Origin of the sequence: Microbulbifer sp. HZ11 (genome assembly GCF_000708675.1) — a bacterium.
In the GTDB taxonomy this organism is placed as follows: Bacteria; Pseudomonadota; Gammaproteobacteria; order Pseudomonadales; family Cellvibrionaceae; genus Microbulbifer.
Window position 1 is genome coordinate 230,686 of the sequence record NZ_JELR01000005.1, and the last position, 57,671, is coordinate 288,356.

General features: G+C 58.0%; 42 protein-coding genes and 5 tRNA genes (2 of these 47 only partly in view). 36 read left to right on the forward strand and 11 right to left on the reverse strand.

From position 1 onward, the window contains the following. From AU11_RS16675 to AU11_RS18385, 3 genes are all read left to right on the forward strand, one after another. Positions 1 to 2,971 carry the 3' portion of a cellulose binding domain-containing protein gene (locus AU11_RS16675; RefSeq protein ID WP_051687399.1) on the forward strand. It extends 1,004 nt beyond the left edge of the window, so only the last 2,971 of its 3,975 coding nucleotides appear in the window; its start codon lies beyond the left edge, outside the window; its stop codon occupies positions 2,969 to 2,971. A gap of 99 nt (positions 2,972 to 3,070) precedes the next feature. Continuing rightward, on the forward strand, positions 3,071 to 4,318 hold the full coding sequence (locus AU11_RS16680) for a DUF1552 domain-containing protein (protein ID WP_197023890.1): 1,248 nt from the start codon (positions 3,071 to 3,073) through the stop codon (positions 4,316 to 4,318). Beyond that, complete coding sequence (locus tag AU11_RS18385; RefSeq protein ID WP_156035425.1) at positions 4,318 to 5,679, forward strand: DUF1566 domain-containing protein; 1,362 nt, start codon at positions 4,318 to 4,320, stop codon at positions 5,677 to 5,679. Before AU11_RS16680 ends, AU11_RS18385 begins: the two co-directional genes overlap by 1 nt. Positions 5,680 to 5,715: 36 nt before the next feature. Here AU11_RS18385 and AU11_RS16695 read toward each other — a convergent pair whose 3' ends face one another. The 3 genes from AU11_RS16695 to AU11_RS16705 all read right to left on the reverse strand — a co-directional run bounded on the left by AU11_RS16695 (position 5,716) and on the right by AU11_RS16705 (position 9,270). Further along, positions 5,716 to 6,129, reverse strand: coding sequence for a DUF2147 domain-containing protein (locus AU11_RS16695; RefSeq protein WP_043320757.1), 414 nt, complete (start codon positions 6,127 to 6,129; stop codon positions 5,716 to 5,718). Positions 6,130 to 6,292: 163 nt separating this feature from the next. Then, a complete protein-coding gene (locus AU11_RS16700; RefSeq protein ID WP_231492096.1) occupies positions 6,293 to 7,771 on the reverse strand; it encodes a YdiU family protein in 1,479 nt (492 codons plus the stop codon). Next, positions 7,768 to 9,270 (reverse strand): Ppx/GppA phosphatase family protein, encoded by a 1,503-nt coding sequence (locus AU11_RS16705; RefSeq protein ID WP_051687400.1) that lies wholly within the window; start codon positions 9,268 to 9,270, stop codon positions 7,768 to 7,770. The genes AU11_RS16700 and AU11_RS16705 overlap by 4 nt, the downstream gene beginning before the upstream one ends. Positions 9,271 to 9,445: 175 nt before the next feature. Here AU11_RS16705 and ppk1 point away from each other — a divergent pair, with 175 nt between their 5' ends. Further along, complete coding sequence (gene ppk1, locus AU11_RS16710) at positions 9,446 to 11,494, forward strand: polyphosphate kinase 1 (protein WP_043320963.1); 2,049 nt, start codon at positions 9,446 to 9,448, stop codon at positions 11,492 to 11,494. 20 nt (positions 11,495 to 11,514) lie between these two features. Here ppk1 and AU11_RS16715 read toward each other — a convergent pair whose 3' ends face one another. Continuing rightward, positions 11,515 to 12,024 carry a hypothetical protein gene (locus AU11_RS16715; protein ID WP_043320758.1) on the reverse strand — a complete coding sequence of 170 codons (510 nt, stop codon included), beginning with the start codon at positions 12,022 to 12,024 and terminating at the stop codon, positions 11,515 to 11,517. Positions 12,025 to 12,115: 91 nt separating this feature from the next. Then, positions 12,116 to 13,873, reverse strand: a complete 1,758-nt coding sequence (gene aceK, locus AU11_RS16720) for a bifunctional isocitrate dehydrogenase kinase/phosphatase (protein WP_043320759.1) — start codon at positions 13,871 to 13,873, stop codon at positions 12,116 to 12,118. A 67-nt stretch (positions 13,874 to 13,940) separates the two neighbouring features. Between aceK and AU11_RS16725 the strand changes: the two genes are divergently transcribed. The 4 genes from AU11_RS16725 (at position 13,941) to msrQ (ending at position 18,088) form a co-directional block, all read left to right on the forward strand. Then, entirely contained in the window at positions 13,941 to 14,549 is a 609-nt protein-coding gene (locus AU11_RS16725) for a MarC family protein (protein ID WP_043320760.1), read from the forward strand. Positions 14,550 to 14,647: 98 nt separating this feature from the next. Beyond that, on the forward strand, positions 14,648 to 16,375 hold the full coding sequence (gene ybaL / locus AU11_RS16730; RefSeq protein WP_043320761.1) for a YbaL family putative K(+) efflux transporter: 1,728 nt from the start codon (positions 14,648 to 14,650) through the stop codon (positions 16,373 to 16,375). 100 nt (positions 16,376 to 16,475) lie between these two features. After that, positions 16,476 to 17,477 carry a protein-methionine-sulfoxide reductase catalytic subunit MsrP gene (gene msrP / locus AU11_RS16735; RefSeq protein ID WP_043320762.1) on the forward strand — a complete coding sequence of 334 codons (1,002 nt, stop codon included), beginning with the start codon at positions 16,476 to 16,478 and terminating at the stop codon, positions 17,475 to 17,477. Continuing rightward, positions 17,477 to 18,088 carry a protein-methionine-sulfoxide reductase heme-binding subunit MsrQ gene (gene msrQ / locus AU11_RS16740; RefSeq protein WP_043320763.1) on the forward strand — a complete coding sequence of 204 codons (612 nt, stop codon included), beginning with the start codon at positions 17,477 to 17,479 and terminating at the stop codon, positions 18,086 to 18,088. Before msrP ends, msrQ begins: the two co-directional genes overlap by 1 nt. Before the next feature lie 7 nt (positions 18,089 to 18,095). Here the strand turns inward: msrQ and pstB are convergent, their stop codons facing one another. The 4 genes from pstB to pstS (AU11_RS16760) all read right to left on the reverse strand — a co-directional run bounded on the left by pstB (position 18,096) and on the right by pstS (AU11_RS16760) (position 22,049). Further along, positions 18,096 to 18,908, reverse strand: coding sequence for a phosphate ABC transporter ATP-binding protein PstB (pstB, locus tag AU11_RS16745; protein ID WP_043320764.1), 813 nt, complete (start codon positions 18,906 to 18,908; stop codon positions 18,096 to 18,098). Positions 18,909 to 18,916: 8 nt separating this feature from the next. Then, complete coding sequence (pstA, locus tag AU11_RS16750; protein WP_197023892.1) at positions 18,917 to 19,822, reverse strand: phosphate ABC transporter permease PstA; 906 nt, start codon at positions 19,820 to 19,822, stop codon at positions 18,917 to 18,919. Then, the gene (pstC, locus tag AU11_RS16755) at positions 19,819 to 20,793 is read right to left on the reverse strand and encodes a phosphate ABC transporter permease subunit PstC (protein WP_043320765.1); all 975 of its coding nucleotides are present in this window, start codon (positions 20,791 to 20,793) and stop codon (positions 19,819 to 19,821) included. Before pstC ends, pstA begins: the two co-directional genes overlap by 4 nt. A gap of 116 nt (positions 20,794 to 20,909) precedes the next feature. Next, the gene (gene pstS / locus AU11_RS16760) at positions 20,910 to 22,049 is read right to left on the reverse strand and encodes a phosphate ABC transporter substrate-binding protein PstS (protein ID WP_081848215.1); all 1,140 of its coding nucleotides are present in this window, start codon (positions 22,047 to 22,049) and stop codon (positions 20,910 to 20,912) included. 309 nt (positions 22,050 to 22,358) lie between these two features. Here pstS (AU11_RS16760) and pstS (AU11_RS16765) point away from each other — a divergent pair, with 309 nt between their 5' ends. Continuing rightward, on the forward strand, positions 22,359 to 23,486 hold the full coding sequence (pstS, locus tag AU11_RS16765) for a phosphate ABC transporter substrate-binding protein PstS (RefSeq protein WP_051687401.1): 1,128 nt from the start codon (positions 22,359 to 22,361) through the stop codon (positions 23,484 to 23,486). Positions 23,487 to 23,532: 46 nt separating this feature from the next. On the opposite strand, the gene AU11_RS16770 is transcribed toward pstS (AU11_RS16765), so the two are convergent. Then, positions 23,533 to 25,488: a PhoX family phosphatase gene (locus AU11_RS16770; protein ID WP_043320767.1), complete on the reverse strand. Its 1,956-nt coding sequence runs from the start codon at positions 25,486 to 25,488 to the stop codon at positions 23,533 to 23,535. Between the two features lie 275 nt (positions 25,489 to 25,763). Here AU11_RS16770 and AU11_RS16775 point away from each other — a divergent pair, with 275 nt between their 5' ends. The 3 genes from AU11_RS16775 to AU11_RS16785 all read left to right on the forward strand — a co-directional run bounded on the left by AU11_RS16775 (position 25,764) and on the right by AU11_RS16785 (position 31,020). Next, complete coding sequence (locus AU11_RS16775; protein ID WP_081848216.1) at positions 25,764 to 27,920, forward strand: TonB-dependent siderophore receptor; 2,157 nt, start codon at positions 25,764 to 25,766, stop codon at positions 27,918 to 27,920. A 314-nt stretch (positions 27,921 to 28,234) separates the two neighbouring features. Continuing rightward, positions 28,235 to 30,028 (forward strand): phytase, encoded by a 1,794-nt coding sequence (locus AU11_RS17910; protein WP_051687402.1) that lies wholly within the window; start codon positions 28,235 to 28,237, stop codon positions 30,026 to 30,028. Between the two features lie 77 nt (positions 30,029 to 30,105). Further along, positions 30,106 to 31,020: an aldo/keto reductase family oxidoreductase gene (locus AU11_RS16785; protein WP_051687403.1), complete on the forward strand. Its 915-nt coding sequence runs from the start codon at positions 30,106 to 30,108 to the stop codon at positions 31,018 to 31,020. Positions 31,021 to 31,412: 392 nt separating this feature from the next. Here the strand turns inward: AU11_RS16785 and AU11_RS16790 are convergent, their stop codons facing one another. After that, positions 31,413 to 32,576, reverse strand: coding sequence for a hypothetical protein (locus tag AU11_RS16790; protein WP_231492098.1), 1,164 nt, complete (start codon positions 32,574 to 32,576; stop codon positions 31,413 to 31,415). Here AU11_RS16790 and AU11_RS16795 point away from each other — a divergent pair. The 24 genes from AU11_RS16795 to fusA form a co-directional block, all read left to right on the forward strand. Continuing rightward, positions 32,563 to 34,044, forward strand: a complete 1,482-nt coding sequence (locus AU11_RS16795; protein WP_231492104.1) for an alpha/beta fold hydrolase — start codon at positions 32,563 to 32,565, stop codon at positions 34,042 to 34,044. The genes AU11_RS16790 and AU11_RS16795 overlap by 14 nt on opposite strands. Beyond that, on the forward strand, positions 34,041 to 34,790 hold the full coding sequence (locus AU11_RS16800) for an ATP-binding cassette domain-containing protein (RefSeq protein WP_043320770.1): 750 nt from the start codon (positions 34,041 to 34,043) through the stop codon (positions 34,788 to 34,790). Before AU11_RS16795 ends, AU11_RS16800 begins: the two co-directional genes overlap by 4 nt. After that, entirely contained in the window at positions 34,787 to 35,989 is a 1,203-nt protein-coding gene (locus AU11_RS16805; protein ID WP_043320772.1) for an ABC transporter permease, read from the forward strand. The genes AU11_RS16800 and AU11_RS16805 overlap by 4 nt, the downstream gene beginning before the upstream one ends. Before the next feature lie 10 nt (positions 35,990 to 35,999). After that, positions 36,000 to 37,142, forward strand: coding sequence for an alanine racemase (gene alr / locus AU11_RS16810; RefSeq protein ID WP_051687404.1), 1,143 nt, complete (start codon positions 36,000 to 36,002; stop codon positions 37,140 to 37,142). Positions 37,143 to 37,228: 86 nt separating this feature from the next. Then, the gene (birA, locus tag AU11_RS16815) at positions 37,229 to 38,245 is read left to right on the forward strand and encodes a bifunctional biotin--[acetyl-CoA-carboxylase] ligase/biotin operon repressor BirA (RefSeq protein ID WP_051687405.1); all 1,017 of its coding nucleotides are present in this window, start codon (positions 37,229 to 37,231) and stop codon (positions 38,243 to 38,245) included. A gap of 5 nt (positions 38,246 to 38,250) precedes the next feature. Continuing rightward, a complete protein-coding gene (locus AU11_RS16820) occupies positions 38,251 to 39,069 on the forward strand; it encodes a type III pantothenate kinase (protein WP_051687406.1) in 819 nt (272 codons plus the stop codon). Positions 39,070 to 39,149: 80 nt separating this feature from the next. Further along, positions 39,150 to 39,869, forward strand: coding sequence for an SPOR domain-containing protein (locus AU11_RS16825; protein WP_231492106.1), 720 nt, complete (start codon positions 39,150 to 39,152; stop codon positions 39,867 to 39,869). A gap of 152 nt (positions 39,870 to 40,021) precedes the next feature. Next, a tRNA-Thr gene (locus tag AU11_RS16830) sits at positions 40,022 to 40,097 on the forward strand. 111 nt (positions 40,098 to 40,208) lie between these two features. Beyond that, positions 40,209 to 40,292 (forward strand) — tRNA-Tyr (locus tag AU11_RS16835). A gap of 81 nt (positions 40,293 to 40,373) precedes the next feature. Next, a tRNA-Gly gene (locus AU11_RS16840) sits at positions 40,374 to 40,447 on the forward strand. A 124-nt stretch (positions 40,448 to 40,571) separates the two neighbouring features. Continuing rightward, positions 40,572 to 40,646: transfer RNA gene (locus tag AU11_RS16845), tRNA-Thr, on the forward strand. Between the two features lie 187 nt (positions 40,647 to 40,833). Then, positions 40,834 to 42,057 (forward strand): elongation factor Tu, encoded by a 1,224-nt coding sequence (gene tuf, locus AU11_RS16850; protein WP_043320775.1) that lies wholly within the window; start codon positions 40,834 to 40,836, stop codon positions 42,055 to 42,057. 120 nt (positions 42,058 to 42,177) lie between these two features. Further along, positions 42,178 to 42,253: transfer RNA gene (locus tag AU11_RS16855), tRNA-Trp, on the forward strand. Positions 42,254 to 42,370: 117 nt separating this feature from the next. Beyond that, entirely contained in the window at positions 42,371 to 42,739 is a 369-nt protein-coding gene (gene secE, locus AU11_RS16860; protein WP_043320776.1) for a preprotein translocase subunit SecE, read from the forward strand. A gap of 10 nt (positions 42,740 to 42,749) precedes the next feature. After that, the gene (gene nusG, locus AU11_RS16865; protein WP_043320777.1) at positions 42,750 to 43,283 is read left to right on the forward strand and encodes a transcription termination/antitermination protein NusG; all 534 of its coding nucleotides are present in this window, start codon (positions 42,750 to 42,752) and stop codon (positions 43,281 to 43,283) included. 178 nt (positions 43,284 to 43,461) lie between these two features. Then, positions 43,462 to 43,893 carry a 50S ribosomal protein L11 gene (gene rplK, locus AU11_RS16870; protein WP_043320779.1) on the forward strand — a complete coding sequence of 144 codons (432 nt, stop codon included), beginning with the start codon at positions 43,462 to 43,464 and terminating at the stop codon, positions 43,891 to 43,893. Further along, positions 43,894 to 44,592 (forward strand): 50S ribosomal protein L1, encoded by a 699-nt coding sequence (rplA, locus tag AU11_RS16875; protein WP_043320781.1) that lies wholly within the window; start codon positions 43,894 to 43,896, stop codon positions 44,590 to 44,592. Between the two features lie 287 nt (positions 44,593 to 44,879). Beyond that, positions 44,880 to 45,374 carry a 50S ribosomal protein L10 gene (gene rplJ / locus AU11_RS16880; protein WP_043320782.1) on the forward strand — a complete coding sequence of 165 codons (495 nt, stop codon included), beginning with the start codon at positions 44,880 to 44,882 and terminating at the stop codon, positions 45,372 to 45,374. Between the two features lie 86 nt (positions 45,375 to 45,460). Beyond that, positions 45,461 to 45,832 (forward strand): 50S ribosomal protein L7/L12, encoded by a 372-nt coding sequence (gene rplL / locus AU11_RS16885; protein WP_043320783.1) that lies wholly within the window; start codon positions 45,461 to 45,463, stop codon positions 45,830 to 45,832. Between the two features lie 300 nt (positions 45,833 to 46,132). After that, a complete protein-coding gene (gene rpoB / locus AU11_RS16890; RefSeq protein ID WP_043320785.1) occupies positions 46,133 to 50,206 on the forward strand; it encodes a DNA-directed RNA polymerase subunit beta in 4,074 nt (1,357 codons plus the stop codon). A 123-nt stretch (positions 50,207 to 50,329) separates the two neighbouring features. Then, complete coding sequence (gene rpoC / locus AU11_RS16895) at positions 50,330 to 54,559, forward strand: DNA-directed RNA polymerase subunit beta' (RefSeq protein ID WP_043320786.1); 4,230 nt, start codon at positions 50,330 to 50,332, stop codon at positions 54,557 to 54,559. 286 nt (positions 54,560 to 54,845) lie between these two features. Continuing rightward, positions 54,846 to 55,220, forward strand: a complete 375-nt coding sequence (gene rpsL, locus AU11_RS16900) for a 30S ribosomal protein S12 (RefSeq protein WP_043320788.1) — start codon at positions 54,846 to 54,848, stop codon at positions 55,218 to 55,220. A 127-nt stretch (positions 55,221 to 55,347) separates the two neighbouring features. Beyond that, positions 55,348 to 55,818: a 30S ribosomal protein S7 gene (rpsG, locus tag AU11_RS16905; RefSeq protein ID WP_010130334.1), complete on the forward strand. Its 471-nt coding sequence runs from the start codon at positions 55,348 to 55,350 to the stop codon at positions 55,816 to 55,818. 112 nt (positions 55,819 to 55,930) lie between these two features. Beyond that, positions 55,931 to 57,671 carry the 5' portion of an elongation factor G gene (gene fusA / locus AU11_RS16910; RefSeq protein ID WP_043320790.1) on the forward strand. 368 nt of this gene lie beyond the right edge of the window, so 1,741 of the gene's 2,109 nt are visible here — the first part of the coding sequence; it begins with the start codon at positions 55,931 to 55,933; its stop codon lies beyond the right edge, outside the window.

Sequence of the window (57,671 nt, forward strand, 5' to 3'; positions counted from 1 at the left end):
CGCCAATGACCCCGAGGCCAACAGTCAGGACACCAGTAACTGGCACGGCGCGATGCTCAGGATCGATGTGGACAATGGTTCTCCTTACACCGTTCCTGCGGACAACCCGTTCGTGAGCGGCGGTGGCCTGCCGGAGATCTACGCCTACGGCCTCAGGAACCCCTGGCGCTGGAGCTTTGACCGGGTCAGCGGCGACCTGTGGCTGGCGGATGTGGGCCAGTCCGGGTACGAGGAAATCAATGTGATCGAACGCGGCGGCAACTACGGCTGGCGCTGTCGGGAGGGTTTCCACACCACCTCCAACAGCTGCAACACCAGCGGCCCCTATGACGATCCCATATTCGAATACGATCACGGCCAGGGGCAGTCGGTCACCGGCGGTTACGTCTATCGCGGCTCGCAGATCGCTGGCATGAACGGCGCCTATATTTTCGGTGACTACGTCAGTGGCCGGGTCTGGGCCTATACCGATGCCATGTACCAACTGGCGGACACGGATCTTGGGATCACCTCATTCGGAGAATCCAACAGCGGCGAAATCTACCTGGTGGATATCATTGGCGGCGCACTGTACCGGATTGTCGGCGACGGTGGCTCCAGCTCCAGCAGCTCAGGCGGTTCCTCCAGTTCAGGTAGTTCCTCCAGTTCAGGTGGTTCTTCCAGCTCGGGCGGTTCGTCCAGTTCAAGCAGTTCAAGCGGTTCCTCGTCCAGCGGCGGTGGCAGCGGGAATGGCGTTGCCTGCGCAATCACCTACGAGAATGTCTGGGGCGACGGCTACCAATTTGATGTCACCGTGAGTAATGCTGGCACCAGTGCGGTGAGCAGCTGGGAGATTGCGCTTCAGTTCAGTGAAGCACCGCAGGTCACGAACTACTGGAACGTGGACCTGGCCGTTTCCGGCAACACCGTCAGTGCCAGCGACGTGGGCTGGAATGGTGCGCTCGCTCCCGGGGACAGCGTCGAGTTTGGCTTCCAGGGGGATCATGACGGCAGCTTCGACCCGCCCGATTGCCACGGTTCCGGTGGCTCGTCCAGTAGCAGCTCGAGCTCGTCCGGGGGCTCCAGTTCTTCGTCAAGCGGTTCCGGTTCGTCATCCGGCAGCTCCAGCAGCGGTGGCACCGGCAACATGAACGGCGGCGAGATCTATGCGGCCAGTTGCGCCGGTTGTCACGGCTTCGCTGGCGATGGCGGTCGCGTCGGCGTCCCGCTGACGACGCCTCAGGACCTGGATTTCATGATCGGGTTTATCGAGAACAACATGCCCATGGGCCGAGCGGAAGAATGTGGGGCTGAATGCGCGGAAAGGGTCGGCAACTATATCGCCGATACCTTCTGGGAAGACCAGGAACCACTGAATTGCGAGATGGTCCGCTACGGTGCGCGCCAGTTAAAACTCCTGACCCGTGCCGAGTACCAGAATACGGTCGCGGATCTGCTGGGTGTGGATTTCGCCGTTGCCGAGAGCCTGGCTGACGACAATCAGGTGGGCTACTTCATCAACAACACACACGCTTCGATGGTGACCAGCACCTACGATCGCTTCTTGACGGCGGCCGAGGAAATAGCGGCCTGGTCGGCGGCGCGGGACTTCTCGCCGGCGCTGAACTGCAGTTCGTTCAATCAGGATTGTGTGGACCAGTTTATCGGCGACTTTGCGCCGAAACTCTTCCGGCGCCCACTGGATACCCAGGAAGTGACCACCTACTCAGAACTGGCCAACGGCACCGTTACCGAAGGCGATGTACAGGCGGGCATGCAACTCGCGCTGATGACCATGCTGTCGTCACCACAGTTCCTGTATCGCCACGAGTTGGGTGAAGCGAATCCGGCGAACAGTGCAATCGACATGAACGCTTTCGAGTTGACCTCGTACGAAATGGCCACCTGGCTGAGTTACTCATTCACCGGCTCCACCCCGGATGACATCGCCCTGCAGAAGGCGGCCAACGACCAGTTGCGCGACCCGGTGGAGATCACCCAGGAGGCACAGCGGCTGCTGGACCTGGCCGAGGCCCGGGACACCATGGGTGATTTTGTCGGAAGCTGGCTGGGCACCGACAGCCTGGAAAACGCGCCCAAGGATCCGGCGGCCTGGCCCGGTTTCGAGGATGTGGCGCCGCATATGGAGCGGGAAATCCGCGAAGTCTTCGCCGAGGTGATGCTGAACGGCAACGAGTCTTTCGCCTCTCTTTATGACGCCAACTGGACCTTCGTCAACGGACCCCTGGCGCAGCACTACGGTATCAGTGGCGTTTCCGGCGACGACTTCCAGCAGGTCACCACCAGTGACCGCGGTGGCATCCTCACCAGTGGTGCGTTCATGGCGCGCTGGGCGGAGCTGACCGAAACCTCGCCGATCCGGCGTTCGGTGCGCGTGCGCCGCCGTATGCTGTGCCAGGACCAACCGGATCCGCCCGCCGGTATCACGGAAAGCCGCGCCGAGCGTCTGGAGGAACTGGCGGATCTGATCGCCGATCCGGCCACCACCAATCGCATGAAGTACGAAGCGCTCACTTCCGTGGCGCCCTGTCTGAACTGTCACCAGGAGTGGATCAACCCCCTCGGCGGCGGCATGGAAGACTTTGATGCGGTGGGCAACCCGCGCAGTGTCGACCACAACGGCAACCCGATAGACGCCAGCGGCGCCCTGTACGCACCGGATGTATTGAGCAACCGCGGTGAGTCGATCCCGTTCGAGGGGTCGCGCGGCCTGGGGCAGTTACTGGCGACCCTGCCCGCTGCGCAGTCCTGCGTATCCCAGAATATGTTCCGCTTTATGCTCGGAGTGGGGCACGACAGCATCGACAACTCCAACCCGGAAGGACGGGCACTGGATCCGGTCGAGGAGGAGGGTTACGCCTGCACGGTAAACGATATGACCGACACCCTGGTGCAGCAGAGCCCCCGGGCGATGCTCGAAAACATGAGTACTCTGGATGCGGTGCGTTACCGCAAAGAGTGGCAGCGCTGAGGCAGCAGGTGTGACGGGCCGGTGTCATCCATCACACCGGCCCATTGCGCCACCCGAACCCAGTGGATCAGCCATATAAACAGAACAAGGGCGCAAGTTATGAAAAAGCCATACAAGAATGTGTTTGATAAAAGACGCAGGGATTTACTGAAAATTTTTGCCGCCGCAGGTATCGGCAAGGGACTGCTGCGGGCCTCGCCGCTGGTCGGGGGCATGATGGCCTCACGATTGGCCGAAGCGCAGACGGGGCCCAACAAATCGGTGGTGATCTACGTGCCCGACGGCGCCCTGCCGGAACACTGGTACCCCAATGAGGACCTGACCAGTTTCGGGGCCATGTCCCAGCCCTACAGTACCGTCGCCAGCGAGTGCAACTTTCTGAAAAGCATGGGCCACCACCGCGGCGGCCACGGCGTCATGCCCACCATTATCAACAACAGTTGGGGCGGCGACAGTTTCGACGTGAACATGGGCAGAATCCTCGGTGAGAATCTGCCGTTCACCTATGTCAACCTGGGCGTGCACAGCAATGGCAAGGGCGTTCTGACCAAGGACAACGGTTCGAAAGTGCCGTTTGAGGACAACCCCTTCAACGCCTTCAACCGGCTGTTCGGCAATCTGCAGTCCGGCGGCGGTGGCGGCAATCCCAAACTTAACGCGGTGGACGCACATCTGGATGCGGTCAGGGCCCTGAAAACAAAACTGGGCTCCTACGAACAACAGCGCCTCGATTCGCATTTGACGGCGATCGAGGAAACCCAGCGACGCCTGCTGGATCTGGGCGGTGGCGGAATGTCCTGCGCGGCCGCCAGCCCACCGGCGGAGTTTCCGATCGAATTTTCCACCTTTCAGCAACAGGCGGAATTGCAGGCGGATATCATCGCCCTGGCGCTAGAGTGCAACTTCACCGCTTCCTGTTCTCTGGCACTGGGCAACGACGGTGCCGAGTTCACTCTGCCCTACCTGAATTTTCAGAACACCTACCACTCTTCCATTCATGGTGGCAACGGCGGCGATCCCACGTATCCGCACTACCGGGAGACCCGGGCCCACCTGAGCAGCCTGTCGGCTTCACTGATCGGCCGCCTGCGGGACCGTGGCATCCTCGACAGCACCATTGTCTGTGAGGTTACCGATATGGGTAACGGTGACGCCCACAGCAACACCGACGTTCCATTGATCATGGCTGGCGGCGGTGGTGCCATACAGCGTGGTGTATCCAATGCCGGTGGCGCTTCCTATACGCCCCTGCATCAGATACACACGGCGGCGGTGGCCCTGCAGGCCCATCAGCACCCGTTGTACCAGGGTTATGAGAGTGAAGTGATTCCGGGTGTTTTGACTTGATGATTTGCCGGAATAAAACTGCGCAGATCCTTGCGCTGGCTTTGGCGATCACCGGCCTGAATAGTTGTACGGAATCCGGTCAGGAATCTCCGCCACAGGTGCGGCTCAACGATACCGGCATCACCTGGGGTGCCAATTATCCCAGGGGCGTCAACGATGACTGCAGCGCAAGCGTCGACCTCGCGCGATTACCCGATGGGGAGTCCCTGGTGGGCGATATCCTCAGTCAGCAGGATTGCAGTCAGGGCCGGGATACCGCCGGTGAGGGGAGAGCCGACGGCGCGGCCGGTTTTGTCTATCGCAAGATTGGCGCCGGGGGCGAACCGTTGCCCGCGGACGCGCAGAACTGGCACTGTGTCGTGGACGAAATCACCGGGCTGGCGTGGGAAGTCAAGCAGCCGGGCGACGGCGTTTACGGTAACCGCGGACGCCACGACGCCGACGATGTGTTTACCTGGTACAACCCGGACAAAAGCGCCAACGGCGGCGCCATCGGCGACTGGAACAGCCGCTACGCCCAGTGCACCGGCTATGTGGCAGGCCAGCCAGCCACCTATTGCAATATTGAGGAATACGTCAGCCGCACCAACCGGCGCGGCCTGTGTGGCTTCAATGACTGGCGCGTGCCGACCATGGATGAACTCTCCGGCCTGGTGCACTTCGGGCGCAGTGCTCCCGCCATCGACACCACCTATTTCCCCAACACCAAAGTCGGTTTCTACTGGAGCCATTCGCCCGACGCCGAATTGCAACAGAGGGCCTGGGCGGTGAATTTTCAGTTCGGCTACTCCGCGCCCATGCCGCGGAACAACGGCCACCATCTCAGACTGGTCAGGGATTGGGCGGAGAAGCCTGGGGAAAACGCAATCAATCCAGCTCCGGTACCGGCGCTGTCGGCGGCTCAGGGCTGTAACAGCGAACAGATTCCCTCCTCGGCCCCCACTTCCCGTTATCGGCTAGAGGAAGACGGTTCCGTGGCCGACACTGAAACCGGCCTGATCTGGCGCGCCTGTATGGAAGGTGTTGCGGGAGAAGCCTGCGACCAGGGCGAACCCCTGGCGCTCAATTGGGCCGAAGCCCTGACTTATGCAACGGCACTCGACAAGAAGGGCGCGGCCTCCGGGGACGACGATTGGCGTCTGCCGAATATCCGCGAGCTGGGCAGCCTGCTCGAACTGCAATGCGCCGGCCCCGCGATCAACCGCGGGCTTTTCCCGAACGCCTCGCAGGACGTCTGGTCGTCATCGCCGTCGAACTTCCATACCCATTATTCCTGGTATGTGGATTTCGCCACGGGTGCGCTTACTTACGGCGAGCGGGAAAAACCCAAGGCAATCCGTCTGGTGCGCGACGCCCGGTAAAAATCACAAAGGTGCCTGGTTCGGAAAATCCGGGGCTTACTTTGCCGGATACCAGGTCTGGGTACGGTAGAAGAAGCCCAGGTAACCGCGAACCTTCAGGTTGCCGTTTTCTTCCCACATCTTGCAGTCATAGACTTTGCCCTTGACCGGATCGAGAATCTGGCCGCCTTCGTACATGTTGCCTTTTTTCACCATATCGGTGATCACATTCATGCCGACAATTTTCTTGCCCTTGTTGGGGCCAGGGCAGGCTTCGCAGACAGTGTCGTCCGGCTTCATCAGCAGGTCCACCACCTTGCCGTAGTATTTGCCACCCTGTTCGTAGATTTCCACCACCGACTTTTTCTGGCCGGTTTCGTCGTCAATGGTGGTCCAGCGACCGACCACATCGGCAAAGGCCAGCTGGGTGGAGAGAAGCAGGGCGCTAACAGCAGTAATCAGTGTCTTCATTGGGAGATCCATCGCTATTGGTCGGAGTGTGACCATACCATTTTTTATGGTCACAACAGCATTGGGACTTCAACTTTAGTGTAGATGTTCCGGCTTGCCATGGGTGATGAGTACTTCTTCCCGACAGCGCACCACACAGCGGAAAAGTACACGGCCTTTGGCGTCATGATGAGCAGCTGATCGGCAGGTGTTTACCGGCTTCTGGTGGCGCCGCGGCCCACTGTTCATGGTGCCGGTGCTCGTCGAACGGCGACTGCAATAAATCGAACAGCGTCGCCAGAGGCTGATAGTCTCCTTTCTCGGCGGCTTCGATCACCTGTTGTGCCAGGTAATTGCGCAGGATGAACTTGGGGTTGGTCTGCAGCATTTGCTGGCTGCGGGCTTCTGCGGAGCAGCTTTCTTTCTGCAATCGCAGATCATAGTGGGAAAGCCAGTTTTTCAGAGCGCTCTGCTGTGTGGGCGAAACCAGTGCCTCCAGCGACGCAGCGGGCCGTTCGCCACGGTAGCGGGACAGTGCCCGGAAAAACAGTGTGTAGTCCACCTTGCCCGCGTCCAGTATCTGCAGGAGGTCGGCACACAGTTGCTGGTCGCCTTCGTCTTCAATCGCAAGGCCGAGTTTCTGTCGCATGCGGGCGGCGTAAAAATCGATTAGCAGCGGCTGGTACTGACCCAGACAGTCTTTCAGGGTTTCGGTATCCAGCAGGCTGGAAAAGGCGTGGGCCAGGGCGTTGAGGTTCCACAGGACCACGCCGGGCTGGGCATCAAAGGCGTAGCGGCCAGTGTGATCCGAGTGGTTGCAGATAAATCCGGGCTCGTAGTCATCGAGAAAGCCGTAGGGGCCAAAGTCAAAGGTATCGCCGATGATCGACATATTGTCGGTGTTCAACACGCCATGGGCGAAGCCAACGGACTGCCAGCCCGCCACCAGCTCGGCGCTGCGTTTGACGGTAAAGCGTAACAGCGCTTCCGCTTGGGCCTGTATGGGTTCGTCGACGATTTGTGGCAGGAATTGTGCGCATACAAACTCCACCAGTTTTTTCTGCGCTTCCAGCTGGCGGGTATAGAAAAGGTATTCAAAATGCCCGAAGCGGATATGGCTCTGGGCCACGCGAATCAGCGCCGCGCCGGCTTCCATTTTCTCCCTGGCAACCGCTTCACGGCTGCCAGCGATACTGAGTGCTCGGGTGCTGCGGATACCCAGTGCCGTCAGTGCCTCCCCGGCCAGGTATTCACGGATGGTGGAACGCAGCACGGCGCGACCGTCACCAAAACGGGAGTAGGGGGTTTTACCTGCACCTTTGAGATGCAGGTCCCAGCGTTTTCCCTGGTGCTCGACCTCCCCCAGCAGCAGGGCGCGGCCATCTCCCAGCTCGGGGTTGTAACTGCCGAACTGGTGACCGGTGTATTTCATCGCGAAAGGCATACTGTCGGGAAAAAGTTTTGCGCCAGTGGTCAACTGGGCCCAGTCCGGATGGCCTATATCCGTGGCTTCCAGCCCCAGTAATGCCATCACCGCCGGATTGACGTGGATGATGTGGGGCTGCTGAAGCGGGGCCGGCGGCGTGGGGGTTCCGAATTCCGGGCCGAGGTCAGCGTAGTGCTGGTGCAGGTGCAATCTGCTCAGCGGGGTGCCAGTCGTCACGGGGAGCTCAGGGCCAGTTTGATGTTTTTGCTATCCCAGCAGTCGACTTCCATGTACAACAGGTCTTCTATCGCGGGAAACTGATATAGCCACTCGGCTGGTGCCTGCAGCCGGTAGCCGGGCCCGTCCGCAGACAGGTGCAGGCCATCAATGGCCCGGTCCACGTGATCCCGGTGTACGATACAGGCAAGCCGCAGACACAGCAGTAGATCGTTGTTGGGGTGAAACCCGTAATGTTCCTGTACGGATTTTATGTCGCCGCGCTGGTTGCGCACCAGATAGGCGAGATTTTCCTGCTCGCTTCTGCTGAAGCCCGCCATGTCCGCGTGCTCAATCATGTAGGCACCCAGTTTGCGGAAGCTACTGTGGGACAGCGACAGTCCGATCTCGTGCAGATCTGCGGCCCACTGCAGCAGGCGACGCTGGCTGAGTAATGCGTGTGGGTTGAGCTGGCCAAAAAATTGCAACGCGGTATGGGCAACGCGCCTTGCCTGCTCACGGTCGATTTCACCGCGTTCCATCAGATTGGCGATGGTATCCGCGCGGCGGTCACCGCCGGATGCGCGGCCCGCGAGATCGTGCACTATTCCCTCGCGAATGGCGTAGGGTGAGACGTGCATTTCCTGGATATTCAGCTCGCGAAAAATGCCGTGCAGGATGGCGAGGCCGGCGGCAAACACCGGGCGGCGCTCCGGGTCGAGATGAGGCAGCTCGATCGCGTCAACGGTCTTGAACCGGGCGACCTTGTCTGCGAGCGCATCGATATCCTCGCGCAGGATGGGCAGTAACTCGCCATCGTTGAGTACCCGGGCGACCGACTTGACCGTACCCGATGCACCCATCACCAGCGCGTCGTCCGCCATATGTTGCAATTCCTGCAGTTCAGCCTGGGCGGCGCGCCTGGCGCGGACAAAGTTGTTGTGTTTTCCGTTATCGATTTTGCCGCTGTCGAAAAAGCGCCGGTTAAATGCCACACAGCCCATACCGATACTCTGGAGCTGACGCGGGGCTTCCATTCCGCGCACCAGTTCAGTGGAGCCGCCGCCAATATCCACCACGCAGCGCAGTCGTGTCGGCCCTTCTGCGGCAGCCATAACGCCGGAATAAATCAGGCGCGCTTCCTCGATACCGGAGATGATCTCGATGGGTGCGCCAAGGATCGCCTCCGCGGACTCGAGAAAACCGTCGGCGCGCGTGCTGGCAGCGCGCAGGGTGTTGGTTCCCACTACACGGACATTATCCAGTGGCAGGTCCTGAATAACTGGCGCAAAGCGACGCAGGGCTTCCAGAGCCCGCTCCGCCACCAACGGGTCAAGATTGCGCTCGGCATCCAGGCCCTCCGCCAGGCGGACCATGGAACGATCGGTGTGCAGACGCACCATGCGCTGATCACGAAACTCTGCCAGCAGCAGGTGGAAGCTGTTGGAGCCTAGGTCCAGGGCCGCGTAGCGTTCGTGGGGACCATCGTGAGACGTGGCGGTTGTGGGCTCTGTTGTCATGGTTTTCGTTGTCAAATCGCTGTAACAAAAATGTAGCAAAATGTGCGGTACTGAACTATGGCTTCAATGGAAGTTCACACACTTGAAACCGAATAAATACACGCTGCCGGTAGGCTTGGATGCCGCTGCACGCAGCAGCGCTGATACATCCTCCACCGAAACAGCAGTAGAGAGTATGGCAAACGACATTCCGATCTATCCCAAAGAACTCAGCTGGCTGTCTTTCAACGCCCGGGTACTGCAGGAGGTGGAGGACGAGAGTGTACCGATGATTGAGCGGGTACGCTTTCTGGGCATCTTCTCCAACAATCTGGATGAATTCTACCGGGTTCGCGTAGCGGATGTGCGCCGCCTGGCCACATTTACCAAGGGCAGTCGGAAGAAAGAGGATTTTTCGGAGCTGCTCGGCAATATCAACGAGAAAGTGTTACGCCTGCAGGCGCGCTTCGGTAATGCCTATACCAAGGTTTTGAAGGATCTGGGCAAGCACAATATTCATCTGATCAATGAGCGCCAGCTTACCGACGGACAGCGGGAGTATGTGGAGGAATATTTCCATCGGGAAGTGCTGCCGGAGCTCGAGCCCTTCTTTATCGATGATCGCGATACCATGCCACTGCTGAATGAAGCGAGTATTTACTTCGGTATTTATCTGGAGCTCGAGGATGGCAGCCTGCGATTTGCCGCTCTGGAAATTCCTACCGACATCCTGCCTCGTTTTATTGCCATCCCCCATCGGGAAAAAAAGCACGAAAAAGTCTATATCGTGCTCGACAATGTGATTCGCGCCTGTCTGGTGGATGTATTTCGCTATGTGCTGCCCATCGACAGGGCGGCCGCGTTCACCTTTAAAATCAGTCGCGATGCAGAGCTAGAGCTCGGCGAGCATGTTACACAGAATATTGTTGACCGGGTGGCAAAGTCACTCAAGAAGCGTAAACAGGCAGAGCCGGTACGTCTGGTGTACGACTCCACTATGCCGGAAGCGCTGCTGCAGTTGATCAAGAAAAAGCTCAAGATGGGGCGCTACGACAGCTATACCCCCGGAGGACGCTACCATAATTCCAAGGATTTTATGAGCTTCCCCGCGGACAGCCGACAGCACACCTACCGCGCCATCAAGCCGTTGCCCACCTTGCCGGACAGCGCCAATATCTTTGATTGGCTCGATGAAAAGGACCGGCTTTGCTACTACCCGTACCACGATTTTAGGGTGATCACGAAGCTTCTGGCCTCTGCTGCCATTGACCCCAAGGTGCGGGAAATCCGTATCAACCTGTATCGGGTAGCAAAAAACTCCCGGGTGGTGGCGGCGCTGGTCAATGCGGTACGGAACCAGAAACAGGTTACCGCTGTGGTGGAGTTACAGGCGCGCTTTGACGAGCAGGCAAATATTCACTGGTCCAATGAGCTGAGCGATGCCGGCGTAGAGGTGATCTACGGCGTGCCAGGATTGAAGGTGCACTGCAAGCTGATATCCATCGTGCGTGAAGAGAGCGGACGCGACCGTTATTACAGCCATTTCGGCACCGGAAATTTTAACGAGAGCACCGCACGCTTTTATTGTGACTTCAGCCTGCTTACCAGCGACACCAGGCTCGGACAGGATGCCTACCGGGTATTCGACTTTATCAAGCAGCCCCACCTACAGCCGGATTACAACCACATCTGGAGCTCGCCCCATAGTAATCGGCCCAACATCCTGGCGGCCATCGACAGAGAAATCGCGGCAGCTGCGGCGGGGCAGCCTGCGGAAGTGTTCATCAAGTGCAACAACCTGGTGGACCGTGAAGTCATCGAATATCTGTACCGGGCAAGTGTCGCTGGGGTGCGGGTGCGGATCATTGTGCGCAGCATGTGCGCGCTGCAGTGTCAGGAGAAGGGGCTGTCCGACAATATCAAGGTAATCAGTCTTGTGGATAAGTTTCTCGAGCACGCGCGGGTGTACGCCTTCCACAACGGAGGTGATCAGCAGGTGTACCTTTCTTCGGCGGATCTGATGACGCGCAACCTCGACCACCGAGTAGAGGTGACTTTCCCGCTGTTGGCGCAGGAGCATCGCGATACAGTAATGGACATTCTGGAATTGCAATGGCAGGACAACCAGAAAGCGCGCATACTGGATGCGGAGCAGACCAACAGCCGTATCGCCAATCGCAAGAGCAAACGCAACGTGCGGTCACAGGATGCGATTTACCGGTATCTTAAAAAACGCGAGGTTTAACCCTCTGGGAGGCCGGGCGCTCAATTTTTGCTGAAGCCGACCAGTTTCCCGTTATCAAAGGAAAAGCGATAGCGTTCACCCACCTTAAGGTGCGCCTTGCACCGGGATTCGATGGTGATACGAGGAAACTGGGGGGTGACAACCCATGTGGAAAAGTCGCCTTCGGGACCGCGGCCAATCAGCCAGTAGTGGTCGCCGTGGGCGCAGTTACCTTTCGCCATACAGTTATCGTACCCCCACACGAAGGCGCGCACGTCGTACTTGGCGGGAATATTTACGGCGGGCCGAAAGGGGTCCCTGGTGTCGCCGGTGATTTCGTAGAGATCGCCAAAGGTGACCACTTCGTAACCCTTGGCGCGGGTATCGCAACTGGCGGCGTGAAGATTCACTCCCGCAGCAGCCTCGGGGGCTTTTGACTCGGTGGCTTTGGGTTTCGGTGCCATTTCACTGGGGAGATATCCACAGCCACTTATTGTCAGGCTCCACAGCGCCAGGCCAGTGCACAGGGTGCTACCACCGATATACCGCACGTCCTACCTCCTCGGTATCAATCCGTTCTCTTAACTATAGCTGCAGTTGGCCGCGGTCCAGGCGCGTACCCTGCCGGTTGATGGGCGGGCGTCATTGGCGCGATGTTTTGTTGCGTTTGAAGCGTACCTTGCGGCGGTAGGGGAAGGTACTTTCCACCCGCCCGGCGCGGATACGTTCCTGCAGTTTTTGCCAGTAGCGGTAATCATAGAGATCGCTGTGCTGGTCTTCGAACGCCTTGCGCGCCACCGGGTTGCCGGAAAAAAACAGCCGGAATTCTTCCGGAAATACATCGGCTTCGTCCACGGTGTACCAGGGCCTGTCAGCCAGCTCCTGCTCACTGGTCTGGGGCTCCGGAATCTTGCGGAAGTTGCACTCGGTGAGCGGGCAGAGTTCGTCGTAATCGTAAAATACCACGCGACCGTGACGGGTCACGCCGAAGTTTTTCAGTAACATATCTCCGGGGAAAATATTGGCCGCCGCCAATTGCTTGATCGCATTCCCGTATTCTTCCATGGCCTCAATGGTCTGCTGTTCGTCCGCCTGGTCGAGGTACAGGTTGAGGGGCTCCATGCGCCGCTCCACATACAGGTGCTTGATGATCACCCATTTTTCATCCACATGCAGCTTGGATGGCGCCAGCGTCTGCAGCTCGTCCAGCAGCGCATCGCTGAACCGGTTGCGGTAAAAGATGAAGTTGGTGTACTCCTGGGTGTCCGCCATGCGCCCCACCCGATCGGCGCGGGATACAAACTTGTACTTTTCCTTGACGATTTCCTCGGTGACTGTCTTGGGGTTATCAAACTTGTCCTTGATGACCTTGAACACCACTGGATAGGACGGCAGGGTAAACACACTCATCACCATGCCCTTGATCCCTGGGGCGATTACGAACTTGTCGTTGCTCACCTTCATATGCGCGAGGATATGGCGGTAGAACTCGGTCTTTCCGTGCTTGTGGAAACCGATGGAGTTATACAGTTCGGACTTTTCCTTGAGCGGCATGATGGTGGACAGAAAGCGCACAAACCGTGAGGGAATGGGCGCGTCCACCATAAAATAGGAGCGGGTGAAACTGAAAATGATACTGGTGGAGTCGTTGTCGTGGATCAGGGTATCCACAAAAACATTGCCGCGGCCGTTATTGAGACAGGGCAGAATCAGTGGGATAACCTCGCCGGCAAACATCAGGCGGCCCACCAGGTAGGCCGCCTTGTTGCGGTAGAACACCGACTCCAGCATATCCACCCGCAGCCGCTGCTCGTCTTCCTCATCCTCCAGTTTACCGGCGAGTGGGCCGGCGCGCAGGGCCTCGCAGATGTTATCCACATCCCGCGCCATGTCTTCCCAGGGAATCGAGAAGCTGTAGTCGGCGAGAATATCTTCAATCATCGCCTGCAACCCGTCGCGTCCGCTGTAGCTGATATAGATGGAGTAGTCCCGCAGCGGTTTCTCGTCCGGGGCGCGGGAGGGTTTTACGAAGATGTGGTTGTCGTGAATGTGCGCGTGCTGAAACTGGCTGCAGAACACCGAATTGAAAAACGTCTCAGCAATCTCGTAGTTGTTGTGATTGGCAATCAGCTGGCTGTAGGTAGACTTGGCCTGCCCCCAGAGCTCCAGCTGGGTGGTGTCCTTGCTGGTCACCGAGTGCACCAGTTTCAGCACCTGATTGACCTTGATCTTGTAGAGATCGATGCGTTCCTTGTTGGTCTCGTGCACCGCAGGCCATGCAGCGGTCTCAAAGCGCGCTTTTGCCCCTAGTGTCATGTTCTGAAAATCCGCAAAATACGCATCGAATCCATTGAGGATGGTTTTGGCGATTCTGCGCGCTGTCGGGGAATGGTTTGTCATGCACTAGACTCTTATGGAATCATGTCCTCTATTTCTTCGATACTAGCACGGGCTAACAGGCAACCACTTGAACGATTGGATCAGCAGCTTTGTCTTTTTCTTTGCCGTCATTGACCCGGTGGGCACACTGCCGGTGTTTATCGCGGTAACTTCCCGCCATTCTGAGTGGCAGCGGCGCAAAATCGCATTGCTGGCGGTTGGCGTGGCTACGGGTATCCTGACGTTTTTCCTGTTGGTCGGGCAGTATCTGCTGGAAACCGTTGGGGTGCCCCTGTCCGCATTCCAGGTGGCGGGCGGCATCGTACTGTTCCTGTTCGCCCTGACCATGATCTTCGGGGAGGGCAAGCCGGAAAGTGAGGTGGAGATCATTCGCGATGGTCGTGAAACCGCTATTTTCCCCCTTGCCGTGCCCTCCATTGCCTCACCTGGGGCCATGCTGGCTGCGGTAGTGCTGACGGACAATCACCGTTTTGACCCCATCCACCAGGTAAAATCCGCCACCGCCATGCTTGCGGTCTTGGGTATCGTCCTGGTATTGCTGTTGGCGGCAAACTGGATCTATCGCTGGATCGGCGACTCCGGAGCCAGTATTGTCAGTCGCGTAATGGGGTTGATTCTCGCCTCTGTCGCCACAACCAATGTGTTGGTTGGGCTGCAACAGTTCTTTATGACCTGATTTTCCCTGGCAGCTGAACTGCCGCACAATTCTAAAACGCCGAACAACGGACGGTGCACTTTGTGGTGCCCGTAAAAAATGAGTTCTCAGGAGGGGGTTTGCACCACGATATTGCACTGATCACAACCATTTCTGTCGCCTTGGGCCTGGCCCTGGTACTCGGGTTTATCGCCGTACGCCTGCGCATGCCAGCCCTGCTTGGCTACATGATCGCCGGTATCCTGATTGGCCCGGCGACCCCGGGGTTTGTGGCGGACGTAACACTGTCGCAGCAGCTGGCGGAAATTGGTGTCATTCTGCTGATGTTCGGAGTGGGCCTGCATTTTTCACTCAAGGATCTGATGGCGGTGCGCCGCATTGCCATCTTCGGCGCCGTCGCTCAGATTTTGGTGGCGACCGCCCTCGGTGCCGCTGTCGCACAGTGGTGGGGGTGGAGTATTGGGGCCAGCGTGGTATTTGGCCTGGCGTTATCGGTGGCGAGTACCGTGGTGCTGTTGCGGGGGCTGGAATCGAGAGGCCTTCTCGATAGCCAGAACGGACGCATTGCGGTGGGCTGGTTGATCGTAGAAGACCTGGTCATGGTGTTTGCCCTGGTTCTGCTGCCGGCACTGGCGGGCTGGCTCGGGGGGGCGGTGGATGCTCAGGACGCCGGCGCGCACGCCGGGACTGGTAGCGAAGCAACTCTGCTGGTTACCGTTGCCCTGACCCTGGGCAAGGTGGCGATATTCATTGCGCTGATGTTGCTCGGTGGCAAGCGGTTTTTCCCTTGGTTGCTGTGGCAGGTGGCACGCACCGGTTCCCGTGAACTGTTTACCCTTGGGGTGATTGCCATTGCCATGGGGATCGCCTATTTCTCCTCGATTATCTTTGGTGTGTCTTTTGCACTGGGTGCATTTTTTGCCGGCATGGTATTGCGGGAGTCCGCTCTCAGCCATCGCGCGGCGGAAGAGTCGCTGCCCCTGCGCGATGCCTTTGCGGTGCTGTTCTTTGTATCGGTGGGAATGCTGTTCGACCCGGCCATGCTGGTCGAGGAGCCTCTGCGGGTGCTCACCGTGGTGGCGATCATTGTTTTCGGTAAGACCCTCGCGGCCTTCGTGCTGGTACTGCTGTTCCGCTACCCGCTGAATACGGCGTTTACCGTTTCCGCGAGCCTGGCACAGATCGGTGAGTTTTCTTTTATTCTCGCGGCCCTCGGCGCCTCTCTGGGCCTGCTGCCGGACCAGGGACAGAACCTGATCGTTGCCGGCGCGCTGATCTCAATTGCACTCAATCCATTGTTGTTCAATCTGATTGAGCCCGCCCAGCGCTGGATACGCAGCCGCTCCCGGCTCGCGCGATTTATGGAGCGCACCGACGATCCGCTGGCAGAGTTGCCGATGACCACGGATCTTCGCTCCCTTACCGGGCACGCACTGATAGTGGGGTATGGCGGACTTGGCAGTCATATCGGGACGCAATTGCGCAACACCGGGATGTCTGTGGTCGTGGCGGATATCCAGCGTGAGCGGGTTGAACAACTGCGCGCGCAGGGGATCCCGGCGGTCTGCGGTGACGCGGCGGATGAGGAGGTTCTGATTCAGGCACATGTGGCGCGCGCACGGATGCTGATCATTACGCTACCGGATACGGTGCGCACCCAGAAGATGATGGCGACGGCGAAGTTGTTGCGACCGGAGATCAGTATCCTGGTGTGTGCGGAAAACGAAGAGGTAGAGCCGCTGTTGCGCAAGGAGGGGGCTACCGCAGTATTTATTGGCGAGCGGGAGCTCGCGAGCAATATGGGCAATTTTGCGGTCCAACGTCTGGCATCGGAGGCGGAAGCCTGATTGCTTACGCCGCGAGGGGTGAAAATCTCGCGGCACAGTGTAAGAACCGGCCTGTGATGACGACAAACCCCCAGTCGTGTCAGATCTCAGGAGAACCACAGTGCTGATCAAATCACCCCCTCGCCATCAGCTGTCTGAACAGCAGGTCACTCCTGAATCCGCTTATGTTTCCCGGCGCCGTGTGATTTCGGGGCTTGGCGCCGGCATCGGCAGCCTGCTGCTCGCCGGTAACGCCCGCGCACTGGACCTGTTTGGTGGCGAGCCGGACAAGGCCGCCCCCCGCAAGCCGCTCGCCTTCACGCCGCAGAAACCCGCCCCGGACCTGGTCCTCACCCCGCAGGCCAAGGTCATCAGCCACAACAACTTCTACGAGTTCGGGACCGGCAAAACCGATCCTGCGGAAAACAGTCAGGGGCTGAAAACCGAACCCTGGACGCTTACCGTGGAAGGGGAAGTGGAAAAGCCCGGCACCGTAGATGTGTGGAAGCTGATGGGGGAGATTGGCCTGGAAGAGCGCATTTACCGCATGCGCTGTGTGGAGGCCTGGTCCATGAACATTCCCTGGGTGGGCTTTGAGCTTGGCAAGTTCCTCAAGCGTTTTGCGCCGACAAGCCGCGCCAGGTATGTCGCCTTCGAAACACTGTACGACCCGCAACAAATGCCCGGGCAGCGCAATCGCTACATCGGCGGTGGTGTGGACTATCCCTATGTGGAGGGCCTGCGGATTGATGAGGCCATGCACCCGCTCACCATACTTTCGGTGGGGCTTTATGGAAAAACCCTGCCGCCCCAGAACGGCGCCCCCATTCGTCTTGTGGTTCCGTGGAAATACGGCTTCAAGGGTATCAAGTCCATCGTCAAAATCAGACTGCTTGAACAGATGCCACCCACCAGCTGGAATAAGCTGGCGCCGCAGGAATATGGCTTCTATGCCAATGTGAACCCAAAGGTGGATCACCCGCGCTGGTCCCAGGCCAGCGAGCGGTTTATTGGCCCGGGCGGTCTATTCGCGGTGAAGCGACAGCCGACCCTGCCGTTTAATGGCTACGCAGAAGAGGTCGCATCCCTGTACAGCAATATGGATCTGAGGAAGTTTTACTAGTGACGGGGCAGTGGAAAAAGCCCGCTGCCTCCGGCCTGCAGGTCGCCGTGCATATAGGCGCTTTGCTGCCGCTGCTGTGGCTGATTGTCGCCATCAATCAGGGGCGTCTCGGCGGCGATCCGGTCAAGGAGCTGATTCACTACCTGGGTATGGGCACTATTCGCCTGCTGCTGCTTACCCTGCTGGTTTCGCCAATGGCAAAAACGCTGCACTTCGGCCAGCTGAATCGATTGCGCCGCCCTCTCGGGCTCTGGTGTTTTGCCTGGGCCACCCTGCACTTTACCGCCTGGCTGGCACTGGATCTTGGTCTCGACTGGTCACTGATCGGTGCGGAGCTGATCAAGCGCAGCTATATTTTGCTGGGCTTTTTTGCCTGGCTGATTCTGCTGGCACTGGCGGTAACCTCCGTTCCCGCGCTGCTCAAAAAAATGGGGCGCAACTGGAAGAAGCTGCACGGCCTGCTCTACCTTGTGGTGGTTCTGGCCTGCTGGCATTTCTGGTGGTCGGTAAAAAGTGGCTGGATCGAGCCGGCCATCTACGCGGCGGTGGCACTGGCGCTGATGGCCTGGCGACGCCAGACCGTGGTGCGGTGGGTGAAAAGCTTCCGCTAATTACACGTCAGCTGAATTCGCCGGAGATATATTCCTTGGTCAGGGTCTGCTGCGGATTCTCAAATACCTGCTCGGTATTACCCATCTCGACCAGATAGCCGGTGCGTCCGCCCTGGGAGATATCCACAGAGAAGAATGCCGTGTTGTCCGCCACGCGCATGGCCTGCTGCATATTGTGGGTAACAATGGCGACGGTGTAGCGGTTTTTCAGTTCGAGCATCAGCTCTTCGATCTGGCGAGTGGCGATGGGGTCAAGAGCAGAGCAGGGCTCGTCCATCAACAGCACCTCCGGCTCCGAGGCAATGGCGCGGGCAATGCACAGGCGCTGTTGCTGTCCACCGGACAGCGATAGACCGCTGGCCTTCAGTTTGTCCTTCACCTCATCCCACAGGGCCGCGCGCTTCAGTGCCTTCTCGACCTTCTTGTCCATGTCCCCCTTGAACTTGTTCAGCTTGAGACCGAAGGCCACATTTTCGTAAATACTCATGGAGAAAGGGTTCGGCTGCTGAAACACCATGCCGATATAGCGGCGTACCACCACCGGATCGACATCCTTGGCATAAATATCCTGACCGTGATAGCGCACCTGGCCTTCAAAGCGGAATGTCTGAATCAGGTCGTTCATCCGGTTCAGGCAGCGCAACACCGTGCTTTTGCCGCAGCCAGAGGGTCCGATAAAGCCGGTAATCTTTTTTTGCTCAATGGGGATTTTGCTGTCCCGCACGGCGAGAAAGTCACCGTAGTGAATTTTGTCGATCTGGCAATCGATAACGGTTTCCGAGGGCGCCGTGTCGGCGGCTTGACTGCGAGGTAGGCTCATTTCCGTGCTCAGTTTTTCTTGCGGCTGATTGCGCGGGCAAATAAATTGAAAATCAATACGATGATCACCAGTACCAGTGACGCGGTCCACGCCAGCTCGATCTGGTTGTCAAAGGGCATTCCCGAAAAGTTGTAGATCAGCACCGACAGTGAGGCGGTGGGTTCATTCATATGGGAAAGGTAATAGTTGCTGAACAGGGCGGTAAACAGTAGCGGCGCTGACTCGCCGGCTGCGCCGGCCACTGCCAGCATGACGCCGGTCATGATGCCGGGCAGCGCCGTGGGCAGGGTAATTTTCCACATCACCTGTGTGGGGGTGCAGCCCATACCATAGGCGGCGTCGGTCATGCGTTTGGGGACCTGGCCGAGGGCTTCTTCGGCGGCGATGATAATGGTGGGCAGCATCAGCACCGCAAGTGCGACACCACCGGCCAGTGCCGAGTAGCCAAATTTGATGACCAGTACCGCATACACAAACACACCGGAAAGTATCGACGGGAACCCGGTGAGTACCTTGGCGGTAAAGTGGGCCCCACGGGCAAGCTTGCTTTCTTTGCCCAGTATTTTGATCGAGATGGCGGTGAGTATACCCATGGGAACCGCGATGGTACTGGCGATAGCTACCATGACCAGAGTGCCGATAATTGCGGGGCCGATTCCGCCGCCCATTTCGAACCCCGCCGGAGGCAACTCGGTAAGCACCGGTAGGAGCTCACTGAACAGTCGCGCACCGCCGTGTTTCAGCAGCATATAGATAATGGACAGCAGCGGAATGGCAGCGATCAGGGCCAGCAGCCACACCATACCGCTGAACACGCTGTTGCCGAGGGAGCGGCTCTCGAAGGGTTCGCGCTTGAGATTGAGGCCTTTCCAGCCTTCCTTGCGCAGCTGTTTGGGCGTCTTCAGGTCCTTCACTTGCTGCCCTCGAATTTACGCATGGTGAGCTGCTGGATATACAGGCCTCCGAGGTTGACCAGGAAAGTGATCAGCAGCAGCACCAGCGCCGCGTACATCAGTGCCTGTACTTCCACGCCGCCCGCTTCGGGGAAACTGGAAGCCATCAGCGATGCCAGGGTGTTGGCAGGAGAAAACCACGACAGGCTGATCTGGTTACTGTTGCCGATCAGCATGGCCAGGGCCATGGTTTCGCCGAGAGCGCGGCCAAAGCCAAGCACCAGTGCAGCGAGTAACCCGGATGACGCGGTAGGCAGCAGTACCTTGAAGATCGCTTCTGCACGGGTAGTGCCCATACCGTAAGTCGCTTCTTTGACTTTTGCCGGGATCTGGCGGAACGCATCCACAGAGATGGCGGCGACGGTAGGCAGAATCATCACCGCCAGAACCAGTGCCGCCGGCGCCATACCGGGGCCACTCAGTTCCGTACTGAAAAACGGGAACCAGCCAAAGTGTTCGTGCAGCCAGTGCGCCACCGGGCGCAGTAGGGGAATCAGCACATAGATACCCCATAGACCGTATACCACCGAGGGAATGGCCGCGAGTAATTCCACCGTCAGGCGAAAGACACTGGCAATCTTGGCGTGAATGAAATCCTGGGTAAGAAAAATGGCAATGGTCACGCCGAGGATACCGCCCCAGATCAATGCCAGGATGGAGCTGTACAGGGTGCCCCAGACTTCGGGTAGGACGGCAAACTGCTGTTTATTCACATCCCAGGTGGTGCCGGTAAGAAATCCGAAGCCATATTTTTCCATGGCGGGGATAGCCTGTTTGCCGATCATCCACAGGATAAACAGGATCAGTAGAATAATGGACCAGGCGCAGGCAATGGAGAAAAAGCGAAAGCCCACATCTCCGTATATTTCACTATTGCCCGGAGGGCGAGTAATGCCCTTGCCGATTTTTTCTTTGAATAGCGCTCTGGACATGCCGGATTCTGGAGCTCTGAATATTAAATGGTTCAATAAATAGAATGCCCCGGCCGGTCTGTCCGGAACGGGGCATTAGCTGTTTCTCATTGTGGCAGATGTTTATGTAGCCACTATTACTGGATGTGCTTTGCGGCTTCGCGCACTTTCGCGCGTACATTTTGCGGCAGCGGAATGTAGCCGAGGCTATCGGCCTGGTCCTGAGCCTCATCACTCAGCATATATTCCACCAGTTTTTGCATCGCCGCGGCTTTCTCGTCGTCCTGATCGGCGTAAACCAGTAACCAGGTAAAGCTGGCGATGGGGTACGCATTTGCACCTTCGGGATCGTTTACCCAGACAATCAGGTTTGGAATCTCGGTACCCGGGAGCGTAGCCTGTGGGAATTTGGCGCTGGCCAATGCGGCGACGCCAGCTTCCGGCCCAGGGGATACGAACGCACCGGCCTTGTTCTGCAACTGGGCTACCGGCAGGCCGGTTAACTTGGCAAAGCCATACTCGACATAGCCGATGGCTCCAGGGGTCTGTTTTATTTGCGCCGCAATACCATCATTCTTCGGTGCTTTGACGAAGTTGGCACTGTTCGGCCAGTTGGGCGCCTTCGCCTGTCCTACGGCGGATTTGAAATCGGCATTGACGGCACTCAGGTGACCGGTAAATACGTAGGAGGTACCGGAAGAGTCCGAGCGGGTAACTACGGTGATCTTCGTATCGGGAAGTTCGACGCCGGGGTTGGCCGCAGCGATCTTCGGGTCATTCCAGCGGTCGATTTTGCCGAGGAATATATCCGGATACACATCCCGGGGCAGTTTCAGTTCACTGACACCCTGAAGATTGTAAGCCAGTACCACTTCGCCCGCGGTCATCGGCAGTAGCACCGCGCCCTTCTGTACCTTGGCTATTTCATCTTCTTTCATTGCGGCATCGGATGCGGCGAAATCCACCACGCCGTTAATGAAGTCCTGAATGCCCGCTCCACTTCCCTTGGCCTGGTAATCCACGCGAATCCCACCTTCTTTGCGCGAGAAGTCCTTGAACCACTTGGAGTAAATGGGGAAGGGGAAACTGGCACCGGAACCGTTGAGTTGCACATTACCGCCACTGGAAGATCCATCCCCACCCCTGGAATCCGAGCTGCTTTTACCATCGGAGGAACCACCGGAGCAGGCAGTAATCATCGTCGCGGTAAGAAGTATTCCGGTGCCAGCGCACAGCGCGCGATTGAAGCGTTTCAGGAATGACAGCGTGAACATCATGCTAGGCCTTTTGGTGAATGTGGATAGCATCCGTGAACAGAGCCACGTCAGGTGGATTCGTGCGACATGAGACGGAATAGAGCGCACACCCGTAGATACTAGTTAAACCAGCGTGCAAGGTGCACAAAGATTGTTGCAAGTTTGTGAACTTGTACAGGGATGCCAATTTAACCGTCAATTGTTACCGCGGTATGACCGATTTATTGCGGGCATTTGATTTTGCTGGTGATACGGATTGGATTTGCCTGTCCAGGCTCAGGCCTTTGCTATACAGAGTGCTGACGAAAGAGAAATATAAATGGTACCCGGATGAACGAGCGTGGAAAGGTGGCTCCCAATCGTACGTTGCGTCTGATATTACTGATGGCTTTTCTCGCTGTATTGATCGCGGCGGGTATTTCGCTGTTCAAGGATATCTCGCAGGGAAGGCACGATGACGATATGGATGGGCGTGCCCGCGTTGTAGGTGCCGGAGCAAGCTTTCCCGCGCCACTTTACGAGCGCTGGTTCAAGGAACTCTACAGCAGAGACCAGAAATATCAGGTGGATTATCAGAGCGTGGGTAGCGCGGCTGGTATCACCAATTTCCTCCAGGGTCGGGTAGATTTCGCCGGCTCCGATTATCCGCTGGAAGATGCGAGTACAGCGCGGCTGGATGGCGGTGTGCTGCAGCTACCCATGGCCGCCGGCGCAATTGTATTTATCTACAATCTGGAGGGAGTGGCGGAGCTGAAGCTCTCCCGCGATGTGCTGGCAAAAATACTGCTTGGCGAGATTCGCCGCTGGAATGATCCACAGGTGCAAAAAAATAACCCTGAAGCAGACCTGCCGGACCAGAAAATAACGCTTGTGGCACGCGCCGAAGCCAGTGGCACGACGCTGCATATGAGCAGGCACATCGAGGCGTATAGTAAGTCTTTTGCTGAAAGAATTGGCGCGTCGAAAGATCCGCAGTGGCCATCTGAGCTGAAAGAAAGCGGAAGCCTGATACGCGCGCGAGGCAATGCCGGTATCGCCAGAATGGTGGGTTCGGTGCCCGGTGCGATCGGCTACGTGCAGTACGCCTATGCGGAAAATTCCAAACTCCCCATGGCATTGCTGGAAAATCGCGCTGGCAATATGGTCGCGCCTGGGCCGGCGAGCTTCCAGTCCGCACTGGTCAGTTTCGAAGGGCGGCTTACCAGGCAGAACATTGCCGACCCCGAAGGGGTAAACGGGTATCCGATTATCAGCTTCTCCTGGCTGATTATGCGCAAATCCTACCGCAACCCGGATGTGTACCCGGTAATGAGTGCGATGATTCACTACGGCCTGGGTGAGGGCCAGGAAGTCGTGGAGGAGATGGGCTACATCCCCTTTCCGGAAAGTGGCCGCAGGAAACTTCTCGAGTATTTCGATTCCCGCGGCGCCAGCGGGCCGCTACCCCAGCCGCAATAATGCGCCACAGCGGTCGCTGCCCGTGAGCTGACTGCGCATGGACGGTTCAGCTGCCGACGCTGCCCCCGTCGTTGCGGCGGATCGCAAGCACCGATGGACGCGGCGGCAGTTTGGGATCGTTGTCCGGCCAGCGGTGCAGGGGGTTGTCGAAGGTAGAATTGTCCGCATCCGCTGGGTGTTGTACCGCGACGAACAGGGTTTTTCCGTCTGGAGTGAATTCGGGGCCGCAGATTTCAGCGCCTACCGGGCAACCGAAAAAGTGCTTCGGCGCTGCGCGCAGCTCACCTTCCGTTGCCATGGCCCAGAGGCCATCGTGAAAGCCGAAATCTTCGCAGCCGTCTGTCGCGATCCACATGTTTCCCCGTTGATCAAAGGCGACATTGTCCGGGTTGGCAAACCAGCCATGGGCGGAGATATTGCCCGCTTGCTGTTGACCATAGGCGCCGCGTTCTGCCGGGTCTTCCGCATTGGGGTTACCGCCCAGTAGAAAGGTGTTCCACTGAAAGGTATCACTGGAGTGGTCGCGCAACCCACTGCGCCCGGGCGGCACGATTTCCAGCACGTGGCCGGCGGTATTGCGCGCGCGCGGGTTGGCCGGATTTTCATCTCCGGGCTTACGCTTTTTGTTTTTGGTGAGCATGACATAGGTGCAGTCATTCACCGGGTTGGTCTCGACATCTTCCGGGCGGTCCATGGGGGTGGCCCCCATCAGCCTGGCAGCGCGGCGGCAGTCGATCAGTACATCCGCCTGATTGCGGAAGCCATTCTCCGGTGTGAGTGGGCCCTGCCCAAAAACCAGCGGCAGCCAGGTACCGACGCCACCTTCCTTGAACTGGCCAGCGTACAGCGTGCCGTCGGTCAGCAGTTTACGGTTGTGGGTGTTTTCCCCAGCGCGGTAAACATCGCTGGAGACGAAGCGGTACACAAACTGGTGTTCGTCGTCATCGCCGCCGTAAGCCACTATGGGCTCGCCGGGCTTGCTTACCACGGTAAAGCCTTCGTGTTCAAAACGACCGAGACCGGTCAGCTTGCGGGGCTTGGACTCCGGATCATAGGGGTCGTATTCCACCATCCAGCCGAAGCGATTGGGCTCGTTGGGTTCCACTGTGATATCAAAGCGGCGATCGTAGTCACCCCAATTGCGGTTACCTTCCTCGATACCGAACCCGTGGTGATTACGCGCTTCTACCTCATCCGCCACATTGTCGGGGTCGCCCTGAAAGGCGCCGCCAAAGCCTTCTTCGGCAATCAGCACCGTCCCCCAGGGTGTTTTTCCGCCAGCGCAGTTACCCACAGTGCCGTACACCTGAGTGCCGCTGGGGTCTTCACTGGTTTGCAGGCGCTTATCGCCGGCGGCGGCACCGACGATATCCATCGCAGTGGTCAGGGTAATGCGTCGGTTGTAGGGGCTGCCCAGTACCGGCTGCCAGCCCTGCGCGGTCAGCTCGATCTCTACCACGCTGTGTCCACAGGCCTGTTGTTCGATGGCGATGTGCGCATCACTGGTGCCTCGGACCGAACTGTCTTCCGTATAGCCAGCAAACATCAGGTGCGGCTGGGTGTACTCGTGGTTGACACACAGCAGGCCGCGCTCGCTGTTGCTGCTCAGGCTGTGCTTGTCGCCTTCGCCGGGTGCGGCGTCCGCGGCCAGAGGCATAAACGCGATGAAATCATTGTTGTATCCGAAACGGCGCGACTGTTCTCTCGCGTCGAGCTTGTCCGGGGTGAAAGCTTCTGCAAACGCGTCCAATGGATCGCCCCAGCGCAGCAGCAGATCGGCGCTGTAGCCCTCCGGCAGGTGATGTTTGAAATCCAGTGCGTGAGGGATCTCTTTGAAACTGAGGTTTTCACTGCCTCGGTTATTGGTTTCTGTGCCGCAACCGGGAAGCAGAGATGCGCCGGTGGTGGCCGCGGTGGCGGCGCCAAGGGCCTTGAACAGGGTGCGACGCGTCAGGCTGGCGGGCTGCTCCTTGGAAATGACTTCTTCTTTGTGGCTTGTCATAAATTATTCACCATTCAGTTCTCTTCCCCGGCAGGCCCGGGTAATCGGTCAGAAGCGTCCGCCGTACCTGCATTATCGGAGATGGTTCGCGATTTCGAAGGCAAGGTTACAGGCGCTATATGACAAATTTAAAAAAACGGTAACGCAAATTTCACATGCCAAGTCTAGCCTGCGCGCACAAATCAACAGGCCGGACCTGGCAATGCACGTCATGACACCGGTCGACCACTGCTTCTTGTACAAAAAATCCAATTCCTTAATGGGGACGGGGAACTATGACTAAGCCTGTATTTAATTTGAAGATGGTGGCGCCTCTTGCCGCGGCTATCATCAGCGTCAACGCCGCTGCCCAGAGCGCAGCTAATGAATCTGTAGCCATGAGCGCAAGCTCCGGTGTCGAGGAGATTGTGGTAACCGGCACAAACGTGTACCGCGATCGCACCGACGATATCAACCCGACACTGTCTTTCGATCTGGATTTCTTTCAGCGCTTTGAGCCGCTGACGGTTGGTGAGATGCTCAAGCGCACCCCGGGTGTTGCCTTCACTTCTGACGTTCTTGAGTACGACGCCGTACAGCTGCGTGGTATGAACGCCGAGTACACTGAAGTTCTGATCAATGGCCGTCCGATCCCCGGCCAGGGCGCTGACCGCACCTTCTTTGTTGACCGTATCCCGTCCGAGCTGGTTGAGCGTATCGAAATTATCCGCTCTCCGTCGGCGGACATGACTTCTCAGGGCGTCGCTGGCTCTCTGAACGTGATCTTGAAAGATGGCGCCAAGCTGGAAGGTATTACTACCCGCCTGGGCAGCACCTACTACGCCGACTCCGAAGACTTCCGCACCATTGGCTCCGCTGCCATCGCGCACGCCGGTGAGAGTTATGACTTCTGGCTGGGTGCGAATATCCAGGAACGCTTCAACCCAAAGCGTAAGACCGAAGCCTACTTCGATGAGGAAGTACTGGAAGGTTATGCCTTCGAAGAAGATACCCGTGACGGCAACGATAATTCTCTGAACGGTTCTCTCGGTCTCCAGCTGGATGACACCTCCGAGGTACGCTTTAACGCCTACTACGTCTTCACCGACCGCACCGAAAACGAGCTGGTTACCGAATACGAAGGTGATGTGATCAGCCGTAGCGAGGGTGACCTGGTAGCGATCTCCACTCAGGAAGAGCAGATTGACCAGACCAGCTGGGGTATCGACGGTGTGTACGTTACCGCGTTGGGTTCCGGTGAGCTGGAGCTTTCTGCGGCTCTCTCCCAATTCAAGGAAGACACCGTCAACTTCGAAACTGAGGAAGAGTTTGACGACGGTGTTTCCGAAGGTGTGGAAGAGGGCGATGAGGTTCTGTTTATCGAGGACAAGAACTACTCCCTGGAAGGCAGCTATAAAATCGCGCTGGGTGCGACCGAGCTGAAGACCGGCCTTTCCTATGGCGCCAGCGAGCGTTCTGGTCTGCAGGCCGGTTTCTTCGACGTGGATGCGGACATCGAGGAAACTCGTGTCGCTCCATACGCCAAGCTGACCTTTGATATGGCAGAAAACCTCAGCCTGGAAGGCGGTCTGCGTTATGACATCTACGAGCGCGAAGTCTCTAACGAAGACGGCAGCGCAAAAAGCGACAGTAATGAACTACTGCCATCCATGAGCCTGCGTTGGGACATGGATGACGATAACCGTGTGACGGCCTCTGTTGCACGTACCCTGCGTCGCCCGGAGTTCGATCTGGTTTCTCCGTTTGAAGAAGACGAGACTCCGGACGATGAAGACGTAACCATCGGTAATCCGGATCTGGCCTCTGAGCTGGCCTGGGGCTTCGACCTCGGCTTCGAGCACCGCCTGCCCGGTCGTGGTATCGTCGGTGTGAACTTCTTCTACCGCGATATCGACGACGTTATCGAGTTGACTGATACCGGTATCGAAACTGAAGCCGGTGGCGCGCTGTTTACGCCGATGAATGTGGGTAACGGTACTTCCCGCGGCGTCGAGTTTGATATCTCCATGCCGTTGGCGTTCATTGGGCTGGAAAACACCGGTTTCTATGCCAACTACGCTTACCTCGATTCTGAAATCAAAGATCCGTTTACCGGCGAAATGCGCACTTTCCGCAACCAGCCGGATTCCGTGTACAACATCAGCCTGACCCAGGACCTGCCGGGCTTTGGTGGCGCGGGTATCTCTTACCAGAAGCGCAGCGAATCCCTCGAAACCGAATTTGAGGAATACGTTATCACCGAATACGACGGCAACCTGGAAATGTTCGTCGAGTGGAATATTTCGGAGCAATCGGTTCTGCGCTTCAGTGGCACCAACCTGCTGGACCAGGAAAAGGTTGAGTACATTCGCGACTACGGTGAGCCGGTCAACGAAATCCAGTACGAAGACAGTACTCCGACTTACAGTCTGACTTGGCGTTCTGCGTTCTAAAGTCGGATTTATTTCGCAAAAGCCCGGTACCGGTGGAAGTCGGTACCGGGCTTTTTGCTATTTTTATATGTTGAACGGATATGTCACCTGTTTGCCACTTTACTGTCATGCTGTGAGTGTAAGTTGCTGCCAACGGTATTCACCCTGCCTGGGAAACTCGGATAGTCGATAAAACTATGTCATCAAAAACCCTTAAATTTGCCGGCTTACTGGCCGTCGCCGGTCTGCTCAGCGCTTGCGGCCAACAAACTGAGGCTCCCGCGAAGGCGCCAAAACCCATTCAATCACAATCGGCACTTGTGCTAAGCGACGTAGTGTCCAGCCAATTGGCACCACTCGTTCTGGCGGGGGAGGACTACCTGCTGCTGGCCAGCGAAAAACGCGGATTGGTACTGGTGAGCGCGAGTGGCGAAGAAAAGCTCGCACTGGATGGTGGTACCGTGGAGCGTTTTGCTTTACAGAAATTGGCTGAGGACAGCTGGCTGGTTGCGATGTACAACGAGGACAGTGCCGAGTTGCAGCTGCGCCTTGTGGATATGGAAGAGGGCAGCCCGCGTATTCGCTATCTGGCGGCAATGGCAACCAGCGCTCCCCAGGCGGCCATGTGCTTCTCCCGCCAGGGTGGCCGCACCCACCTGTTTGCAATCGATGAGAACGGGCTGGGACATGAATACGTGGTGCACCCGCGGGAACAGGCGTGGGAATTTACCGGTGTGCGCCCTCTGTATTTTGGTGAGCAGGTTTCTTCCTGTGTCGTGGACGACCGCAATGGAAAAATACTGGTGGCGCAACCGCCACTGGGGATCTGGAGCCTGAATGCGGATGCGGAAATGGATGAAGAGCGCGAAGTGTTCGCCGCCGCCGCGGACCTGTCGCAGGATGCATTCGGCGGCCTGTGGCTGGATGATGCCAGTGGCAACCTCTGGCTTACCGCTGGCGAGCGGGTACTGGCGTTCAATATCAATACTCCGCGCCAGGCACCGCACTTTGTGGAAACCCTGGCGGAGATCGAGCCGGTTTCTGCGGCGGTTCAGCAGGGGGCTTTACTTGCGCTGGCAGAAGAAAGTGATCAGGTGCATCGCTTTGCCATCACGCTGCCAGAGCCGGCTGCAGAAATACAGGCATTTCGCGGGCCAGTGGAAATTCCGCGCGTGCGTGCCAGCGGGCAGACCGCGCCGGTGGCTTCCGGTGGCGACGCTGCAGATGACCCGGCCATCTGGGTTAATCCTGTGAACCCGTCTGCCAGTCTGATTCTGGGCACCGATAAGAAGAGCGGTCTCAGTGTGTACGACCTGAATGGCAAGCTGCTGGAGCATTTTGCTGTCGGGCGGGTTAACAACGTCGATCTTCGCCCGATGCAGCACGGCAAATTCGTCGCCATCGCCGCGGCCAGTAACCGTACCGACCCTGGTGTCAGCCTGTTCGGGATCACCGCTGGCGGCGTGGTGGAGCACCTGGGGCTGCGCAATCTGGAGATGGATGATCCCTACGGGCTGTGTGTGTATCGCAAAGGGGCTGACCTGATGACCTGGGTGTCCGATAAAGAGGGCCCCTTGCAGCTTCTGCAGATCGTTCCCGGTACCGGCGATGTGGACTGGAGCCTCAAAAAGATCGCCTCGCTACCGGTGGCCAGTCAGGTGGAAGGCTGTGTGGTAGACGATGAGCAGCAGATGCTGTTCTTCGGTGAGGAAGATGGCGGTATCTGGCGCCTGGACATCGCGGCCTTTGCTGCCGGCGAAGCCAAGCCCCAGCTGATCGCGCCGGTCGATGGCGAACGTCTGGCGGCGGATGTGGAAGGCATGGGCTTTTATCACGCCAGTGACAAGAGCTACCTGGTGGTGTCCAGCCAGGGTAATAACAGCTACGCACTGTTCTCGCGCGACGGCAGCCAGTTTGTGGGCCACTTCAAGGTGGATATCAACCTGGATAAAAATCTCGACGGCAGCTCTGAAACCGACGGCCTGGAAGTCTCCAGTGCGGCGCTTGGCAGCCAGTACCCGCAGGGGCTGCTGGTGGTGCAGGATGGCCGCAATCGTATGCCCAGCCAGAGCCAGAACTTCAAGCTTGTTTCCTGGGCGGATATCGCCGAAACACTGAAGCTGCAGTAAGCCTGTACAGGGGAGGAACAAGCCCTCTCCCATATGTGCGAGAATCCGCCGGACTCTTCTGATCCGGCGGATTTTTTATGCAGCGCATTTCTTCCTCTCTCACGTCTGACCTTTCTTTTTCCCGCATCGCTTTTGGTCTTTGGCGCCTGACTGACTGGGGCTATTCCCCGGCCGAGCGTGTGTCGCTGTTTGAGCAGATGCTGGACCTGGGGGTGACAACCTTTGATCTTGCGGATATCTACGGGGACTATCGCTGCGAGCAGTTTTTTGGCGAGGCACTGAAGCTGCAACCACAATTGCGTGAGCGTATGGAGATTGTCAGCAAGTGCAGTATTCGCCTTGCGGGCGAGGCATCCGGTGCGCGCCTCAATCACTATGATACCAGTGCGGGGCATATCCGCTCGGCGGTAGAAACCAGCCTGCGGGATATGGGCATCGAGCAGATGGACTTGTTACTGCTGCACCGCCCGGATCCGCTGATGGATGCGGATGCGCTGGCCGGCGTTCTCGAGACCCTGGTACAGGAAGGCAAGGTAAAACACCTCGGGGTTTCCAATTTCCATCCGCACCAGTTTGACCTGTTGCAATCCCGCCTTTCTTTACCCTTGGTCGCCAACCAGATCGAAGTTTCGCTACTGCATTCTCAGCCCATGTTTGACGGCCAGTTGGACCACTGCCAGCAACATAAAGTGATCCCCATGGCCTGGTCACCGTTTGCGGGCGGGCGCCTGTTCAGTGGCGACGACACAGACGCGACGCGCGTACAGCAGGAGCTGGCTCGCCTGAGTAAATCACTGGGGCTGGATGCGGAAAACGGCCCCATGCAATTGGCGCTGGCGTGGTTGCTGAAGCATCCCTCACACATGGTTCCGGTACTCGGTAGTGGAAATCCGAAGCGGCTGGTTGCGGCACTGGCTGCGTTGGAAATGGAGCTGGATCGAGAGGCGTGGTTTGAGTTGTTGCGTGCTGGGCGTGGCAGAGATGTGGATTAGTTTGAGTTTGGTGGTATTTCTTCTTGCGGCCCTTTGGTGGCGCCGGAGCACTGGGGTGTTGTATTTGGAACCGAGCTAGGCGCCCCCCTGTGAATACATCCCTGTACGCTGCGTCGCAAACGTCCCTGTTTGCGACGCTTCCAAATACAACACCCCAGCACTCCAGCTTCAATTTGAACGAGTGTGCTTCGTAAGCAAATGTTTATTCGGGGTAATTTAGCCAGATGTGAAGGTGCGGACGGTGGGGGAAGTTCGCGAGACCTTCAAAAACAGGATGTTTTTGCAGAGCCCCCAGGGATGGGTTCACGGCGTGTCTCGCGAACTTTCACCACTGGCGGCGCCGCCAGTGGAAGTACTACGAAGTACCGTAGCAAAAACCACAGAGGTTTAAATTACCCTGCGTAAGCGTTATCCGGCACCAGATCGTAATTCACATCCCCGAGGTCAAACTGCTCAAGAGGAGCAAGGTGCATGGGGACGCGGTAGCAGCGAAGCAGTTCGTCACCGCGGCGATCCATCACTTCCAGCTGTTCACCGGAAATGCTGTGCAGCAGGCGATCGAACTCGGTAACGGCAGAGGCAATCGCCATCTTGTATTCCAGCTCGTCGCCCAGCTTGATATAGCGCGCATCGCCATCCACCAGCTCGATGCGCAGCCAGCCCGGTCCGCGCTCGGCGCCGGCGACGCCCAGAACCAGCGGGCCCTGTTGATCCTGACAGATAGGGGCGAGCTCGTAAGTTGAAGGCTCCGCATCCGCCTCCTGGCCAACCCACACCCATCCAGGCAAGCCGATACGGGTGAGGTGCCATTCCGACAGCCACACGGTCTGGTCATCATCCACGCGGAACTCGCTGTACTCCCGCTGTCCACTGCTCGGAGCCAGGCTTACATTGGCCTCCGGATTTTGTTTGCGGAAGGTATGCAGCTGCTGGGTCATCTCATAATTGACTTCCCAGCGTTTCTGCAGGCGCCACTGCATGGGGTACTCGCCCCACTCCACCAGATACTCCTCGCGCTCGCGCAGCGTTTCCGCCACGCGCCAGAAAGCACCGTCAATAAGAATGCAGGTATCACCGGGTTTACTGCCGGGGGCGATAATGCTGTGTTCGGGGGAGGCTTCAGAGGCGTTGACCACATGCTCGCTGCGACCCTCAATCACCTCGTACCAGGGAAAGCCATGGCGCAGGGGGGGAGGAAAGGCCAGTGGTGGGCGGCCCGCAAGTAGACGGCGGAAAAGAACGGATTTTTCGATTTCCAGGTCAGACAGGGTGTAGCCTTCTTTCTGGGTAATCTGGCCCCAGGCAAAGGCTGCCCGTACCAATTGTTTTTCTCTGTCTGAAAAGCTCATCTCGGCGGGTTCGTTGCTTATTCTGTAGTCAAACGACGGCAAACCATACCACTCGGCGCCGGTTGACGCCACGGCAATCTCGTGTAGAGCACAGCGATGGCGGGAAAACTTCGGTAGACTGCGGAAGCGACTAATTATGCGCGAGTGACTGATGTCGAAGAAGAAGAGAAAAGTAAGTGGATGCAGGCCGCTTTTGGGAGCGGTCATCTGGGGGCTGCTGGCAACTGGTGCCGCGGTGGCGCAGCAATCCGGTCCGTCTGCCGTACCGGGCCCGCTGGTGCCTGAACCCTGTTATGGCAGCGGCTGGTCTGATGCGTTGCGCTGTTACCAAGTGCCGGTCACAGGCCCGCAGGCCGGGCAGGGGGCGGAACTCGCGGTGCTGGTGGCGCCAGCGCTGAACGGCGGCCAGCAGGAGCCTCTGTATATGTTGGCCGGTGGCCCCGGCCAGGCGGCGTCAGATTTGGTGCGGCTGCTCAACCCGCTGCACAAGATCAATCGCGAGCGCGATGTGGTGTTTGTGGACCGCCGTGGCGCCGGCCTTTCGGATGTATTCGATTGTGGCGTCAGTGACTCTCCACCTTCGGAACTGCAGCGGTTTGCCGAGATTATCGCGCAATGCTATGCGGGTGCTTCCGACCGCCCGGTGACCCTCAATAGCCGCCAGACGGTGGAGGATCTCGAACAGGTACGCAAAGCCCTGGGGCACGAAAAAATCAGTCTGTGGGGCGGTTCCTGGGGTACGCGGACTGCGTTGCTGTACCAGCAGTGGTACCCGGAGTCCCTGGAGAGGCTGGTGCTGGATGGGGTGGCCCCCATTGAAAGCAAAGTATTCCTGACCGCTCAGGAGGCGGAGTCCGCCCTGCAGCAGCTCCAGCGGGACTGTGCCGCCGACCCTGTGTGCGCTGAATTTGGCGACTGGCGCGCGGCTTTGGACCAGATGCTCGCAAGTTGGGACCGAGCCCGAGCGGTGAGCTTTCCGGACCCATTTACCGGTTTCCCTTCGGAAGAACCGGTGGAAGGTTGGGTGCTCGCCAATGCCGTGCGCAGTGCGCTTTATGATCCCGCTGCCGCGGCGCAGCTGCCGTTTGCCGTTGACCAGGCGGCCAAGGGCAATCTGATGCCGATGGCGGGTATCGTTGGTCTGTTCGCCGCAATGGAAGGCAGTATGGCCATGGGGCTGACATTTTCTGTCGCCTGCGCCGAGGAAATGTCGCGCATCAGTGAAGCGGAAATTGCTGCCGATAGTGCTGGTACATTTCTTGGCCGCGCCTTCCTGCAGCCATTTGTGCGTGGTTGTGCCAACTGGCCGGTGCCCCCCCGTGAATACGCCCCTCCTGAGCCCCGCGCGCATCCGGTGCTGCTGATCTCGGGTAGTGCCGACCCGATTACCCCACCGGACTATGCAGAGCGGTCACTGGGCTACCTGGAAAACAGCCAGCACCTGGTTGTGCGGGGTGGGGGGCATATCAACAGTGCCCGCGGTTGTATTCCCGATCTGATTCTGGAGTTTCTCGGCGGTGAAAGCAGCGAGCTGGATTTTGGTTGTGTGGCCGACATCAAGCGCCCGCCATTTATGGCGGCGGCGTTTGGCCCGGAGTTCACGCCGAGACAGGAGGCAGACGTGGCGCGGGAAGATGCGACCGGTGCCAGTGTGCAGGAAGGAGGTCAGCCATGATCCGTGTTCAGGGAATTAGCAAGTCTTTTGCCGGTCAGCCGGTGTTGCGGGATCTCAGCTTTGAGGTGCCCGATGGCCGCATTACCGCTTTGCTTGGTGCCAATGGTGCGGGCAAAACCAGTTGTCTGCGAATTGTGTGCGGATTGTTGGCTGCCGAGGGTGGCCAGGTGCTGGTTGGTGGCCTGGATCCGGCGGTGGACCCGCAGGGCGTTCGCCGGCAGCTTGGGGTTGTCGGGGATCGCGAGGGGCTTTACGAGCGCCTGACCGTCGCCGAATACCTGGATATCTTTGCCCGCATGCAGGGATTGTCCGGCGCCGATTTAACACGGGCACTGGAATCTACCTGCGAGGAGCTGGAGCTTCACCCGTTGTGGAAGCGCCGTATGGGGGGCTTTTCCCAGGGAGAGCGGATGAAAGTTTCCCTGGCCCGTGCCCTGGTGCATCGCCCCCAGCACTTGATTCTCGATGAGCCCACTCGCGGATTGGATGTGCTTGCGGTGCGGCTTTTGCGCCGCACCCTGTTGCGCCTGCGGGCCGCCGGCACGGCGATCCTGTTTTCAAGTCATGTCATGCCGGAGGTGGCGGAGCTTTCCGACTGTGTGATGGTGATGTCCCAGGGGCGCATTGTGGGCCGCGGTACCCCCGAAGAGCTGCGAGGGCTCACCGGGTGCGAAAGTCTTGAAGACAGCTTTGTGGCCTTAGCGTACGGTGAGAAAGGGGCCCAGACCGAAGAGGTGCTGGTATGAGCAGGATGGGAAAGGCCGCGTTTCGGTCGGGGATACTGGCATTGATGCTGCCACTGCTGCGCAAGGAATTCCTGGAGGCGTGGCGCGATCGGCGGGCGCTGATCATGGCAGTGAGCTTTGCGTTGATGTTCCCGGCGATGATGGCCGGTGGCTCAATGTTTATGATCAAGAAAAAGGCCGAAGAGGTTACCCGCGTTGCGATACTTGGTAGTGAGCAGGCGCCATTGATGGCGGAGCGGCTGCGTGGTCCCGGCGTCGAGATCGAGAACCTCGGCAGCGGCGACCCCCGTACCCTGCTGGCGGAGGGCTATCATCTGGTGCTGGTTTTCACGGATGACTTTGCCCAACGCTACCGCGACTTCCGCGCGCCGCCGCTGTACCTCTATGTGGATACCTCCAGCACCGATGCGGGTCGCGCCCAGCGACAGCTGCAGGAGCGCCTGGCGGGTCTGCAGCAACTGGTGGTGACGCAACGACTGGCGGCGCGAGGCGTTGCCCAGCAGGTGCTGGCACCCTGGAAACTGGAAACCCGCGATGTGAGTACACCCTCCGCGCGCGGTGCCCTGTTGCTGGCGATGGTGCCGGGGTTGCTGATCCTGACACTGTTCGTGGCGAGCCTGGCCACCTCGGTGGATACTTCTGCTGGAGAGCGCGAGCGTCTCAGTATCGAAACTCTGCTGCTGCAGCCAATGCCGGCATGGCAGATCATCACCGCGAAAATGCTTGCGGTGGCGAGCCTCGGCTGGCTGGGCGCCCTGATGGCTATTGGTGCGCTTGTCACTCTGATGCCGGTGATGCCACTGGCAGAGCTGGGTATTCAGCAGGCCACGACCGTGTCTGGGGTAATCAGTATGGGGTTGCTGCTGTTGCCTCTGGCGCTGCTGGTGGCGGTGTTGCAGATCCTGCTGGCGTTGCGCTCGCAGTCATTCAAGGATGCGCAGACCCAACTGAGTATCCTGCAGATAGCCCCTCTGGTGCTGCTGATGGGGTTGGATATGGCGCAGGTAAACCTTGCGGACAGCTGGCAGTTATTGCCGTTGATTGGCCACCAGCAGTGGCTGAAAGCGCTGCTGGTCGGGGAGGCGGTCTCACTACCGTGGATGCTTGCCGGGTCTGCTGTCACCCTGATGTTTGTTGCGGCGGCAGTCGCTACTGGTGCCCGCGCCTTGCGCCGGGAATCTCTGCTTTCCGCCGGCTGAAGAGGTAAAGGTGTCTATTACGGAACAGGAACGCGAAGGATTGCTGAGTATTGATCTGGGGGCGGTGCTGGAGAACTACCAGCGTCTGCATTCGGTGCTCTCACGAGGCTGCCAGTGTGCTGCGGTGGTCAAGGCAAATGCCTATGGCCTCGGTATGGCCCAGGTGGCCCCCCCTCTGTACCGCGCCGGGTGTCGGGAGTTTTTTGTCGCCACCCTCGCCGAAGGACAGGAACTGCGGGAGATATTCCGGAACTGGGCGGGTAGTGACGCGCCAAGAATTTATCTGTTGTCCGGCGTGCGCCCGGGGTGCGAGGCGGCCTGTGCGTCAGCCGGCTTGATCCCGGTACTGGTTACCATTGAGCAGCTGACCCGCTGGCTGGCGGCTACAGAGTCTGGTGGGCGCGCGGCTCCCTGTGTGTTGAAGATTGACACCGGGATGACCCGATTGGGCATGACCGCCGTGGAATTTGATCGCCTGGTGCGCGATGAGGTGCTACTGGCGCGTTCCAACATTCAGATGCTGCTGAGTCATCTGGCCTGTGCCGACGAGGCGGATCACCCGCAAAACCGGTTGCAGCTCGATCGTTTTAATGGCTACTTGCAGCGGCTGCGTGCGCACTGCCCGGAAGTGCGCGCGAGCCTGGCCAATTCTTCCGCAATTTATCTGGGGGAGGAATATCATTTTGATCTGGTGCGCCCCGGGTCTTCGCTATACGGAATCAACCCAACCCCGGGTGTTGCGAACCCCATGTCTGCGGTGGTCAATTTACGTTTACCTGTGTTGCAGAAGCGCTCGGTAACGGAAGAGTGCGCCGTGGGCTACGGGGCGACCGAAGTCGCCCGGGCGGGCAGCTGGTTGGCCGTGGTGCGAGGGGGCTATGCCGATGGCATGTTGCGCACGCAAAGTGGTCGCGGGCGCGGCTGTGCGGTGATCGGGGACCGGCGAGTGGAGGTGCCTATGATCGGACGTGTATCCATGGACACCTCCGTGTTTGATATTTCCGCCCTGAGTACTGAGGAGCGAGCGCAGCTGGATATCATTGAGGTGCTCAATGACGTACTGACGGTCGATGATATGGGCGCGGCGGCGGACACTATCGGTTATGAAATCCTGACTTCCCTGGGGACTCGGTATTACCGGCGCTACTTGTAGCAGCTGTAGTGGCGGGCAGAGTGCGCGGGTGGCTGTGTCTCGTCGATATAATGCAGTATCAATTTCTGAGGTCAGGAGTAACTTCATTGAGTTCGCAGCAAAATGGCGTGCTTGGCACATTGCGTCCCCTGTTGGATCAGTTGGCGGATGGCGAGGTCCACTCTGGAGAGGCGCTCGGTGAGACGCTGGGCGTGAGTCGAGCAGCGGTGTGGAAGCAACTGCAAAAACTGGAAGCCCTGGGTCTGCCGGTGGAATCGGTCAAGGGACGGGGGTACCGCCTACCGGGTGGGTTGGATTTATTGAGCACTGCGCAGATTCTCGATGCAGTTTCGCCGCAAATCGCACCGCAACTCGAGCGCTTAGAAGTATTCGATCAGCTGGATTCTACCAATGCACAGGTGCTTTCCGCCTTGGCTGGTGGGCAGGGGCACGGATTGGTAGTGCTCGCCGAGCAGCAAACCGCCGGGCGCGGCCGGCGCGGTCGCCAGTGGCTCAGCCCGTTTGCCGCCGGAATCAGCCTTTCAATCGGCTGGCAATTCAATGGTGGAGTGCAGCTGTTGGAGGGGTTGAGTCTGGCGGTGGGGGTGGCTCTGGCGAGGGCGTTGTCCAGATTTGACGTGCCAGATGTACGTCTCAAGTGGCCCAATGATGTGTGGTGTCGCGGGCGCAAGCTTGCCGGTGTATTGCTGGAATTGAATGGAGATCTCACCGACTGCTGCGGTGTGGTAGTGGGGATTGGTATGAATATGCGTCTGCCGGAATCTGTTTCGGGGGCCATTGGGCAGCCCTGGATAGATCTGGAAACCGTGCGCCCGGGCATATCCCGTAATCGCCTGGTGGCAGCGATGCTGGATGAGCTGGTGCCAATGCTGGCCGCCTACCCGGACAGCGGGTTTGGCCCCTGGCACGCTCCCTGGATGGCGCTGGACCAGTTCGCCGATGCAGAAGTGTGTGTGCAGTCTGCACACAAACGGTGGTGTGGGGTGGCGCGCGGGGTCGACACCGGTGGCGCCCTGTTGCTGGAAATAGACGGCCAGAAAAAGGGGTTCCATGGCGGTGAGGTTTCCCTGCGCCCTTTGTCATCTAGCGGAAACGGCAGGTAAGAACCTTGAGTGACATTTTGCTGGAGCTCGATCAGGGAAATACCCGCGGTAAGTGGCGATTGGTACGCAGCAACCAAGTGCAGGGAGCGGATATTATTGCCCGCGGCGTCTTCGCCCCGGGCCCCTGGTGGCGGGAAGATAAGCTGCCGGAGAGCTGGCGGTTGCAGAAACCGGCTGAGATCCGCTGCGCTAATGTGGCTGGCGCCCAGGTGGCCGGTGCCATTGACCGGCGCTTGCGGGCCGAGTTGGCGCTGCCTGTGGCGTTTGCGCGGGTCACTCCGGAAAGTGCCGGTGTTCAATGCGCCTATGGCGACGTGTCCCGTCTCGGGGTGGATCGCTGGTTGGCAGTGCTGGCCGCGCACGCGCGGGCGACAACGCCCGCACTGATTGTGGATTGCGGCAGTGCAGTCACGCTGGATCTGCTGGATGGGCGTGGGCAACACCTGGGAGGGTACATTGTGCCCGGGCTCGGGTTAATGCGGCGAGCGCTGTACAGTGACACTGACGCGGTGAAAGTGGATGAGTCGTTCGCTGAGGGCATGTCACTGGCCCCGGGGTGTCGTACCGAGGATGCGGTGAATCGCGGGCTGCCGTTGATGGTGCTGGGTGCCGTTGAGCGGGTGCGTGAAATCTTGCTGCAGCAGTTGAGGCAGGTGTCGGGCCAGAAGATGGCGCTTTCCGGTGGGGAGGCTTCACCGTTGCGAACGCTATTTACCGGTGGCGACGGCGCACTGATCGCATCCCTTTACCAGTATCCGTCGGAAGTGGTGGAAGATCTCGTGATGGACGGACTTTCCCATGCTGCCCTGCGGGTGCGGCCCTGAGGTCGTGGCCGGGCGTGGGCCCCCGCAATTCCTCTAGAACTAGTACAAGCCAATAAAACTCTATGCGTTGGATATTTTTTTTGCTGCTGATTGCAAACCTGGGTCTCCTCGGGTGGCTTCTGAGCGCCGATCGCGCGCCCGCTGCGAAAGTGGTCGTGGCGACGCCGGATACGGGTGTCAACACGATTTCGCTGGTCAGTGAAATGGATGCGGCTGAACTCGAAGCGAGCGCAACTCCCGAAGAGAGGCCCCGACCGCGCGCGCCGGCTGGGAACGATGAAGTGGTTGCGCCTCTATGCACGCTGGTCGGGCCATTCGAAGAGGCGTTCCAGGGGGAAGACGTGGTGCGTCGCCTGCAGGCATTGCAGGTGGATGCCGAGCTTCGAGATGTGGAAATGCAGGGGCAGATGCGTTACTGGGTTTACCTGGCGCCGCTCAGTTCTACCCGGGACGCATTTCGCAAGTTGCGAGAGTTGCAGGCGGCGGGCATCGACAGTTATGTAATTCCGAAAGGGTCGCTGGAAAACGGCATCTCTTTTGGAATTTTCTCTGAACTGGAGCGAGCGCAATCTTTAACCCGGGAGCTGCAGGCCAGGGGGTTTGCGGCGGAGTATCGCGAGGAGCCGCAAACATACCTCGAGCGCTGGGTAGTGTTGAGTGGCAGTGAGCCGGTATCCGGCGCGACCGCGGGTAGTGCGGTCGGGGAAGCCTTCTGGCAGCAGTTGCAGCTGGATTATCCGGATATCGGGCGTCGCCAAAATCTGTGCAGTGAAATTCAGCAGGGCGATACCCCGCAGTAATGGGTGGGGAAAGCAATTTGCCTGCCGGGGTGAAGAAAAGCGACAACAGGCTGTTGCTTGTGGAGATCACTTCCCCTAGAATCCCGCCTCCACTTCAGGGGGTGTCAACGCCGCTGAAGTATATGGAGCTTTCGAGCTTCAAATTTAGAGATGCTGGCGTAGCTCAGTTGGTAGAGCAGCTGACTTGTAATCAGCCGGTCGGGGGTTCGACTCCTCTCGCCAGCTCCATCTCTTTTCCGGTTTGCAGGCTGCTGAGAAAAATCAGTTAAGTGTGTGAAATTAAAGGAAAAACTTGTTGACATCGAAAAGGTCGCTGTAGAAAATACGCACCGCTTTCGAGCAGGGGTTCCCGAGTGGCCAAAGGGATCAGACTGTAAATCTGACGCGCAAGCTTCGGTGGTTCGAATCCACCCCCCTGCACCATTATTTAGATGCCTGTGTGCTGGCATCGAAGGTAGAAGAGGTTGTTTTGTCTTCTACCTGGAGGTTATCGCACGCGATAGCGCGGGCATAGTTCAATGGTAGAACCTCAGCCTTCCAAGCTGATGATGCGGGTTCGATTCCCGCTGCCCGCTCCATTTCATTGTGCGGAGCCTGGTTGGCAAGCTTGAATAAGCTTGGTTCTTAAGTCGCCTGGCCTTGTTGGTCTGGTGCTGCAGGCGGCCCCGCCTGCGCCGGCAGAGGTGCTGGCATTTGGAGTAGGCTCATGTAGCTCAGGGGTAGAGCACACCCTTGGTAAGGGTGAGGTCGGCGGTTCAAATCCGCCCATGAGCTCCATTATTCGTAGCCGCGGTGACCTGTGTCTCCGCGGCTATTTGTATCCGGGTTTTTTGTCGTCAGGCGGCCCGGGTGCGTAGGCTCCCGAGCGGACTCTTGTCTGTGGTGACTCTTGTTTGTAGTTGCGTGGGAGCCGTTCTTGGTAATAGTCGCTAGTTCGGCTCACGCTTATATTGGGAGGCCCGCAATGGGAAAAGAAAAGTTTGAACGTTCCAAGCCCCACGTAAACGTGGGCACCATCGGTCACGTTGACCATGGTAAAACCACCCTGACCGCTGCGCTGACTCGCGTATGTTCCGAAGTGTGGGGCGGCGCTGCCGTTGCCTTCGACGGTATCGACAACGCTCCGGAAGAGCGTGAGCGTGGTATCACCATCGCCACCTCTCACGTTGAATACGAGTCCCCGACCCGCCACCACGCGCACGTAGACTGCCCGGGACACGCCGACTACGTTAAGAACATGATCACCGGTGCTGCTCAGATGGACGGCGCTATCCTGGTATGTGGCGCGACTGACGGTCCTATGCCGCAGACCCGTGAGCACATCCTGCTGTCTCGTCAGGTAGGTGTACCTTACATCGTTGTATTCCTGAACAAAGCTGACCTGCTGGCAGAAGACTGCGGCGGCGTAGGCTCTGAAGAATACGCAGAGATGCTGGAACTGGTAGAGATGGAGCTGCGCGAGCTGCTGGATCAATACGAATTCCCGGGTGACGACACTCCGATCATCGCTGGTTCTGCTCTGATGGCTCTGAATGGCGAAGACGACAACGAGTTGGGCACCAGCGCTGTTAAGAAGCTGGTAGAAACCCTGGACGAGTACATTCCGGAGCCGGAGCGTGCGGTAGATCAGCCGTTCCTGATGCCGATCGAAGACGTATTCTCCATCTCTGGTCGCGGTACCGTAGTAACCGGTCGTGTAGAGCGTGGCATCATCAACACTGGTGACGAAATCCAGATCGTTGGTATCAAAGAAACCACTTCTACCACCTGTACCGGTGTTGAAATGTTCCGCAAGCTGCTCGACGAAGGTCGTGCTGGTGAGAACATCGGCGCCCTGCTGCGTGGCACCAAGCGTGACGAAGTTGAGCGTGGTCAGGTGCTGGCTAAGCCGGGCTCCATCACCCCGCACACCAAGTTCGAAGGTGAGGTTTACATCCTGTCCAAGGACGAAGGTGGTCGTCACACCCCGTTCTTCAAAGGCTACCGTCCGCAGTTCTACTTCCGTACCACCGACGTAACTGGTGCGGTTGAGCTGCCGGAAGGCACCGAAATGGTAATGCCGGGCGATAACATTCAGATGTCTGTGACTCTGATCTGCCCGATCGCCATGGAAGAAGGTCTGCGCTTCGCGATCCGTGAAGGTGGCCGTACCGTTGGTGCTGGCGTTGTAGCCAAGATCATCGAGTGATCGATGGGTTGTGCGGCTGCCAAATGAATTGGTGGTCGCGCTTGCAAATGTGGGGTTGGATGGTATGATCCGCCCCTCATTTTTTCCGGGAGTGGCGCAGTCTGCCTCCGGAAGTGTTTCAGGCCAGTAGTTCAATTGGTAGAGCACCGGTCTCCAAAACCGGCTGTTGGGGGTTCGAGTCCCTCCTGGCCTGCCAACTTTCAGATGCCCGCAAGGGGCCTGCAGTTGGGCTATCCTGTACTGCTGTCGCTCTTTGTGGTCGTTGGCAATAAAGGCGCCTTGCGGTATTGAGGCGCGCTAAAGGCTTCTTTGTATGAACGCTAAAGTAGAGGCGAAAACCTTTCGTCTTGACGGCCTCAAGTGGCTGCTGGTGGTGCTGTTGGTAGGCGCCGCGGTTGCCGGCAATTCCTACTACGCCGAAATTCCCCTGCTGTATCGTGTGCTGGCAATTGTTGTGCTTTGCCTGGCGGCGGTTTTTGTTGCGGTGCAGACCGAAAAGGGTAATGCCTTCTGGAATCTGCTGCGGGAAGCGCAGAATGAAGTGCGACGGGTAGTATGGCCGACCCGCCAAGAGGCGACCCAGACCACCCTGATCGTGGTGGTGTTTGTGCTGCTGATGGCAGTCATTCTGTGGGCGTTGGATTCCGGTCTCGGCTGGATGGCTTCCAAGATCATTGGCTAAAGGTTAATCCATGGCAAAGCATTGGTATGTGGTTCAGGCCTACTCCGGCTATGAGAAGCGTGTAAAAAACACTCTCAAGGAGCGCATTGAGCTGCACGAAATGGATCACCTCTTCGGTGAGGTTCTGGTTCCCACCGAGGAAGTGGTGGAAATGCGTGCCGGCCAGAAGCGCAAGAGTGAGCGCAAGTTTTTCCCCGGCTACGTGCTGGTGGAAATGGAGCTGAACGACGACACCTGGCACCTGGTCAAAGAGACTCCGCGTGTGCTGGGCTTTATCGGCGGCAAGGCGGACAAGCCGGCCCCGATTACCGACCGCGAAGCGCAGGCGATCCTGAATCGCATCGACGACTCTGTCGACAAGCCCAAGCCCAAGACGCTGTTCGAGCCGGGTGAAATGGTGCGCGTTATCGATGGTCCGTTTAATGACTTCAACGGTGTGGTTGAAGAGGTCAACTATGAAAAGAGTCGCCTGCGGGTGGCGGTGTTGATCTTCGGGCGCTCCACACCGGTAGAGCTGGAATTCGGTCAGGTAGAAAAGAACTGAGTTCGAGCTGAAAGGATTCGGCCCTCTTTCGCTGTGTGCGGAAGGGGGCTTTCGCGTCCCTGAAATCCCAGTCTGCCTTTTCGGCTTTCTGGTTCGGGGCAAACAGGGGAGCTGAGCGTTGCACGTTTGTATAAGTGTACAGCGCAGGCGCTAATACCCAGTTAAAGAGGAAGCTGTAATGGCTAAGAAAATCGAAGCTTACATCAAGCTGCAAGTAAAGGCCGGTCAGGCCAACCCGAGCCCCCCCGTCGGCCCTGCACTGGGTCAGCACGGTGTGAACATCATGGAGTTCTGTAAAGCGTTCAACGCACAGACTCAAGGTCTGGAGCCGGGCCTGCCGGTACCGGTTGTGATCTCTGTATACAGCGATCGCTCCTTCACCTTCATCATGAAGTCTCCGCCCGCCGCGGTTCTGCTGCGCAAGGCTGCCAAGATCAAGAGTGGTTCCGGCCGTCCGAACACCGACAAGGTTGGTAAAGTGACCCGCGCTCAGATCGAAGAAATTGTGGAAATGAAAAAAGCTGACCTGACTGCTTCCGATATGGACGCAGCGGTGCGCACCATCGCGGGTTCTGCTCGCAGTGCCGGTATCGAAGTGGAGGGTCTGTAAGTGGCTAAATTGACCAAGCGTCAGCGCGCAATGGCTGAAAAACTGGAAGCTGGCAAGGCTTACGGTATTGAAGAAGCAGTAGCGCTGCTGAAAGAGTTCTCCAACGTTAAGTTCTCCGAAACCGTTGATGCTGCCATCAATCTGGGTATCGATCCGCGTAAATCCGACCAGGCTGTTCGCGGTGCGACCACCCTGCCGCACGGTACCGGTAAAGAAGTGCGCGTTGCCGTATTCACCCAGGGTGCCAATGCCGACGCCGCTAAAGAAGCTGGCGCTGACATCGTAGGCATGGACGAGCTGGCTGCAGAAGTGAAAGCTGGCAAGATGGATTTCGACGTGGTTGTGGCTTCCCCGGACGCCATGCGCGTTGTGGGTCAGCTGGGCCAGATCCTCGGTCCGCGCGGCCTGATGCCGAACCCGAAAACCGGCACCGTAACTCCAGACGTTGCGACTGCGGTTAAGAATGCCAAGGCTGGTCAGGTGCGTTTCCGCGCTGACAAAGGCGGCATCATCCACGGCGGTATCGGTAAAGTAAGTTTTGACGCCAAGGCTCTGAAAGAGAACCTGGAAGCGCTGGTTGCTGACCTGAAAAAGGCCAAGCCGGCTTCCGCGAAAGGCGTTTACCTGAAAAAGATCACCCTGAGCACCACCATGGGCCCGGGTCTGACTCTCGATCAGGCTTCTCTGGACGTTAAGTAATTCCTGCGGGATTCGCTGCGTTCAGTAAAAAGAACTTTGGGGTCCGCTGATTGCTTTGGCATGAACGCGGGCCGTCAAAGACCGTAGGTGCGGCGGGTGTTTGAGGTTTAAATGCCCCCGCTTAATCCACTCTCTGGCCAGGTTTGGCCACTAGGTGTTTACCGAAGGGAGTGAGCCTACGCAGACGGTGTGCCCAAACCAGTATTTTTACTGGATTTGAGCTTTAAGCACCGGAACGGATCGGGTTCATGATGGCTCGATCTTTTTTCAAATCCAGGAGTGACACTATGGCTATTGGACTCGTAGACAAGAAAGCGATTGTCGCGGAAGTCCAGCAGGCTGCTGAGGGTGCTCTGTCTGCGGTTGTTGCGGATTCCCGTGGCGTAACCGTGAATGACATGACTACCCTGCGCAAAGAGGCTCGCGAGAACGGCGTTTGGTTGAAAGTCGTCCGCAATACTCTGGCGCGTCGCGCTCTGGCCGGTACCGAATTCGAATGTCTCATCGAGAAATTCGTCGGTCCCAGCATCATTGCTTTCTCAAACGAACACCCGGGTGCCGGCGCGCGCATCCTGAAGGCGTTCGCGAAAGACAATGACAAGCTGGAGCTGAAAGGTGCCGCCTTCGAAGGCGTAGCGACTGACATCGCTCTGTTGGCAAGCCTGCCGACTTACGATGAAGCAATCGCTAAGCTGATGAGCGTCATGAAAGAAGCGTCTGCTGGCAAACTGGTTCGCACTATTGCGGCCGTTCGCGACCAGAAAGAGCAGGAAGCGGCGTAATTATTTCGCTAAAGCGAAATCGCAGTTTTCCACTTTTAAAGAAATTACGAGCAGTTTCCTGCTCATACGAAATCAGGTACTAACTCATGTCTCTGACTAAAGAAGATATCATCAATGCGATCGCCGAAATGTCCGTTAAGGACGTTGTTGAGCTGATCGAAGCTATGGAAGAGAAGTTCGGCGTAACCGCAGCTGCTGCTGTTGTTGCTGGTGGCGCGGCTGGCGGCGAAGCTGCTGCAGAAGAGAAAGACTCTTTCGACGTAATCCTGGCAAGCGCTGGCGACAAGAAAGTGAACGTGATCAAAGCAGTTCGCGGTATCACCGGCCTGGGCCTGAAAGAAGCCAAAGCTCTGGTAGACGGCGCTCCGAGCCCGCTGAAAGAAGGCGCGACCAAGGAAGAAGCCGAGGAAGCGAAGAAGCAGCTGGAAGAAGCTGGCGCTACCGTAGAACTGAAGTAATTCGGTTTTACACATTACCGCCAGTTGCTGCTTAAGTCGGCAATTGGCGGAAAGGCTGGTGGACTTTTGTCCGCCGGCCTTTTTGCCGTTTGCGGCATGGGCGTTTTACCCGCCACTCCGCAAAGAAATTTCGAGAAGTTTGTGCACAGGGCAGTTTGTTTTTTGAACGCCTGTATTTGAAGCATAGTGCAATGCCTGCTGCATTGTGCAGAGACTTCTCGCCCGGATGGACTGCGTATCGTCAGAAATCTGACCGCAGTTCTGATGAAGTCTTGTCACCGATCAAGCTGGGGAATATGAATGGCTTACTCATACACTGAGAAAAAACGTATCCGCAAGGATTTTGGCAAACTGCCTAAGGTCATGGACGTGCCTTTCCTGCTTGCGATACAGCTGGACTCGTATCGCAAATTTACTCAGGCCGACACGCGCCCGGATGAGCGCCTGGATATCGGCCTGCAGGCTGCGTTCAAGTCTGTATTTCCGATTGTCAGTTACTCTGGCAACGCTGCTCTGGAGTATGTGAGCTACACACTCGGCAAACCTGCTTTTGATGTCAAGGAATGTACCCTGCGTGGCGTGACTTATGCCTGCCCGCTGCGCGTACGTGTTCGCCTGATTATTTATGATAAAGAATCCGCGAATAAGTCCATCAAGGACATCAAGGAACAGGAAGTGTACATGGGCGAAATCCCGCTCATGACCGAAAACGGTACCTTCGTGATTAACGGTACCGAGCGCGTAATCGTGTCCCAGCTGCACCGCTCCCCGGGTGTATTCTTCGATCACGACAAAGGCAAGACTCACTCTTCCGGTAAGCTGCTGTACGCTGCGCGGGTGATTCCTTACCGTGGCTCCTGGCTGGACTTCGAATTCGACCCGAAGGACCTGGTCTACGTACGTATCGACCGTCGTCGTAAACTGCCGGCCACCATTCTGCTGCGCGCCCTGGGTTACAGCTCCCAGGAAATGCTGGAAATGTTCTTCGACACCAGCAAGTTCACTCTGAACGACGAAACCGTCAGTCTCGATCTGATCCCGTCGCGCCTGCGCGGTGATGTGGCCTCCTTCGATATCAAGGACGGCAAGGGCAAGGTGATTGTTGAGGAGGGTCGCCGTATTACCCCGCGCCACATTCGCCAGCTGGAGAAGGCGGGTGTGGAGAAGCTGGAAGCGCCGATTTCCTACCTGTACGGTCGTGTACTTGCCCACGATGTTATCGACGACTCCACCGGCGAAGTGGTTGTAGAGGCGAATGCGGAGATCACCGAAGAGGTGGTCAACAAGCTGCGTGTTCTGAATGTTCAGAATATCGAGACCCTGTACACCAATGATCTGGACTGTGGCCCGTTCATTTCCGATACCCTGCGTGCCGATCCTTCCCGCACCGAACTGGAAGCGCTGGTGGAAATCTACCGTATGATGCGCCCGGGCGAGCCGCCCACCAAGGAGTCTGCCGAGTCGCTGTTTGAGAACCTGTTCTTCTCCGACGAGCGCTACGACCTGTCTGCGGTTGGGCGCATGAAGTTCAACCGTCGTCTGAATCGTGAAGACGAGACCGGCTCGGGTACCCTGAGCAAAGAAGACATCGTCGATGTTCTGAAGACGCTGATCGAAATCCGTAACGGTCGCGGCATGGTGGACGATATCGACCACCTGGGTAACCGTCGAGTGCGCTCCGTTGGCGAAATGGCGGAGAACCAGTTCCGCGTAGGCCTGGTGCGTGTAGAGCGCGCGGTAAAAGAGCGTCTGTCCATGGCGGAGTCCGAAGGCCTGATGCCGCAGGATCTGATCAATGCCAAGCCGGTGGCTGCTGCGGTGAAGGAATTCTTCGGTTCCTCCCAGCTGTCCCAGTTTATGGACCAGAACAACCCGCTGTCGGAAGTTACCCACAAGCGCCGTGTATCCGCGCTTGGCCCGGGTGGTCTGACCCGCGAGCGCGCGGGCTTCGAGGTGCGAGACGTGCACCCGACCCACTACGGCCGCGTATGTCCGATCGAAACGCCGGAAGGTCCGAACATTGGTCTGATCAACTCCCTGGCAACCTATGCTCGCGCCAACCACTACGGCTTCCTCGAGAGCCCGTACCGCAAGGTGGTCGACGGCCAGGTGACCGACCAGATCGAATACCTGTCTGCAATTAACGAAGCCAACTACGTGGTTGCACAGGCTTCTGCAGCTGTGGACGAAAACGGTCGCTTTACCGATGACCTGGTGAGCGTGCGTCACCAGTACGAATTTACCCTGAAGACCCCGGACGAAATCCAGTACATGGACGTGTCCGCCCGTCAGGTGGTTTCCGTTGCGGCGGCAATGATTCCGTTCCTGGAGCACGATGACGCCAACCGCGCATTGATGGGATCGAACATGCAGCGCCAGGCGGTTCCCACCCTGCGCGCCGAGAAACCACTGGTAGGTACCGGCATGGAGCGCACCGTAGCGCGCGACTCCGGCGTCTGTATCGTGGCCAAGCGCGGCGGTGTGATCGAGCGTGTTGACGCCAGCCGTGTGGTTGTGCGCGTGCACGACGATGAAGTGGAAGCCGGTGATGCGGGTGTGGATCTGTACGGTCTCACCAAGTACACCCGTTCCAACCAGAACACCTGTATCAACCAGCGTCCGATCGTGAAGACCGGGGACGTGGTTGCGCGCGGCGATATCCTGGCCGACGGCCCGTCCGTTGACCTGGGTGAGCTGGCTCTGGGTCAGAACATGCGCATCGCGTTTATGCCGTGGAACGGCTACAACTTCGAGGACTCCATCCTCGTATCCGAGCGCGTGGTGCAGGAAGACCGCTTCACCACCATCCACATTCAGGAACTGACCTGTATTGCCCGTGACACCAAGCTGGGCAGTGAGGAGATCACCGCGGATATCCCCAATGTGGGCGAGTCTGCGCTGAACAAGCTGGATGAGTCTGGCATCGTGTACATCGGTGCGGAAGTGGGCGCTGGCGACATCCTGGTTGGTAAGGTGACGCCGAAAGGCGAAGCCCAGCTGACTCCGGAAGAAAAGCTGCTGCGCGCGATCTTCGGTGAGAAGGCGTCCGACGTTAAAGACACCTCTCTGCGTGCGCCTTCCGGCACCCGCGGTACGGTAATCGACGTACAGGTCTTCACCCGCGACGGTCTGCAGAAAGATCAGCGCTCTCTCGCCATCGAGAAAGCCCAGCTGGACGAAGTGCGCAAGGACCTGAATGAAGAGTACCGCATCGTTGAAGGTGCAACCTTCGAACGTTTGGCCGCTGCACTGGAAGGTCAGACCGTAGCCGGCGGTAAGGGCGTCAAGAAAGGCGACGTACTGAGTGCTGAAATCCTCGCCGGTCTGCCGCGGGAAGACTGGTTCAAGCTGCGCATGAGCGAAGACAGCCTGAACGAGCAGCTGGAAAAAGCCGAAGCCCAGCTGAAAGAACGTCGTAAGCTGCTCGACGAGCAGTTTGAAGACAAGAAGAAAAAACTGGAATCCGGCGACGATCTGGCGCCGGGCGTGCTGAAAATCGTCAAGGTTTACCTGGCGATCAAGCGTCGCATCCAGCCCGGTGACAAGATGGCCGGCCGTCACGGTAACAAAGGTGTGATCTCCGTGATCAAGCCTGTGGAAGATATGCCGTACGACGAAAACGGTGAGCCGGTAGACGTGGTTCTGAACCCGCTGGGTGTACCGTCTCGTATGAACGTCGGACAGGTTCTGGAAATGCACCTGGGTATGGCGGCGAAAGGTCTCGGTGTGAAGATCGATCGCATGATCAAGGAGAAACAGGAAGCGGCTAAGATTCGCGGGTTCCTGGAAGAGGTCTACAACTCCACCGGTGGCCGCAAGGAAGAGCTGGACGAGCTGACCGATGAAGAAGTGCTGGCTATGTCTGAAAACCTGCGTCGCGGTGTACCCATGGCGACGCCGGTGTTCGACGGTGCTGCTGAGCCTGAAATCAAGAAGCTGTTGCGCCTGGCGGACATCCCGGATTCCGGCCAGATCACCCTGTACGACGGCCGTACCGGTGACGCCTTCGAGCGTCCGGTAACCGTGGGCTACATGTACATGCTGAAGCTGAACCACCTGGTAGACGACAAGATGCACGCGCGTTCTACCGGTTCCTACAGCTTGGTTACCCAGCAGCCGCTGGGTGGTAAGGCGCAGTTCGGTGGTCAGCGCTTCGGTGAGATGGAGGTGTGGGCACTGGAAGCATACGGTGCCGCTTACACCCTGCAGGAAATGCTCACGGTCAAATCCGATGACGTGGAAGGTCGTACCAAGATGTACAAAAACATCGTGGATGGCGACCACCGCATGGAGCCGGGCATGCCCGAATCCTTCAACGTACTGGTCAAGGAAATCCGCTCGCTGGGTATGAACTTCGAGCTGGAAAACGAATAACACTGGTATTAATCGGATTTAGTAGACAGAGGCCGGTGGCGGCGATCGCAAATCACCACCACCGGCACTTCCGGCCCCAGAGGCAGTTGGCCGGAATGACTACCCCCTAGTGGAGGAAAGGCCTTGAAAGATTTGTTAAACCTGGTGAAAGCCCAGGATCAGCTCGAAGAATTTGACGCTATCCGTATCGGTCTGGCTTCGCCAGACATGATTCGCTCCTGGTCCTACGGCGAAGTGAAAAAGCCGGAGACCATCAACTACCGTACCTTCAAACCGGAGCGCGAAGGCCTGTTCTGTGCCAAGATTTTTGGCCCGGTAAAGGACTATGAGTGCCTGTGCGGTAAGTACAAGCGTATGAAGCACCGCGGCATCATCTGTGAGAAGTGCGGCGTTGAAGTCACCAAGGCGAAAGTTCGCCGTGAGCGGATGGGCCACATCGAACTGGCGAGCCCGGTTGCGCACATCTGGTTCCTGAAATCCCTGCCGTCCCGTATCGGCCTGCTGTTGGATATGACCCTGCGTGATATCGAGCGCGTGCTGTACTTTGAGTCTTACGTGGTGACCGACCCGGGTATGACTACCCTGGAACGCGGCCAGCTGCTGAACGACGAGCAGTACTTTGAAGCAATGGAAGAGTTTGCCGATGAGTTCGAGGCGAAAATGGGTGCGGAAGCCATCCAGGAGCTGATGAATGACATCGAGCTGCCCACCGAAATCCAGCGACTGCGCGAAGAGATCCCGGCGACCAACTCTGAAACCAAGATCAAGAAGCTGTCCAAGCGCCTGAAGCTGTTGGAAGCCTTCTACAAGTCCGGTAACAAGCCGGAGTGGATGATCATGCAGGCACTGCCGGTTCTGCCGCCGGATCTGCGCCCGCTGGTACCGCTGGACGGTGGCCGCTTCGCGACCTCCGACCTGAACGACCTGTACCGTCGCGTGATCAACCGTAACAACCGTCTGAAGCGTCTGCTCGAGCTAAATGCCCCTGACATCATCGTGCGCAACGAAAAGCGTATGCTGCAGGAGTCTGTGGATGCGCTGCTGGATAACGGCCGTCGCGGCCGAGCCATCACCGGTTCCAACAAACGCCCGCTGAAATCCCTGGCCGACATGATCAAGGGTAAGCAGGGTCGTTTCCGTCAGAACCTGCTGGGTAAGCGTGTGGACTACTCCGGTCGTTCCGTGATCGTGGTTGGTCCTACTCTGCGTCTGCACCAGTGTGGTCTGCCGAAGAAGATGGCCCTCGAGCTGTTCAAGCCGTTTATTTTCGGCAAGCTGGAAGCCCGCGGCCTGGCCACCACCATCAAGGCGGCCAAGAAAATGGTCGAGCGCGAGGAAGCGGTGGTATGGGACATCCTCGACGAAGTGATTCGCGAGCACCCGGTACTGCTGAACCGTGCACCGACCCTGCACCGTCTGGGTATCCAGGCGTTCGAGCCGGTACTGATTGAAGGTAAGGCGATCCAGCTGCACCCGCTGGTGTGTGCGGCGTACAACGCCGACTTCGACGGTGACCAGATGGCGGTACACGTACCGCTGACCATCGAAGCGCAGCTGGAATCCCGCGCGCTGATGATGTCCACCAACAACATCCTGTCACCGGCCAACGGTGAGCCGATCATTGTACCGTCCCAGGACGTGGTACTGGGTCTGTACTGGATGACCCGCGAGCGTGTGAACGATAAAGGTGAAGGCATGTTCTTCTCCGATATCAAGGAAGTCAGCCGTGCCTTCTACGCCAAGCAGGTTGGCCTGCAGGCGAAGATCAAGGTGCGTATCGACGAGACTTCCATCGGCGAAGACGGCGAGAAGCAGGTTACCCGCACCGTGTACGACACTACCGTCGGTCGCGCACTGCTGTGGAACATCGTACCGGAGGGCCTGCCTTTCGAGTACGTGAACCAGCCGATGAAGAAAAAGGCGATTTCCAGGGTCCTGAACGAGTGCTACCGCAAAGTGGGCCTGAAGGCGACCGTAATCTTCGCTGACCAGCTGATGTACACCGGTTTCGACTTCTCCACCAAGTCCGGTTCCTCCATCGGTGTAAACGACTTCGAGATCCCGGCGGCCAAGGCTGAATTGATTGCTTCCGCAGAAGAGGAAGTGAAAGAGATCGAAACCCAGTTCGCCTCCGGTCTGGTAACCGCAGGCGAGAAATACAACAAGGTCATCGACGTCTGGTCCCGTACCAACGACAAGGTCACCCAGGCGATGATGGCCGGTATCAAGAAAGAGCCGGTAATCGATCGCGACGGCAATGAAACCGAGCAGGACTCCTTCAACTCCGTCTACATGTACGCCGACTCCGGCGCGCGGGGTAGTGAGGCGCAGATTCGTCAGCTGGCCGGTATGCGTGGCCTGATGGCCCGTCCGGACGGTTCCATTATCGAGAACGCCATTACCGCAAACTTCCGTGAAGGTCTGAGCGTACTGCAGTACTTCATCTCGACCCACGGTGCGCGTAAAGGTCTGGCGGATACCGCACTGAAAACCGCGAACTCCGGTTACCTGACCCGTCGTCTGGTAGACGTGGCACAGGACGTGGTAATTACCGAAATCGACTGTGGCACCGACGACGGCCTGACCATGGCGCCGGTGATCGAAGGCGGTGACGTCATCGAATCCCTGGGTGACCGTATCCTCGGCCGTGTGGTGGCGCGCGACGTGACCAAGCCCGGCAGTGACGAGATTGCGGTACCCGCTGGCACCATGATCGACGAAGCCTGGGTTGAGCGTATCGAAGGTATGGGGATCGACGAAGTAATCGTGCGCTCCGCGATTACCTGTGAGACCGCCCACGGTATCTGTGCTCAGTGTTACGGCCGTGACCTGGCCCGTGGCCACCGTGCCAACCCCGGCGAGTCCGTGGGTGTTGTGGCAGCCCAGTCCATTGGTGAGCCGGGTACCCAGCTGACCATGCGTACCTTCCACATCGGTGGTGCGGCGAGCCGTGCTTCCGCGGCGGACAGCATCCAGGTTAAGCAGCCGGGTACCGTGCGTCTGCACAATGTGAAGACCGTGAAGACCGAAGGCGGCAACCTGGTAGCGGTATCCCGTTCCGGTGAACTGGCGGTCGCTGACCCGGCTGGCCGGGAGCGTGAGCGCTACAAGCTGCCTTACGGTGCCGTGATCAGTGTCGACGAAGGGTCCACCATCGAAGGCGGCCAGATCGTCGCCAAGTGGGATCCGCACACCCACCCAATCATTACCGAGGTTGCCGGTTGGGTGAAACTGTCCGGTATGGAAGATGGCCTGTCCATCCGCAAGCAGACGGACGAAATCACCGGCCTGTCCTCGATCGAGGTGATCGATCCGGCGGAGCGTCCGGCGGCGGGTAAAGACCTGCGCCCGGCGGTGACCCTGGTGGACGAGAACGGCGAAGAACTGACCCTGGCTAACTCCAACGCGCCGGCGCACTACGCGCTGCCGCCACGAGCGATTCTGAGCCTGAAAGACAGCGACAAGGTGAACGTCGGTGACGTTATCGCCCGTATCCCGCAGGAATCCGGCGGTACCAAGGACATCACCGGTGGTCTGCCGCGGGTTGCCGACCTGTTCGAAGCCCGTAAGCCGAAAGAGCCGTCCATCCTGGCGGAGATCTCCGGTACCGTTTCCTTCGGTAAAGAAACCAAAGGCAAAGTACGTCTGCAGATCACCCCGAAAGATGGTAAGCCACTGGCCAATGGCAAGGATCACTACGAAGTACTGATTCCGAAGCACCGCCAGCTGACCGTGTTCGAAGGTGAAACCGTAGAGAAGGGTGAGGTTATCTCCGATGGCCCGTCCAACCCGCACGACATTCTGCGCCTCAAGGGCGTGGAAGAGCTTGCGCGCTACATCACCAACGAGATTCAGGAGGTTTACCGCCTCCAGGGTGTAGGCATCAACGATAAGCACATCGAGACCATCGTGCGTCAGATGCTGCGTAAAGTTGAAATCCTCGAGATGGGCGACTCAGAGTTCATCAAGGGCGACCAGGTGGAATACCAGCGCGTGGTGGAAGAGAACGAGCGCCTGCGTGCCGAAGGCAAGCAACCGGCTCAGTTCGAGCGTCTGCTGCTGGGTATCACCAAAGCGTCCCTGGCCACCGAGTCCTTCCTGTCTGCGGCCTCCTTCCAGGAGACCACCCGTGTACTGACCGAAGCGGCGGTAACCGGTAAGGAAGACAGCCTGCGCGGCCTGAAAGAAAACGTGGTGGTGGGTCGTCTGATCCCGGCCGGTACCGGCCTTGCCTACCACGCCGAGCGCAAGCGTCGCCGCACCCAGCAGTTGACCACTGGCTTTGCCGAAGGTCCTTCTGCAGAAGAGGTGGAAGCGGCGCTGACCGAAGCCCTGAAATCATCCGGGGAGTGAGGTCCACAGAACGGAGTAGTCTGACTGGTTGGTTCGCTGTTTCAGGGGCTGACCGGTCTGTTCCGGATCGCAGTTACCTGCCGATGTGAGTGTTCACTTCGTTAGGTGGTTGACTCGGGCAGGCCGCGTTTATAGAATGCGGCCCCCGCTAATGGGGTGCGATTGTTTGTTGAACGTGAAGGGCGACCTTTGAAGGGCGAGCTTCGGTTCAGCGGAATATCGCGCACTGACGATAGGCCCTCACTGCTGTTTATGGTGGGGGCGTTTTATTTTGGAGTGATTTTTAATGGCAACGATCAACCAGTTGGTTCGTAAGCCGAGAAAACGCAAAGTTGAAAAAAGCGACGTGCCTGCACTGCAAGCTTGCCCGCAGCGCCGTGGAGTTTGTACTCGTGTGTATACCACTACACCGAAGAAGCCGAACTCCGCACTGCGTAAAGTTTGTCGTGTGCGCCTGACCAACGGTTTCGAAGTGACTTCGTACATCGGTGGTGAAGGCCACAACCTGCAGGAGCACAGCGTGGTACTGATTCGCGGCGGTCGTGTAAAAGACCTGCCGGGTGTGCGCTACCACACTGTACGCGGTGCACTTGACTGTGCCGGCGTAAACGATCGCAAGCAGGGCCGTTCCAAATACGGTGCCAAGCGTCCTAAGAGCTAATTGCTCTAGACAACATTGCGTTTCGGTTTAACGAATAACCGGAGTAAGGCTGAGCTCGCCGATTTGTAGTTACTGTTTTTAGTTAATACGGCGGCATCTCAGAGTAACCCTGAAGAGAGGCAATCCCATGCCAAGAAGACGAGTAGTCGCCAAGCGCGAAGTGCTGCCCGATCCCAAGTTCGGGAACGTGACTCTGGCCAAGTTCATGAACCATGTCATGATCTCTGGTAAGAAGTCTGTGGCAGAGAGCATCGTTTACGGTGCGCTGGATCTGGTTTCAGAAAAGCTGAACAAAGATCCAATTGAAATTTTCGAAGAATCCCTGGAAAACATCGCCCCGATGGTGGAAGTAAAGTCCCGTCGTGTTGGTGGTGCTACCTACCAGGTACCGGTAGAAGTGCGTCCGGCACGTCGTACCGCGCTGGCAATGCGCTGGCTGGTAGATTTTTCCCGTAAGCGCGGTGAGAAGTCTATGGCCCAGCGCCTGGCCAATGAAATGATCGATGCTTCCCAGAACAAGGGCGGCGCGGTCAAGAAGCGTGAAGACGTGCACCGTATGGCGGAAGCCAACAAAGCGTTCTCCCACTATCGTTTCTAAGATAGTGACGCTTCTAAGTCTGATGATTATTTCCATCGGAAAATAAAATCGAAAGGCAGCAAGGAAGGTAAAACTCCGCGCTGCCTTTTGCCGTTATATCGAGGATACAACTGTGGCACGTAAAACGCCTATCGAACGCTATCGCAATATCGGTATCTGCGCCCACGTAGACGCCGGTAAAACCACGACTACCGAGCGCGTACTGTTCTACACCGGTCTGTCCCACAAAATTGGTGAGGTGCACGAAGGCGCAGCCACCATGGACTGGATGGAACAGGAGCAGGAGCGTGGTATCACCATTACCTCTGCGGCAACCACCTGTTTCTGGGCTGGTATGCAGCAACAGTTCCCGCAGCACCGCGTAAACATCATCGACACCCCGGGGCACGTTGACTTTACCATTGAAGTAGAGCGCTCCCTGCGCGTTCTCGATGGCGCCGTGGTTGTTCTGTGTGGCTCCTCCGGCGTGCAGCCGCAGACCGAAACTGTATGGCGTCAGGCCAACAAATACGAAGTGCCGCGCATGGTATTCGTAAACAAGATGGACCGCGCTGGTGCTGACTTCCGCAAGGTTGTTGGTCAGCTGAAGACTCGCCTGAATGCAAATGCGGTACCGCTGCAAATGACCATTGGCTCGGAAGATGAGTTCAAGGGTGTTGTCGACCTGGTAAAAATGAAAGCCATCCTGTGGAACGAAGAAGACATGGGGATGACTTTCGAGTACGCCGATATCCCGGCGGATATGCAGGACGAGTGCGAAGAGATGCGCGAGTTCCTGGTCGAGGCTGCTGCGGAAGCCAACGAAGAGCTGATGGAGAAATACCTGGAAGAAGGTGAGCTGACTGAGGAAGAGATCAAGTCGGCCATCCGTCAGCGCACTCTGGCCAACGAGATTGTACCGGTTCTGGGCGGCTCCGCGTTCAAGAACAAGGGCGTGCAGGCCATGCTGGATGCGGTGATCGAATATCTGCCGGCGCCGACCGAAGTTAAGGCGATCGAAGGTACTCTTCTGGATAAGGATGAGACTGTGGAAACCCGTGTTGCCGACGACGACGCGCCGTTTGCTGCACTGGCCTTCAAAATTGCCACCGACCCCTTCGTTGGTACTCTGACCTTCTTCCGTGTCTACTCCGGTAAGCTGGAAAGCGGCACCGCGGTATACAACTCCGTGAAGCAGAAGAAAGAGCGTGTCGGCCGTATGGTGCAGATGCACTCCAACGATCGTAAAGAGATCAAAGAGGTACTGGCGGGCGATATCGCCGCGGCCATCGGCCTGAAAGATGTGACCACTGGCGATACTCTGTGTGCCGAAGACGCGAAGATCGTTCTTGAGCGTATGGAGTTCCCGGAGCCGGTAATCTCCGTGGCGGTAGAGCCGAAGTCCAAGCCGGACCAGGAAAAAATGGGTGTTGCTCTGGGCAAGTTGGCTCAGGAAGATCCGTCCTTCCGTGTGAAGACCGACGAAGAGACAGGCCAGACCATCATCTCCGGTATGGGTGAGTTGCACCTGGATATCATCGTTGATCGCATGCGTCGTGAATTCAACGTTGAAGCCAACATCGGTAAGCCGCAGGTGGCCTACCGTGAAACTATCCGCAACACCGCTGAGATCGAGGGCAAGTTCGTTCGTCAGTCCGGTGGTCGCGGTCAGTACGGTCATGTTTGGGTGAAATTCGAGCCGGCAGAAGATGAGTCCGGTGAAGGTCTGGTGTTTGAGAATGCCATCGTGGGTGGTGTGGTACCGAAGGAATACATTCCTGCGGTACAGAAGGGTATCGAAGAGCAGATGCAGAACGGTGTTCTGGCTGGCTACCCGCTGCTGGGTCTGAAGGCTACCCTGTACGATGGCTCTT

Bases quoted from the DNA above. Each gene is read 5' to 3' on its own strand.
- AU11_RS16680 (WP_197023890.1), top strand. From the start codon at position 3,071: ATGAAAAAGCCATACAAGAATGTGTTTGATAAAAGACGCAGGGATTTA.
- AU11_RS18385 (WP_156035425.1), top strand. From the start codon at position 4,318: ATGATTTGCCGGAATAAAACTGCGCAGATCCTTGCGCTGGCTTTGGCG.
- AU11_RS16695 (WP_043320757.1), bottom strand. From the start codon at position 6,129: ATGAAGACACTGATTACTGCTGTTAGCGCCCTGCTTCTCTCCACCCAG.
- AU11_RS16705 (WP_051687400.1), bottom strand. From the start codon at position 9,270: ATGACAACAGAGCCCACAACCGCCACGTCTCACGATGGTCCCCACGAA.
- ppk1 (WP_043320963.1), top strand. From the start codon at position 9,446: ATGGCAAACGACATTCCGATCTATCCCAAAGAACTCAGCTGGCTGTCT.
- aceK (WP_043320759.1), bottom strand. From the start codon at position 13,873: ATGACAAACCATTCCCCGACAGCGCGCAGAATCGCCAAAACCATCCTC.
- pstB (WP_043320764.1), bottom strand. From the start codon at position 18,908: ATGAGCCTACCTCGCAGTCAAGCCGCCGACACGGCGCCCTCGGAAACC.
- pstC (WP_043320765.1), bottom strand. From the start codon at position 20,793: ATGTCCAGAGCGCTATTCAAAGAAAAAATCGGCAAGGGCATTACTCGC.
- pstS (WP_081848215.1), bottom strand. From the start codon at position 22,049: ATGATGTTCACGCTGTCATTCCTGAAACGCTTCAATCGCGCGCTGTGC.
- pstS (WP_051687401.1), top strand. From the start codon at position 22,359: ATGAACGAGCGTGGAAAGGTGGCTCCCAATCGTACGTTGCGTCTGATA.
- AU11_RS16770 (WP_043320767.1), bottom strand. From the start codon at position 25,488: ATGACAAGCCACAAAGAAGAAGTCATTTCCAAGGAGCAGCCCGCCAGC.
- AU11_RS16775 (WP_081848216.1), top strand. From the start codon at position 25,764: ATGACTAAGCCTGTATTTAATTTGAAGATGGTGGCGCCTCTTGCCGCG.
- AU11_RS16785 (WP_051687403.1), top strand. From the start codon at position 30,106: ATGCAGCGCATTTCTTCCTCTCTCACGTCTGACCTTTCTTTTTCCCGC.
- AU11_RS16790 (WP_231492098.1), bottom strand. From the start codon at position 32,576: ATGACCGCTCCCAAAAGCGGCCTGCATCCACTTACTTTTCTCTTCTTC.
- AU11_RS16800 (WP_043320770.1), top strand. From the start codon at position 34,041: ATGATCCGTGTTCAGGGAATTAGCAAGTCTTTTGCCGGTCAGCCGGTG.
- AU11_RS16805 (WP_043320772.1), top strand. From the start codon at position 34,787: ATGAGCAGGATGGGAAAGGCCGCGTTTCGGTCGGGGATACTGGCATTG.
- tuf (WP_043320775.1), top strand. From the start codon at position 40,834: ATGGGAAAAGAAAAGTTTGAACGTTCCAAGCCCCACGTAAACGTGGGC.
- secE (WP_043320776.1), top strand. From the start codon at position 42,371: ATGAACGCTAAAGTAGAGGCGAAAACCTTTCGTCTTGACGGCCTCAAG.
- nusG (WP_043320777.1), top strand. From the start codon at position 42,750: ATGGCAAAGCATTGGTATGTGGTTCAGGCCTACTCCGGCTATGAGAAG.
- rplK (WP_043320779.1), top strand. From the start codon at position 43,462: ATGGCTAAGAAAATCGAAGCTTACATCAAGCTGCAAGTAAAGGCCGGT.
- rplJ (WP_043320782.1), top strand. From the start codon at position 44,880: ATGGCTATTGGACTCGTAGACAAGAAAGCGATTGTCGCGGAAGTCCAG.
- rplL (WP_043320783.1), top strand. From the start codon at position 45,461: ATGTCTCTGACTAAAGAAGATATCATCAATGCGATCGCCGAAATGTCC.
- rpoB (WP_043320785.1), top strand. From the start codon at position 46,133: ATGGCTTACTCATACACTGAGAAAAAACGTATCCGCAAGGATTTTGGC.
- rpsL (WP_043320788.1), top strand. From the start codon at position 54,846: ATGGCAACGATCAACCAGTTGGTTCGTAAGCCGAGAAAACGCAAAGTT.
- rpsG (WP_010130334.1), top strand. From the start codon at position 55,348: ATGCCAAGAAGACGAGTAGTCGCCAAGCGCGAAGTGCTGCCCGATCCC.